Source organism: Acinetobacter sp. CWB-G5, from assembly GCF_019209785.1.
Taxonomy (GTDB): Bacteria; Pseudomonadota; Gammaproteobacteria; order Pseudomonadales; family Moraxellaceae; genus Acinetobacter; species Acinetobacter johnsonii.
Genome location: NZ_JAHUTF010000002.1, coordinates 519,043 through 568,735 on the forward strand (window position 1 = coordinate 519,043; position 49,693 = coordinate 568,735).

48 protein-coding genes and 1 pseudogene (1 of these 49 cut by a window edge) are annotated in these 49,693 nt (G+C 40.5%); 25 read left to right on the forward strand and 24 right to left on the reverse strand.

The window, feature by feature from the left end; translation table 11 throughout:
• A protein-coding gene (putA, locus tag KVY11_RS06540) for a trifunctional transcriptional regulator/proline dehydrogenase/L-glutamate gamma-semialdehyde dehydrogenase (protein ID WP_218288477.1) crosses the window boundary here: on the reverse strand, window positions 1-3,724 show its 5' portion. It extends 32 nt beyond the left edge of the window; 3,724 of the gene's 3,756 nt are visible here — the first part of the coding sequence; it begins with the start codon at window positions 3,722-3,724; its stop codon lies off the left edge, out of view.
• A gap of 117 nt (window positions 3,725-3,841) precedes the next feature.
• On the opposite strand from putA, the gene KVY11_RS06545 reads away from it, so the two are divergent.
• Entirely contained in the window at window positions 3,842-4,336 is a 495-nt protein-coding gene (locus KVY11_RS06545; protein ID WP_004696989.1) for an Lrp/AsnC ligand binding domain-containing protein, read from the forward strand.
• Between the two features lie 63 nt (window positions 4,337-4,399).
• Here the strand turns inward: KVY11_RS06545 and putP are convergent, their stop codons facing one another.
• Window positions 4,400-5,923, reverse strand: coding sequence for a sodium/proline symporter PutP (putP, locus tag KVY11_RS06550; RefSeq protein ID WP_218288478.1), 1,524 nt, complete (start codon window positions 5,921-5,923; stop codon window positions 4,400-4,402).
• A gap of 1,136 nt (window positions 5,924-7,059) precedes the next feature.
• Here putP and KVY11_RS06555 point away from each other — a divergent pair.
• The 4 genes from KVY11_RS06555 (at window position 7,060) to KVY11_RS06570 (ending at window position 13,212) form a co-directional block, all read left to right on the forward strand.
• Window positions 7,060-7,425 carry a hypothetical protein gene (locus KVY11_RS06555; RefSeq protein WP_218288479.1) on the forward strand — a complete coding sequence of 122 codons (366 nt, stop codon included), beginning with the start codon at window positions 7,060-7,062 and terminating at the stop codon, window positions 7,423-7,425.
• Window positions 7,426-7,565: 140 nt separating this feature from the next.
• Window positions 7,566-11,024 (forward strand): transcription-repair coupling factor, encoded by a 3,459-nt coding sequence (gene mfd, locus KVY11_RS06560; RefSeq protein ID WP_218288512.1) that lies wholly within the window; start codon window positions 7,566-7,568, stop codon window positions 11,022-11,024.
• A 231-nt stretch (window positions 11,025-11,255) separates the two neighbouring features.
• Window positions 11,256-11,690: an HIT domain-containing protein gene (locus KVY11_RS06565; RefSeq protein ID WP_004696995.1), complete on the forward strand. Its 435-nt coding sequence runs from the start codon at window positions 11,256-11,258 to the stop codon at window positions 11,688-11,690.
• Window positions 11,691-11,748: 58 nt separating this feature from the next.
• Window positions 11,749-13,212 (forward strand): adenylate/guanylate cyclase domain-containing protein, encoded by a 1,464-nt coding sequence (locus KVY11_RS06570; RefSeq protein WP_004984691.1) that lies wholly within the window; start codon window positions 11,749-11,751, stop codon window positions 13,210-13,212.
• A gap of 74 nt (window positions 13,213-13,286) precedes the next feature.
• Here KVY11_RS06570 and fdx read toward each other — a convergent pair whose 3' ends face one another.
• The 8 genes from fdx to KVY11_RS06610 form a co-directional block, all read right to left on the reverse strand.
• The gene (fdx, locus tag KVY11_RS06575) at window positions 13,287-13,625 is read right to left on the reverse strand and encodes an ISC system 2Fe-2S type ferredoxin (protein WP_004697000.1); all 339 of its coding nucleotides are present in this window, start codon (window positions 13,623-13,625) and stop codon (window positions 13,287-13,289) included.
• 16 nt (window positions 13,626-13,641) lie between these two features.
• Window positions 13,642-15,501, reverse strand: coding sequence for a Fe-S protein assembly chaperone HscA (hscA, locus tag KVY11_RS06580; RefSeq protein ID WP_218288480.1), 1,860 nt, complete (start codon window positions 15,499-15,501; stop codon window positions 13,642-13,644).
• 38 nt (window positions 15,502-15,539) lie between these two features.
• Window positions 15,540-16,055, reverse strand: a complete 516-nt coding sequence (gene hscB, locus KVY11_RS06585; protein ID WP_218288481.1) for a Fe-S protein assembly co-chaperone HscB — start codon at window positions 16,053-16,055, stop codon at window positions 15,540-15,542.
• Between the two features lie 119 nt (window positions 16,056-16,174).
• Window positions 16,175-16,495, reverse strand: coding sequence for an iron-sulfur cluster assembly protein IscA (gene iscA / locus KVY11_RS06590; protein WP_004697006.1), 321 nt, complete (start codon window positions 16,493-16,495; stop codon window positions 16,175-16,177).
• A 36-nt stretch (window positions 16,496-16,531) separates the two neighbouring features.
• A complete protein-coding gene (gene iscU / locus KVY11_RS06595) occupies window positions 16,532-16,918 on the reverse strand; it encodes a Fe-S cluster assembly scaffold IscU (RefSeq protein ID WP_004697007.1) in 387 nt (128 codons plus the stop codon).
• A 104-nt stretch (window positions 16,919-17,022) separates the two neighbouring features.
• Complete coding sequence (locus tag KVY11_RS06600) at window positions 17,023-18,240, reverse strand: IscS subfamily cysteine desulfurase (protein ID WP_004697009.1); 1,218 nt, start codon at window positions 18,238-18,240, stop codon at window positions 17,023-17,025.
• A 1-nt stretch (window position 18,241) separates the two neighbouring features.
• A complete protein-coding gene (locus tag KVY11_RS06605) occupies window positions 18,242-18,715 on the reverse strand; it encodes an Rrf2 family transcriptional regulator (RefSeq protein WP_004697011.1) in 474 nt (157 codons plus the stop codon).
• Window positions 18,716-18,828: 113 nt separating this feature from the next.
• Window positions 18,829-19,476, reverse strand: coding sequence for a hypothetical protein (locus tag KVY11_RS06610; protein ID WP_218288482.1), 648 nt, complete (start codon window positions 19,474-19,476; stop codon window positions 18,829-18,831).
• Window positions 19,477-19,669: 193 nt separating this feature from the next.
• Between KVY11_RS06610 and KVY11_RS06615 the strand changes: the two genes are divergently transcribed.
• The 3 genes from KVY11_RS06615 (at window position 19,670) to KVY11_RS06625 (ending at window position 22,575) form a co-directional block, all read left to right on the forward strand.
• Window positions 19,670-20,137, forward strand: coding sequence for a phasin family protein (locus KVY11_RS06615; protein WP_218288483.1), 468 nt, complete (start codon window positions 19,670-19,672; stop codon window positions 20,135-20,137).
• 168 nt (window positions 20,138-20,305) lie between these two features.
• Window positions 20,306-20,578: an HU family DNA-binding protein gene (locus KVY11_RS06620; RefSeq protein ID WP_004697018.1), complete on the forward strand. Its 273-nt coding sequence runs from the start codon at window positions 20,306-20,308 to the stop codon at window positions 20,576-20,578.
• 131 nt (window positions 20,579-20,709) lie between these two features.
• Complete coding sequence (locus KVY11_RS06625) at window positions 20,710-22,575, forward strand: SurA N-terminal domain-containing protein (protein WP_218288484.1); 1,866 nt, start codon at window positions 20,710-20,712, stop codon at window positions 22,573-22,575.
• Between the two features lie 82 nt (window positions 22,576-22,657).
• Here KVY11_RS06625 and KVY11_RS06630 read toward each other — a convergent pair whose 3' ends face one another.
• The gene (locus KVY11_RS06630; protein ID WP_010326785.1) at window positions 22,658-23,527 is read right to left on the reverse strand and encodes a DUF2797 domain-containing protein; all 870 of its coding nucleotides are present in this window, start codon (window positions 23,525-23,527) and stop codon (window positions 22,658-22,660) included.
• Between the two features lie 34 nt (window positions 23,528-23,561).
• Here KVY11_RS06630 and KVY11_RS06635 point away from each other — a divergent pair, with 34 nt between their 5' ends.
• A complete protein-coding gene (locus KVY11_RS06635; RefSeq protein WP_218288485.1) occupies window positions 23,562-24,029 on the forward strand; it encodes a DUF6231 family protein in 468 nt (155 codons plus the stop codon).
• A gap of 108 nt (window positions 24,030-24,137) precedes the next feature.
• Complete coding sequence (locus KVY11_RS06640) at window positions 24,138-24,758, forward strand: YidB family protein (RefSeq protein ID WP_218288486.1); 621 nt, start codon at window positions 24,138-24,140, stop codon at window positions 24,756-24,758.
• A gap of 104 nt (window positions 24,759-24,862) precedes the next feature.
• On the opposite strand, the gene KVY11_RS06645 is transcribed toward KVY11_RS06640, so the two are convergent.
• The 3 genes from KVY11_RS06645 to KVY11_RS06655 all read right to left on the reverse strand — a co-directional run bounded on the left by KVY11_RS06645 (window position 24,863) and on the right by KVY11_RS06655 (window position 26,902).
• Window positions 24,863-25,915 carry a porin gene (locus KVY11_RS06645; protein WP_010326783.1) on the reverse strand — a complete coding sequence of 351 codons (1,053 nt, stop codon included), beginning with the start codon at window positions 25,913-25,915 and terminating at the stop codon, window positions 24,863-24,865.
• Window positions 25,916-26,188: 273 nt separating this feature from the next.
• On the reverse strand, window positions 26,189-26,602 hold the full coding sequence (locus tag KVY11_RS06650; protein WP_004697031.1) for an HIT family protein: 414 nt from the start codon (window positions 26,600-26,602) through the stop codon (window positions 26,189-26,191).
• 30 nt (window positions 26,603-26,632) lie between these two features.
• Window positions 26,633-26,902, reverse strand: a complete 270-nt coding sequence (locus KVY11_RS06655; protein WP_004697032.1) for a YARHG domain-containing protein — start codon at window positions 26,900-26,902, stop codon at window positions 26,633-26,635.
• 380 nt (window positions 26,903-27,282) lie between these two features.
• On the opposite strand from KVY11_RS06655, the gene KVY11_RS06660 reads away from it, so the two are divergent.
• Entirely contained in the window at window positions 27,283-27,996 is a 714-nt protein-coding gene (locus tag KVY11_RS06660; RefSeq protein ID WP_218288513.1) for a transglutaminase family protein, read from the forward strand.
• Between the two features lie 71 nt (window positions 27,997-28,067).
• On the opposite strand, the gene KVY11_RS06665 is transcribed toward KVY11_RS06660, so the two are convergent.
• Window positions 28,068-28,940: an NAD(P)-dependent oxidoreductase gene (locus KVY11_RS06665; RefSeq protein WP_010326781.1), complete on the reverse strand. Its 873-nt coding sequence runs from the start codon at window positions 28,938-28,940 to the stop codon at window positions 28,068-28,070.
• Between the two features lie 15 nt (window positions 28,941-28,955).
• Window positions 28,956-30,047 carry an alpha/beta fold hydrolase gene (locus KVY11_RS06670; protein WP_218288487.1) on the reverse strand — a complete coding sequence of 364 codons (1,092 nt, stop codon included), beginning with the start codon at window positions 30,045-30,047 and terminating at the stop codon, window positions 28,956-28,958.
• A gap of 142 nt (window positions 30,048-30,189) precedes the next feature.
• Here KVY11_RS06670 and KVY11_RS06675 point away from each other — a divergent pair, with 142 nt between their 5' ends.
• From KVY11_RS06675 to trpB, 9 genes are all read left to right on the forward strand, one after another.
• Entirely contained in the window at window positions 30,190-31,377 is a 1,188-nt protein-coding gene (locus KVY11_RS06675) for an O-succinylhomoserine sulfhydrylase (protein WP_218288488.1), read from the forward strand.
• A 28-nt stretch (window positions 31,378-31,405) separates the two neighbouring features.
• Complete coding sequence (locus tag KVY11_RS06680) at window positions 31,406-31,735, forward strand: YbaB/EbfC family nucleoid-associated protein (RefSeq protein ID WP_004984648.1); 330 nt, start codon at window positions 31,406-31,408, stop codon at window positions 31,733-31,735.
• A 16-nt stretch (window positions 31,736-31,751) separates the two neighbouring features.
• Window positions 31,752-32,348: a recombination mediator RecR gene (recR, locus tag KVY11_RS06685; protein ID WP_004697052.1), complete on the forward strand. Its 597-nt coding sequence runs from the start codon at window positions 31,752-31,754 to the stop codon at window positions 32,346-32,348.
• Window positions 32,349-32,555: 207 nt separating this feature from the next.
• The gene (locus tag KVY11_RS06690) at window positions 32,556-33,698 is read left to right on the forward strand and encodes an HRDC domain-containing protein (protein ID WP_218288489.1); all 1,143 of its coding nucleotides are present in this window, start codon (window positions 32,556-32,558) and stop codon (window positions 33,696-33,698) included.
• 129 nt (window positions 33,699-33,827) lie between these two features.
• Complete coding sequence (locus tag KVY11_RS06695) at window positions 33,828-34,136, forward strand: YcgL domain-containing protein (protein ID WP_004984643.1); 309 nt, start codon at window positions 33,828-33,830, stop codon at window positions 34,134-34,136.
• Window positions 34,137-34,158: 22 nt separating this feature from the next.
• Window positions 34,159-34,542, forward strand: a complete 384-nt coding sequence (locus KVY11_RS06700; RefSeq protein WP_125274856.1) for a hypothetical protein — start codon at window positions 34,159-34,161, stop codon at window positions 34,540-34,542.
• Window positions 34,543-34,564: 22 nt separating this feature from the next.
• A complete protein-coding gene (locus KVY11_RS06705; protein ID WP_004697065.1) occupies window positions 34,565-35,416 on the forward strand; it encodes a MoxR family ATPase in 852 nt (283 codons plus the stop codon).
• 13 nt (window positions 35,417-35,429) lie between these two features.
• Window positions 35,430-36,617: a VWA domain-containing protein gene (locus tag KVY11_RS06710; protein WP_005401232.1), complete on the forward strand. Its 1,188-nt coding sequence runs from the start codon at window positions 35,430-35,432 to the stop codon at window positions 36,615-36,617.
• A gap of 42 nt (window positions 36,618-36,659) precedes the next feature.
• Window positions 36,660-37,868, forward strand: coding sequence for a tryptophan synthase subunit beta (trpB, locus tag KVY11_RS06715; RefSeq protein ID WP_218288490.1), 1,209 nt, complete (start codon window positions 36,660-36,662; stop codon window positions 37,866-37,868).
• 127 nt (window positions 37,869-37,995) lie between these two features.
• On the opposite strand, the gene KVY11_RS06720 is transcribed toward trpB, so the two are convergent.
• From KVY11_RS06720 to KVY11_RS06730, 3 genes are all read right to left on the reverse strand, one after another.
• Complete coding sequence (locus tag KVY11_RS06720; protein ID WP_183175094.1) at window positions 37,996-38,427, reverse strand: CBS domain-containing protein; 432 nt, start codon at window positions 38,425-38,427, stop codon at window positions 37,996-37,998.
• 131 nt (window positions 38,428-38,558) lie between these two features.
• The gene (locus KVY11_RS06725; RefSeq protein ID WP_004984635.1) at window positions 38,559-38,939 is read right to left on the reverse strand and encodes a DUF2750 domain-containing protein; all 381 of its coding nucleotides are present in this window, start codon (window positions 38,937-38,939) and stop codon (window positions 38,559-38,561) included.
• Between the two features lie 140 nt (window positions 38,940-39,079).
• Window positions 39,080-39,313, reverse strand: a complete 234-nt coding sequence (locus tag KVY11_RS06730) for a hypothetical protein (RefSeq protein WP_004697075.1) — start codon at window positions 39,311-39,313, stop codon at window positions 39,080-39,082.
• A gap of 217 nt (window positions 39,314-39,530) precedes the next feature.
• Between KVY11_RS06730 and KVY11_RS06735 the strand changes: the two genes are divergently transcribed.
• Entirely contained in the window at window positions 39,531-39,890 is a 360-nt protein-coding gene (locus tag KVY11_RS06735; RefSeq protein WP_004697078.1) for a hypothetical protein, read from the forward strand.
• A 376-nt stretch (window positions 39,891-40,266) separates the two neighbouring features.
• Here the strand turns inward: KVY11_RS06735 and KVY11_RS06740 are convergent, their stop codons facing one another.
• Together KVY11_RS06740 and KVY11_RS06745 are read right to left on the reverse strand one after the other, a co-directional pair.
• Window positions 40,267-41,859, reverse strand: coding sequence for a pitrilysin family protein (locus KVY11_RS06740; protein ID WP_218288491.1), 1,593 nt, complete (start codon window positions 41,857-41,859; stop codon window positions 40,267-40,269).
• Complete coding sequence (locus tag KVY11_RS06745) at window positions 41,859-43,238, reverse strand: pitrilysin family protein (protein WP_218288492.1); 1,380 nt, start codon at window positions 43,236-43,238, stop codon at window positions 41,859-41,861. Before KVY11_RS06745 ends, KVY11_RS06740 begins: the two co-directional genes overlap by 1 nt.
• 195 nt (window positions 43,239-43,433) lie before the next feature.
• Here KVY11_RS06745 and ftsY point away from each other — a divergent pair, with 195 nt between their 5' ends.
• From ftsY to KVY11_RS06760, 3 genes are all read left to right on the forward strand, one after another.
• The gene (gene ftsY, locus KVY11_RS06750; RefSeq protein ID WP_218288493.1) at window positions 43,434-44,540 is read left to right on the forward strand and encodes a signal recognition particle-docking protein FtsY; all 1,107 of its coding nucleotides are present in this window, start codon (window positions 43,434-43,436) and stop codon (window positions 44,538-44,540) included.
• 194 nt (window positions 44,541-44,734) lie between these two features.
• Window positions 44,735-45,421, forward strand: coding sequence for a nitroreductase family protein (locus KVY11_RS06755; RefSeq protein ID WP_218288494.1), 687 nt, complete (start codon window positions 44,735-44,737; stop codon window positions 45,419-45,421).
• A 173-nt stretch (window positions 45,422-45,594) separates the two neighbouring features.
• Complete coding sequence (locus KVY11_RS06760) at window positions 45,595-46,188, forward strand: nitroreductase family protein (protein ID WP_218288495.1); 594 nt, start codon at window positions 45,595-45,597, stop codon at window positions 46,186-46,188.
• Between the two features lie 17 nt (window positions 46,189-46,205).
• On the opposite strand, the gene KVY11_RS06765 is transcribed toward KVY11_RS06760, so the two are convergent.
• The 3 genes and pseudogenes from KVY11_RS06765 to KVY11_RS06775 form a co-directional block, all read right to left on the reverse strand.
• The gene (locus KVY11_RS06765; RefSeq protein ID WP_371315981.1) at window positions 46,206-46,676 is read right to left on the reverse strand and encodes an IS30 family transposase; all 471 of its coding nucleotides are present in this window, start codon (window positions 46,674-46,676) and stop codon (window positions 46,206-46,208) included.
• A gap of 21 nt (window positions 46,677-46,697) precedes the next feature.
• Window positions 46,698-47,788, reverse strand: a pseudogene (locus KVY11_RS06770) (IS3 family transposase).
• A 66-nt stretch (window positions 47,789-47,854) separates the two neighbouring features.
• Window positions 47,855-48,364: an IS30 family transposase gene (locus KVY11_RS06775; RefSeq protein WP_218288497.1), complete on the reverse strand. Its 510-nt coding sequence runs from the start codon at window positions 48,362-48,364 to the stop codon at window positions 47,855-47,857.
• A gap of 282 nt (window positions 48,365-48,646) precedes the next feature.
• Between KVY11_RS06775 and KVY11_RS06780 the strand changes: the two genes are divergently transcribed.
• Window positions 48,647-49,309 (forward strand): DUF2057 family protein, encoded by a 663-nt coding sequence (locus KVY11_RS06780; RefSeq protein ID WP_218288498.1) that lies wholly within the window; start codon window positions 48,647-48,649, stop codon window positions 49,307-49,309.
• Window positions 49,310-49,693: the final 384 nt, after the last annotated feature.

A 49,693-nucleotide genomic window follows, 5' to 3' on the forward strand; every position in this document is an offset into this window, starting at 1 on the left:
CAGCAGCTGCAGTGTTAACACTAATAGCACGCTCAATCACAAAACGTTCCAAAGGAATGGCAGTTTGTGATGGGCTAAGGTGAGTAATACCCACAATCGCACCTTGACGCTCAGCAATCTGCTGCTGCAACGCTAAAAGCTGCGCCGTTGTACCATGGTGTAATACCGCATCAAAAACATCAGTTTTGATGTCTTTAATGACATGGAACGCTTGAGCCAATGCTTTAGGCATGCTTGGCATGTGTTTTAACACAAAGCTGTTATCTGCAAGCACTGCTGGACGGCTACCAACTGCAAAAATTGCATTCAACTGTTGTAGCTGATCCGCTTCTTGTTCAGCTAATGACAAGACTGCATGACGCGGAATCACCATGTATTGGTTGCTTTCACCTGTCGGACCTTGCAGCTCGTAATGATGGCCTGAACAGAAGTTCTCAATTTTTGCCAATTTTACTGATGGGAAGGTTTTAGCTGCCCACTCAAGGAACAATGCAGAGTTGCTGAACTCGACTTGAGGGTTTAAGTCAGCGCCTGTTGCAAATGGTTTATTCAACTTTTTCGCAGAACAGTTTTGCATTAGGCGATATAGATAAATTGGACCACCCGCTTTAGGGCCTGTACCTGATAAACCTTCGCCACCAAAAGGTTGTACACCGACAACTGCACCCACGATGTTACGGTTGATGTAGAGGTTACCTACTTCAGCATGGGTCATTACAGTTTGAATGGTCTCATCAATACGGGTATGTAGACCCATCGTCAGGCCATAGCCTTTGCTATTGATGTGCTCAAGTAACTGTTTGAGTGAACCTTGGTTAAAGCGAATCACGTGCAGCACTGGACCAAACACTTCGCGCTCTAAATCATTGAGATTTGGTAACTCAATTAATGTTGGTGTAATGAACGTGCCTGCATTTATCTCAGTGTCTTGAGCATCATTACGCATCAACTGGTGTACGCGATGACCTTTTTGGCGCATTTTGTCGATGTGCTTTTGAATGTTTTCTTGCGCTTCAGCATCAATTACAGGACCAATATCTGTTTTAAGTAGATATGGGTTGCCCACTTGAAGCTGCTGCATTGCACCTTTAAGCATTTGAATCACAGCATCGGCATTATCTTCTTGTACACACAGTACGCGAAGGGCAGAACAACGTTGACCTGCGCTGTCATAAGCCGAACTTACAACGTCGAGTACAACTTGCTCAGTTAGTGCTGATGAGTCAACGATCATGGCATTTTGACCGCCTGTTTCAGCAATCAGGGGAATGCTTTCACCATTTTTGCTTAGACGCTTCGCCACAGTTTTTTGCAAAATCTTAGCAACTTCAGTAGAACCTGTGAACATGATGCCTTGAACTTGCTCGGCTGCACTGAGTTGTGCACCCACAGTTTCACCGCGACCCGGCATCAGCTGTACAGCCGCTTGAGGTACACCTGCTTGCCATAAGATTTGAATTGCTTGCGCTGCGATCAATGGCGTTTGTTCAGCTGGTTTAGCAATCACGGTATTACCCGCAACCAATGCAGCAGCGACTTGACCTGTGAAGATGGCCAATGGGAAGTTCCATGGGCTAATGCATAGCATAGTGCCTAAAGGCTCAACTTCTGCGTTTGCATCTAGATCAATCATTTGCGTTGCGTAGTAGCGTAAGAAATCTACAGCTTCACGAACTTCTGCAATGGCATTGGCATACGTTTTACCACTTTCACGGCAAAGTAAAACCATCAGTTCTTCTAAGCGAGCTTCCATTAAGTCAGCAGCGCGAAGTAGGTAACTTGCACGGGTGTCTTTAGCCGTACGTGCCCAAATGTCTTGAACAGCCTGTGCATTGTTTAATGCTTGCTCAACTTGTTCAGTTGTTGCTTCTTGTACATAACCCACAACATCTGTGTGACGTGCTGGGTTGATAATGCTTTGTGGAGCAACGGCATCATTGGTCTGAATGTGCTCACCCATTGGTGCAGCAGACCATTGGTGCTTAGCAAACTGTTGAGCTGTTTGGTTTAGCTGAACTAATGCAGAGTCATTTGCAAGGTCTAAACCTTTAGAGTTTGCACGCAGTTGGCCATAAAGCTCAGCAGGAAGTGGGATCGAAAGGTGCTTTTGACCCACGATATTTTCGCGTTTTGCACTGCTTAAAATGGTTTGAGTTGGGTTTTCAATCAAATCATCAATTGCGAGAGACTTGTCTGCAATACGGTTTACAAAAGAGGTGTTTGCACCATTTTCAAGTAAACGGCGTACAAGATAAGCCAATAGTGTTTCATGGTTGCCCACTGGCGCATAAATACGGCAAGGTACACCCAGTTTTTTATCTTGCTTTTCACCGACCACTTGTTCATACAGTGGCTCGCCCATGCCATGTAAGCATTGGAACTCATACTGACCCACATAGTACTTCTCTGGGTTAGCCATTTCATAAATGGTTGCCAAGGTTTGTGCATTGTGTGTTGCAAACTGTGGGTAGATTTGTTCTGGTGCAGCCAATAATTTCTTCGCACAAGCGATATACGACAAGTCTGTATGTACTTTACGAGTAAATACAGGGTAGTCAGTCATCCCTTCAATTTGTGCTTTCTTGATTTCGCTGTCCCAGTACGCGCCTTTTACTAAACGGATCATTAAGCGTTTTTCACTACGTTTAGCCAAGTCTACGATGTAGTCAACCACGTAGAAACAACGTTTTTGATATGCTTGGATAACGAAACCAATGCCTTTCCAGTCTTTGAGTTCTGGTTCAAAGCATAGGCGTTCAAGCATTTCTAAAGAAATTTCTAAACGCTCAGATTCTTCAGCATCGATATTTAAACCGATGTTATAGCCGCGTGCTAATTTAGCAAGAGTAAAGACTTTGCCGTACAACTCTTCATGCATACGTGCAACTTGTGCACGTTGGTAGCGAGGGTGTAGAGCAGATAATTTAATTGAAATACCCGGACCGTCGTAAACATCTTTGTCTTTTGACGCTTGACCAATGGCATGAATGGCATCGGTATAATCTTTCATATAACGATCAGCATCATGATCGGTCAGTGCCGCTTCACCCAGCATGTCGTATGAATAACGGAAGCCTTTTTCTTCAAGACGTTCAGCGTGTTGTAATGCTTCAGCAATGGTTTCGCCAGTCACAAACTGTTCGCCCATCATACGCATAGCTACATCAACTGCTTTACGGATGATGCCACGACCACTACGTGCCAGTAAGCCTGTTAAAGTACCTGATAAGCTATTTTGTTTTGGTGTTTCCATGAGCTTGCCAGTCAACATGAGACCCCATGCAGCCGCATTGACAAACATCAAGTTACTTTGACCAACGTGTTCTTTCCAGTTGCCTTGGTTGATTTTGTCTTTAATCAATAGGTCACGTGTCGCCATGTCTGGAATACGAAGCAATGCTTCAGCTAAACACATCAGCGCGATGCCTTCTTGAGAAGACAGTGCAAATTCTTGTAAGAGACCCTGTACAATACCTGCTTTACCGCTGCCGCTTTTACGTTCACGTAAAGTATGAGCCAAATCAAACGCAAGTTCATGAATGCGTTGATTCATCTCGTCAGAGATTTTGCTGTGGTCTAATAAGTTTTGAACACAGTCAGTTTCGGCACGTCGCCAAGCGGTATTGATTTCAACTTCAAGCTCACTTTTTTCTTTGAATTCGGTAATATATTCAAATTGAGTTTGAGCTTCGTTGAAATGCGTATTGCTTTCCATCATATTCATGCCTACATCCTGTGCATACAATAATGTGTTGAGAGATCTATAGTAATTAATTTATGATTACAGAAAGAATGCCGAATAACTCACTATAATTTGTATGCTATTTAGAGATTAATTCAGATGACGAGCCCAATTTTTAGCTTGGACCGAACAGATATCAAAATATTAGATATTCTTCAAAGAGATGGAAAAATATCGAATATTAAACTTGCCGAAGAAGTGAACTTATCAGCGACGGCTGCTTTGGCGCGGGTGCAAAAATTAACCAAGGAAGGCTTTATTCTGAGTTATGAAGCACGCTTAAATCCAAACATGCTGAATGCCAGTTTTGTGGTTTTTGTTGAGATACTTTTGGATAAAACCACGCCACATGTCTTGGAGGACTTTCGTCATGCCGTACTACAGCATGATGAAATTGTGGAGTGTCATATGACCAGTGGGGGCTTTGATTTTGTGGTGAAGATTCGTTGTGCCAGTATGGATGAGTTCCGAAAAATCTCAGGTCAAGTCTTGTGGCAACTGCCGGGCGTTAAAGAAACGCGCAGTTATCCCGTGATGGAAGTCATTAAAGAAAGCTCACGTATTCAACTTAAGTACAAACCTTTGTCGAAATAATTGAGTGCATGAGATACAAAAAAGGGGCTTTTAAGCCCCTTTTTTGTTGGTCTACACGTTCAATTAACGTTGTGTAGATTCTTCTTTCATTTCATCCATGGCTTGTTTGTACATGCTGTCTGCTTGTTCAAAGCGTTGTACCACTTCAGCTTCAGGGGCTTTACCCATTAAGCTCACAACTACAATGCTGATCCAAGAGAAGATGAAGCCTGGAATAATTTCATATAGACCTAAGTGTCCTAATGCATTTTTCCATACAATCACAGTTACCGCACCAACAATAATACCTGCAATAGCACCATTCAAAGTCATGCGCTTCCAGAACAAAGACAAGATAATCAGTGGACCAAATGCCGCACCAAAACCTGCCCATGCATAAGCTACAAGGCCTAGAACTTTACTGTCAGGGTTGCTTGCTAAGCAAATTGCAAGAACAGCAACTGCAAGAACCATGAAACGACCCACCCAGACCAATTCTTTTTGAGAAGCGGTTTTACGGATGAATGCTTTGTACATGTCTTCTGTCAATGTTGTAGAACAAACTAGTAGCTGACAGCTTAATGTACTCATCACCGCAGCTAAAATTGCAGCTAAAACAATGCCTGCAATCCATGGGTTAAATAATATTTTAGTCAGTTCCATGAACACAGTTTCAGGGTTTTGAGAAACCACGGCTGCCAGTTCAGGGTGTTGTTGGAAGTAAGCAATCGCAATGAAACCTGCACCTACCGCACCACCTAGACATAAAATCATCCATGTCATACCAATGCGACGCGCAGCAGGAATTGTTTTCACAGAGTCTGCAGCCATGAAGCGCACTAAAATGTGTGGCTGACCAAAATAGCCTAAGCCCCATGCCAATGATGACAGGATGGCAACAGTACTGAGCTCAGAGACAATGTGCATTGCTTGTGGGCGAGCCGTTTCAAGTAGGACTGTGAACTGTGCAGCATTACCATCAATCGCAAGATAAGTCATGATTGGGGTAAGCAGCAGAGCAAAAATCATTAAGCCTGCTTGGAAGGTATCTGTCCAGCTAATTGCAAGGAAGCCACCGATACATACATAACTGATAGTTGCAATTGCGCTAATCCAAAGAGCAGTGGTGTAGTCCCAGCCAAAGATGCTTTCAAATAAACGTGAGCCAGCGACCATGCCTGAAGCACAGTAAATCGCGAAGAATACTAAAATAACGATCGCTGAGATCATACGCAAGATACGTTTACGATCTGCGAAACGACCTGTGAAATAATCAGGCAGGGTGAGGGCATTGTTTTGGACTTCAGTATGCACACGTAAACGTCCTGCAACCAATAACCAGTTGAGCCATGCACCAATGATCAGACCTACAGCAATCCACGCTTCAGACAAACCAGACAAATAAATTGCGCCCGGTAAGCCCATCAGTAACCAGCCACTCATGTCTGATGCACCTGCAGAAAGCGCAGTAACCACACTTCCTAAACTACGACCACCTAAGATGTAATCATCAAAGTTGTTTGTGGACTTGTATGCATACAAACCGATGCCAACCATGGCAATGATATAAACTAAAAATGTGACGAGGGTGGGGTTAATTTGACTCATAGGCATTCCTTGGCAAAATCCGACTTGGGAGATTTTTTAATCGCTTTGTTTGAGACGGCGATTCAAGCATAAAAATAAAATTACACTCTGTAACAGTTGTGAGGTGTTTTTGTATATTTTGTGTAATTATTAATTGTTTTTTAAAATTAAACAATAAGTTGTTGAAAATATGTTGTTTATTGGTCAATTATTATTCTTTTTTATAGGGTAAATGAAATTCTAAGCATTTATTCCGTAAAATCAGCGGGCTAGTTATAATTTATGATTTTTTATTGCTTACGAAAAATTACATTACCTACAAAATAGGCGCATTTACATATAAGGTGTTTCATTTATGAAATGTATTTACAGTCATGAAATCAGTGAAAAAGACGAATATTTCACTATTTAACTAACTTTCTTAGGGCATTCATACTTCGAGTGCATTGGAAAACTTTCAAATTTCTAATTAGAAAATAGGAATTCAATGGCATTTTCTGCATGCTTTGGCGTAAGTAAAAATAGAGTCAACATAAATTAACTGCACATTTGGCAAAAATCTCTCCTGAAATTGTGCAGGCCATTGCGGTGGCATGTGAGCAATTGATCCAATCATCTGAAAGTTGGACATATGCTTTCCCTATAGATGTCTATAAAGGTGGAGCGGGCACCTCAATTAAATGGATAGCAACCAAGTGCTGGCCAATCTTGCATTAAAGCATGTATTCCTTTCTTAAGGTAAATACGAGGTTATTCAACCAAATGACCTTGTCAATCAATCTCAATCGACCAATACTTTCTACAGTGGCGCTATGTTTAGCAATTAATTAGTGTTGGTATTCTCACTTTGTTTAATCGAATCTTAGGTCATGTGAAATGGGCAAACAGTGTATTGCGGAAAACAAAACAGTTCAGTGAGTGGTATTGGAGAAAGGGTTGTTGACTTAATAACCCTTAGGTCACATTTTCTCATTTGAAGCTTGGCTGCTGAGGTGACGCCTAAGGTTGTATCTTTAGCATACGCTAGCTAGAACATTTATAACTATATATAGGTATAAAAGTAGTCAATCCGCTGCTTTTATACTTTTTAGCCGATACACGCTAACAAAAGGTAGCAGTTAGAACTACAATAAGCTTGAGTGAAGAACCATGATTAGATGTTTATGCTGAGTAAATTAAGCCAATTATTTAAATTAAAGAAAGATGCGCCAGAACAACTTTTTTTGCAGCAGCATCAGATTGAATATAATGATGAAAAAGGCTTTATCATTGAAGGTATTGTGCTAAATGCCATACATGCTGAACGTTTGGTCTATTTTTCAAATCGTAGAATTAGTCAGTTTGATGATCTTAATGCACTTTTTTATAGTGCTATGCTAATCAATGAGAAAATCGACTTAGAAATTGCCAATGAGCGATTTGTCGCACGTTTAGGTAATAATCTAGAAAACTTAACTGAGCTAAAGCGAATGATTAAGCTACTTAATGACTATTATTACCAGTTTATACGTGACAAAAAATAAGTCTTTTAAAAGCCATAAATTTGAGTTGTAAAAAGGACTTAGCGCTAGATTGATGTTGTTCTTGTCGTGAAAAATAACATGCAGCGAGAGGACATCATGCTAGTATATGACGCATGTTTTTAAACGCTAAAGCCATGTCCATGTTCCAAGAAGAAATCTCCCAACTGAATGTGCAACAACTAAAAGCAGGCGAAAAACGTTGGCTGGGAAATTTGCTCGGCTCTTCAGCTGCATTATTCATTCAAACGTTAAGCATACAAAATAAAAAGCTCTTTGTGGTTGTGGCAAAAAATAATCAACACTTAGCACAACTCGAAAGTGAATTTGAATTTTACGGTATTCGACCGACCATTTTTCCAGACTGGGAAATTCTGCCTTATGATCGTTTATCTCCTCATCAGGATATTGTGTCTGAGCGTCTCGCAATTTTATCCAATATGCCGCAAACAGGCGTCTTACTGATTTCGGCTTCGACCTTGGCGCAGCGTGTAGCGCCGACTTCGTGGGTGTTGGGAGAACACTTTGATATTCATGTTGGTCAAAAGTTTGAGTTGGAACAGCAAAAGAAGCGTTTAATTCAAGCAGGCTATCATTTGGTCGACACAGTATATGACCATGGTGAATTTGCGGTTCGGGGTAGCATTATGGATATCTATGCCTCAGGTCAAGCTGCACCAATTCGCATAGATTTATTTGATGATGAAATTGAAACCCTTAAATTTTTTGATCCTGAAACGCAGCGTACTACGCAAAACTTAAAACAATTTTCCGTATTACCGGCTAAAGAGTTTCCGCTGAAAGAGGCACGCAGCATATTTCGTGATCGCTATGCAGAAATGTTTCCGACGGCAAATCCAAAGAAAAATCCAATTTATCAGGATGTGTTAGAAGGAATTGCATCGCCAGGGATTGAGTTCTATTTCCCACTATTTTTCAGTGCAGCGCAGATGGAAACCCAAAGTACACTGCTTTCTTATTTACCAAGTCATTCCATTGTCATTACAGATAAGCAGGTTGATGATGGTTTAGATAGTTTTTGGAAAGAAATCGATCGACGTTATGAAGACCGTCGCCATAATGTTGATCAGCCAATTTTAGCCCCTAACCAGCTTTTTATTTCGACCAATCAAGTTTTAGAACAGCTCAATACCTTTCCCCGTATTATTGCATCAGTCGAGGCTTTTGATCTAAAAGCGGGTGTGACCAATTTAAACACTGAACTTCCACCACGTTTAGCAGTCGATCCTAAAAATGAAAAGCCCTTTCATGCGGTTAAACAGTATATTGATGCTGCTAACCATCCGGTATTACTGGTTGCTGAAAGCGCGGGGCGTCGTGAAACTTTAAAAGATGCATTGCGCGCCACATTGGGAGAGATTCCTAATGTTGAGAATTTTGCAGAATTTCAAAAATCCTTACATGCCATTGCAATTACCAGTGCACCATTAGAGCGTGGCTTGGTATTAAAAGACAGCATTAGCATCATTTCTGAAAATCAGTTGTATGAGCATCGTGTTGTACAGCGCCGTCGTAAACGCCAGCAAGAGGTTTCGGAAGAGTTTCTCATCCGTAGTTTGACTGAGTTGAGTATGGGGGCGCCGGTGGTGCATATCGACTATGGTGTGGGGCGTTATGCGGGCTTAGTTACTTTAAGCATTGATGGTCAAGACTATGAGTTCTTGCAGCTTGATTATGCCGATGCGGCTAAAGTTTATGTTCCTGTTACCAATTTACATTTGATCAGCCGTTATAGTGGCGGCGATCCAGACTTAGCACCCTTGCATAAGTTGGGTACTGATGCTTGGAGCAAAGCAAAGCGTAAAGCATTGGAGCAAATCCATGATGTAGCAGCGGAGTTATTGCATATCCAAGCCCGTCGTCAAGCCAAACCAGGTTTTGGTTTTGAGTTAGATCAAGGTCAATATATGCAGTTTACTAGTGGCTTTGCCTATGAAGAAACACTCGATCAAGCCAATGCGATTGAGGCAACTTTGTATGATATGCAACTGGCTAAACCGATGGATCGCTTGGTTTGTGGCGATGTGGGCTTTGGTAAAACCGAAGTTGCGATGCGTGCAGCATTTTTAGCGGTACAGAATAACAAACAAGTGGCTGTTTTGGTGCCGACGACGTTGCTGGCTCAACAGCATTATGAGTCTTTTAAAGACCGTTTTGCAGACTGGCCTATTCGCATCGAAGTTTTATCACGTTTTGGTAGCAGTAAATCACATACTAAAACGATTAAAGACTTAGCTGAGGGCAAAGTCGACATCGTGATTGGTACGCATAAAATTCTACAAGAAAGTGTCCAGTTTAAAGACTTAGGCCTGATGATTGTGGATGAAGAACACCGCTTCGGTGTACGTGATAAAGAGCGGATTAAAGCCATGCGGGCAGATGTGGACATGTTGACTCTGACCGCAACTCCAATCCCACGGACTTTAAACATGGCCTTTAGTGGCATGCGCGATCTATCCATTATTGCCACACCACCTGCACGACGTTTAGCGGTAAAAACTTTTGTGCAAGAACATACGGGTGATTCAGTTAAGGAAGCCATCTTGCGTGAGTTACTGCGTGGTGGACAAGTTTATTTCCTGCATAATGAAGTCGAAACCATTGAGCGTGCAGCGGAGAGTCTTCGAGAACTGGTCCCTGAGGCACGTGTGGCTGTTGCACATGGTCAAATGCGTGAACGCGAGTTAGAACAAGTCATGCAGCAGTTCTACCATAAAGAATATAACGTCCTGGTTTGTTCAACCATTATTGAAACAGGGATTGACGTTCCGAATGCCAATACCATTTTAATTGAACGGGCAGATAAGCTGGGTTTAGCGCAGTTACATCAACTACGTGGGCGTGTGGGGCGCTCGCATCACCAAGCCTATGCCTATCTGTTGGTGCCATCCATCAAAGGGTTGAAAGGTGATGCTGAAAAACGTTTAGATGCAATTCAGCGGGCATCGACATTAGGCGCGGGTTTTATGTTAGCGACGGAAGACTTAGAAATTCGCGGAGCGGGTGAGTTACTCGGCGAGCAACAAAGTGGATCCATGCAAGCCATTGGCTATAGCTTGTATATGGAGATGCTCGAAAAGGCGACCAAAGCCATTCAAAAGGGCAAAACCCCAAACTTCGATGCGCCACTCTCACTGACCGCAGAAATCAATTTACATATGCCGGCTTTGATTCCAGATGAATATCTGGGAGATGTCCATCAGCGTTTATTGTTCTATAAGCGTATTAGTAATACGGACAGTCAGGAAAAGCTCGATAACATTCGTATGGAGTTGATTGACCGTTTTGGGATACCGCCACAACCTGTGAAGCAGCTTTTTGCTGTGCATCAGATGCGTTTGAAAGCGGAAACACTGGGCATTACCAAAGTCGATATTGCTGCCAATGGTGGTGCGATTGAATTTTCACCAGATACTCCTGTTCAGGCTATTAGTATTATTCAGATGATGCAAAAACATCCGACCTTTTTTAGGATGGAGGGTGGTCAGCGCTTAAAGGTCATGGTGATGCTAGAGGAATATGAAAAACGGATTCAATTTATCAATGACTTATTGGAAAGTTTGTTGAAGGAATTGCATTAAAATTTAGCTTTAATTTGCTGTGATTTCATACAGATATCAGGTCTTTCTTGCGGACTTGCGCTATAAAAAGAAAGACTTGATTTTTTGATGAAATTTATTAAAGTAATAAATGTGATGTAGTTCAAAGTAAAACGTAGTTTATTTGTGTTGAAACACATTGCTTGCAATATTCACCTCTGATTGGATGTGATAGTATTAGCCATTATTCTAATTTGCATCATTTATAAAGATATGTTTAGTTTGCATCCACAACTTGCTCAAGATACGTTTTTTGTAGGCGACTTTCCACTTTCAACATGTCGCTTAATGAATGATATGCAATTCCCGTGGCTAATTTTAATTCCACGCGTGCCAGGCATCACTGAGTTATATGAACTCAGTCAAGCCGACCAAGAACAGTTTTTACGTGAGTCAAGCTGGTTATCAAGCCAATTGGCTCGTGTATTCCGTGCTGACAAAATGAATGTTGCTGCTTTAGGTAACATGGTTCCGCAGCTCCATTTTCACCATGTTGTACGTTATCAAAACGATGTTGCATGGCCAAAACCAGTTTGGGGTACTCCTGCTGTTCCTTATAGCAATGAAGTGCTTGCGCATATGCGTCAAACTTTAATGCTTGCACTACGTGGTCAAGGTGATATGCCATTCGATTGGCGTATGGACTAATACACGTGAGAAATCAAATCAGGGATGATTTGATCGTGCGCATAATGGGGAACGAGCAGTGCCATTAGACGATTGGTTATCTAAAGAGCCCAAACAATTTGAGTATTTCCATCGTGTGATGGGATATGGCATGCTGTCTTTAATAACCATCGTCTATCATTATACGATGGCAGATACGCAATATCAGATTTATGTGCCGCTGCTGTTGCTCATTGTGTTATTGATCACACCGCCATTTTCAAGGTGGTTAGGTTATCGCTTCAATAATACGATGCGACGCGGTGTGATGTTTGTGATTGATATTGTCATTACAGCGATCATTTTAGCCGCTGTACATCTCAGTATCGTACTCACATTTTTAACCATTTTTGCTATGCTTTACACGGCTATTAGCAATAAAATTTCTTTTTTGATGGTGTCTTTGGCCAGCCTGATTGGGGTGGTTGTCTTTTATATCTCAATTATCTTTGTCTTTGGTTTTGGTGAATATTTTGAGGCTACCAGTACCGAGCTGATCGTATTGGGCTTTTTATGCCTCACCACTTATTTTGGTGTGGGTAGTTACTATCAGCGTAACCAAATGCAAGACATATACCGCCGCAAAAATCACTATTTCGATCAGATGAACCGTTACATGGAGTTTGCCAATCAACTGAGTCGCTATGCACCTGTTCAGTTGTGGCAATCGATTATGAAGGGGGAGTCAGAAGCTAAAATTGAATACAAGCGTAAAAAACTAACAGTTTTCTTTTCGGATATTCAGGGTTTTACAGAGCTTTCTGAAAGCTTAATTCCAGATGATTTAGCATTCCTGCTCAATGATTATTTAAAACACATGACCGAGATTGCCAAGCAATATGAAGGTACTGTCGATAAATTCATGGGCGATGCAATTTTAGTGTTCTTTGGTGACCCTAATTCCGAAGGTGTGGAGCGTGATGCTCAAAACTGTTTGGAAATGGCTATGGCGATGCGTCAGCAAATGAAAATCCTGCGCGAGCGTTGGGTGAAAATGGGTTATCCGCCATTGCATATTCGTATGGGGATTTCTACAGGGTATTGTCACGTAGGGAACTATGGCGCATCGCACCGTATGGCGTATACCATTGTTGGTCGTGATGCAAACCTTGCTGCGCGTTTACAAAGTGCAGCGCAAGTGGATGAAATCTTAATTTCGGACGATACACATAATTTAGTAAAAAATGATTATCTTTGTGCGCCGAAAGCGCCAATTTTCCTTAAGGGGATTAAAGGTGCTGTGAAGACGTGGCAAGTCGTTGAAAAATATACCTCGCAAAAATCAGACTATCAGCGCTGGTTTGATTATGAATATAAAGGGTTTCATTTACTGCTTAACTTAGATGAAGTGCAGAATTTTGAATATCCGCAGTTGATTCAAGTCTTGGAAAAAATGATTCAACGCATTCAAACCCAACAAAAGATGACCAACTCACAAGGTATCGTCAAACTCAATCTTGAAGATGAAGTAATAGAGCCTGTTCAAAAAAATGAATATCATTAAGTTGATAGGATGAGATACAAAGCGAGAGTCGTAAAAAAGCCACTACAATGAGTGGCTTTTTTATGCTTTGAAAATTAGTGATTTTCAGACGCGTGGTTAATTGTGTATTTAGGAATTTCAACTTCTAAGTCTTCATCCACTAACTTCACTTGGCAAGACAAGCGAGAGTCAGGTTCTAAGCCCCAAGCACGATCTAGGAGGTCGGCTTCAACATCATTCATTTCTTCTAAGCTGTCAAAGCCTTTACGTACTACAACGTGACAGGTTGTACATGCAGCGGACATATCGCACGCATGTTCAATCTTGATTCCATTTTTCAGTAAGCTTTCACAAAGATTCGCATTCTGTTCAACTTCAAACTCAGCACCTTCTGGGCAGATTTGCGCATGTGGGAGAACTTTAATACGTGGCATAGTCTTTACCTATAAATTAGTTTGAGTTTGACCAGTCGTCGAGTTTTGTGCCTTTCAGCGCTGCATCGATATGCTGATTCATACGTGCTGCTGCAAAAGCATCACTGTGTATTTTAAGCTGTTCAACAGCAGATTCAATTGCTTTGATTTCTGTTGTTTCAAGTGTTGCTTCTAATGAAGTTTTGGCCGCATTTAATGCAACTTGTTGTTCATTCGTGAGCAGGTGAGCATCCACTTTTAGGGCTTGCTCTAAAGCTTCGAGTTCGCGTTTTGCTTCAACTTTGGTTTCTTGTAAGTGACGAAGATTTTTATCTTCTTCAGCAAACTTGTAACCATCAAGCAGTAAGCGTTCCATGTCACTATCAGCCAAACCATATGATGGTTTGATGTCAATTTGTGCATGTACGCCAGAGGTTGTTTCTTTAGCTGAAACCGTCAGTAGGCCATCGGCATCCACTTGGAAGGTCACTTCAATACGCGCTTGCCCCGCAGTCATTGGTGGAATACCGCGAAGGACAAAACGACCTAAGCTACGGCAATGCTCAACCAAATCACGCTCACCTTGAACCACATGAATCAGCATCGCGGTTTGGCCATCTTGGTAGGTGGTGAATTCTTGACGACGTGCAACTGGGATTGCGGTATTACGTGAAATAAGACGCTCAACCAAGCCGCCCATGGTTTCTAGACCGAGAGAAAGCGGAGTTACATCAAGCAGTAATGCGCCATCGGCTGTGTTTCCAATCAACTGATTGGCTGTAATTGATGCACCAATAGCAACAACTTCGTCTGGGTTGATGGTACACAATGGCTCTTGAGCAAATACATCGCGTACAGCGTTTTGTACAGCATAAGAGCGAGTTGAACCACCGACCAAAACCACGTTTTGAATGTCGCTGAGTTCAAGCTTCGCATCGCGGAGGACGCGTTTACACACACTAATCGTTTTATCTAAAGCAACTTTGATAATGCTTTCAAATGTCGCACGATCAAGCGTTAAGCTATGCTCTAGGACTTGTAAATGAACGCTTTCTGCATCGGTTAAAGCTTCTTTGGCTTTACGTGCAGCAACTAAAACGTGTGCATATTTAGTGTCATCGAACTGATCAATGTTGAGTTCTTTTTTCGCCCATTTTACGATTAAACGGTCAAGATCATCACCGCCTAATGCAGTGTGACCACCCGTCGCTAACACTTCAAACACGCCTTGTGAAAAGCGTAAAATTGAAACGTCAAAGGTACCGCCACCCAAGTCATAAATCACATAGTTGTGATCATGCGCAAGATTGGTTTCTTGGTCGAGACCATAGGCAACTGCAGCAGCAGTAGGCTCATTTAAGAGACGTAATACGTTTAAACCTGCAAGTTGTGCTGCATCACGTGTCGCTTGACGCTGAGCCTCATCGAAGTATGCAGGAACAGTAATCACTGCACCATTGACTTCATTTTTTAAGCTCGCTTCAGCACGATCTTTCAGTTGCTTTAAAATTTCAGCGGACACTTCGACAGGGGTTTTACGGCCCTGAGCGGTTTCAAAAGCAGGCATTTGATTATCTTCACCCACCAAAGTGTAGGGGTGTTGAAACTTAATGTCGGCTTTAGAGCGTCCCATAAAACGTTTGACTGAAACGATGGTGTTTTTAGGATCGGCAGTCAAAAATGGTTTCGCTTCGTCGCCATATTGGGTTTGGTTTACACCATAATGCGCGATCGATGGGAGTAAGACACGACCTTGTTCATCATGCAAAACCTTTGCTTTGCCTGAAAGTACAGTTGCAACTAGAGAGTGAGTTGTACCTAAGTCGATACCAATGGCAATACGGTGTTCATGTGGCGCACTTGATTGTCCAGGTTCTGCAATTTGCAAGAGAGCCATGTGTTACATCCTTTGAGCGTCAAAAATTAAAAAATAAGTTAAAATTCATCATCTAAATCAAAGCTATCGTCATCTTCAAAACGATCTTCAGCTTTATCTATGTCATGCATGACTTTTACAAAGAAGCGAAGTTTACGGACATCATCACGTGCCTCAGCCCAATCTTCCTCTTCAAAATCAATTTTGAATTCGCGGACTAAACCATCAATCCATTGTTGAACGTCTAATTTGAGTGATTGTAATTCATCTGCTGAACGTGCTTCATCAAGTTGTTCACGGATTTCTAAGGCAGACTGGAGAAATTCAAAATCATTGATGGATTGATCAAGATGATAATCTTGTTTTTTTAATCCTAATAAATATCCTGCACGGCTATCAACCTGAGATAAAACTTTAAATGCTTGATTGATCTCACTTGATTTTATGAGGGCTTGATCTTTATCGCGAGCTTTATCTGGGTGATATTGTTGCTGCAACTTTAAAAATTCTGATTTTAAGGTTGCTAAATCAATATCGAGTGCTACTGGAAGGTTAAACAACTCAAAATGATTCATAGGAGAGGGATTCCGCGCTAAATTGGGGGTCATTGCGAAAGCAAAAACACTCTATGTAAATGCAATTAAAACAGTGTGATACACACTGTTTTAATGTTGAAAAGCAAGTTAATGAACTGTTATACGGTGAAAGATTCACCACAGCCACATTCGCCTTTTTTGTTTGGGTTGTTAAACTCAAAGCCTTCGTTTAAACCATTTTTCACGTAGTCCATCTCCATACCATCGAGATAAACCAAGCTTTTTGGGTCTACAAATACTTTCACCCCAAACTGCTCAAAGGTGGTGTCATGTGCATCAATTGAATCGACAAATTCAAGCACATAAGCCAAACCAGAACAGCCTGAAGTTTTCACGCCAACGCGAATACCTTCACCCTTACCGCGATTTTTTAAATAATTGCTGATATGAGTTGCAGCATTTTCAGTTAAGTTGATCATGAAAACTCCCTAATCTTTCTTTAAAATGCGAAGCAATTAAGCTTTAGATTTTTTGCTGCGGTAGTCTTCAACAGCAGCTTTAATAGCATCTTCAGCCAGTACAGAACAATGTACTTTTACTGGAGGAAGAGCAAGTTCAGTTGCGATATCAATGTTTTTGATCGCTTGAGCTTGATCTAAAGTTTTGCCTTTTAGCCATTCAGTCACTAAAGAGCTTGATGCAATAGCAGAGCCACAACCATAAGTTTTGAAACGTGCTTCTTCAATCACACCGTTGTCATCTACTTGAATCTGTAAACGCATAACGTCGCCACATGCAGGTGCTCCGACCATACCTGTACCTACGTTTTCAGCATTTTTGTCTAATACACCTACATTACGAGGGTTTTCGTAATGGTCAATTACTTTTTCACTATAAGCCATGATGCGTCTCCAAACCTCGGGGTCAGCGTTAATATTAAATATGGGGTCAAAACTTGATTTTTCAATGAAGCCATCCAGTATGTGGATGACTTCAATGGGAAAAATTAGTGTTCAGCCCACTCAACTGTAGAAAGGTCGATACCGTCTTTGTACATGTCCCAAAGTGGAGAAAGTTCACGAAGTTTCTCCACTGCAGAACGTGTCACTGTAAGTACATGGTCAATGTCTGCTTCAGTGGTGTATTTACCAAAACTGAAACGAATTGAACTGTGCGCAAGTTCGTCAGACAAACCTAGTGCACGTAATACATAAGAAGGTTCTAATGTTGCTGAAGTACAAGCTGAACCCGAAGATACAGCAGCGTCTTTCAACGACATCATTAACGATTCACCTTCAACAAAGTTGAAACTTACGTTTAAGTAGTTCGCAACGTTTTGTGTTGGATGGCCGTTTAAGAAAATTTGTTCTAAGTCTTGTAAGCCATTCCAAAGCTTGTCACGAAGTACGCGAATGCGTGCTTGTTCAGAAGCTAAGTTTTTACCTGCAAGTTCAAATGCTTCACCCATACCAACGATTTGGTGTGTTGCAAGTGTACCAGAACGCATACCGCGTTCATGACCGCCACCATGCATTTGCGCTTTTAAACGAACACGTGGAGTACGACGTACATAGAGTGCGCCAATACCTTTAGGGCCATAAATTTTATGAGCAGAGAAGCTCATAAGGTCAACTTTCATGGTTGAAAGGTCAATTTCAACTTTACCTGCAGCTTGCGCCGCATCGACATGGAAGAAGATCTTGTGTGCACGAGTAATTTCACCAATTGCCGCAACATCAGTCACAGAACCAATTTCGTTGTTTACCATCATAAGCGAAACAAGAATAGTGTCTGGACGAATAGCTGCTTCAACCATTTCAGGAGTAATTAAACCCGTGTTTGGAAGTGGCTCAAGGTAAGTGATTTCAAAACCTTCAGACTCAAGCTCACGGCAAGTATCTAAAATAGCTTTGTGTTCAATTTTACTTGTAATAATGTGCTTGCCTTTAGACGCATAGAATTGTGCTACGCCTTTAAGAGCTAAGTTATCTGATTCAGTTGCACCAGAAGTCCAAACGATTTCGCGTGGATCTGCTTTGATCAAGTTCGCAACTTGTTCACGTGCATATTCTACTTTTTCTTCTGCCTGCCAACCGTAAGCATGAGAGCGAGATGCTGGGTTGCCAAATGTGCCGTCAAATGTCAGACATTCCATCATGCGTTCAGCGACTTGCGGGTCTACAGGAGTTGTTGCTGCATAATCAAGATAAATTGGACGTTTCATGTCAAATACCTGTTACCGATAAAAGGGCTGAATCTGAAGGTGCTGTATTTTGGCGAATGGCAACTTTTTGAACGTTGTCACGTGCTACAAGGTCAGCAAGAGTGATTTTAGCGAGATAGTCGGCAATGTGATGGGAGAGTTCTTGCCATAAATCGTGAGTTAAGCACATTGCGCCATTTTGGCAGTTGCCTTTATGGTCACAGCGAGTGGCATCAACTGTTTCGTTTACAGCTTCAATAACTGCTAATACAGTAATTTCATCAGCGCGACGAGCTAAGTGGTAACCACCGTTGGCACCACGAATACTAGAAACTAAGCCGTGGCGCTTTAATTTCGCAAATAACTGTTCAAGATAAGCAACAGAGATAGTTTGACGAGCTGCAATTTCTGCAAGCGTGATCGTTTGTTCAGTTGGCTGCAAAGCTAAATCAAGTAGAGCAGTCACTGCGTAGCGTCCGCGAGTTGTTAAGCGCATGATTCGATACACATGATTAGACTAGATGTGCCGATTTTAAGAATCCTGACTAAAATAGTCAAGTTTTTTTAATAGGGATTGTGCGTATTTAATTTGCTTGAAATATTATGTAGTTATGCAAGCCAAATATTATATACCAATAAGCTAATCAAAAGTATAGAAAACACAAAAAATGTGACATTTATACGTTTTTGACGTTGCTCGATACGGCGGATACGATTTTTGTATTGTTTCACTTCAACCTGTAGAGTGTTGATTTTAGAACGTTGTTCTTCAATTTTCTCTAAAAGTGGTGCAATGCGCTTTTTAGATGCAACTACATTTTGCGGATCAGTTGGTTCAGTTAACCAGTTTTTCCAGTCAGCAAGAACTTTAGGTGCACTAAAATGTAAAATTAAATCTCGGAACTCATCTTTTAAGGTGATGTCACCATCAATACGCATGGTTTTAATACTACGACGGTTTCCAAAGACGAAAATTTTAATTAAATCCATCAATGTGGTGCGTACATCTAGGTCGACCGGTTTTTCCGGTGCTTTGGCGTCAAATAAAACACCTTGAGCGGTAAAGGTGATATAGAAGTCAAAATAAGGCAGGTAGCTATTTATTTTAATCGCAATATTTTGCTCAACAAACTTTTTAGAATGAAGTGCAACCACGCGGTCGTGTTTTAAAATAAGAGAAAAGATCGTCTCAAGAACAATCATCACCATAGTGAGTAGCATATGTGTTTGATTGTGTTCTTTTTGAGAATCACTCATAAGTAGTAACCTAAATCCTGACCTGAAATGAGCATCCTGCTCGCAAAAACTTCAGACTTAAAAATAAAAATGTAATAAAGATGCTTTGTAGAACAGTTTTACAAATCGATCAAGTCTAATATTTGCTAGTATAGTGCAATCTATAAGATTTTTTGGATGTTTTTGCACATAAATCATGCAGGAGATGGTGCTAATGGAAAAAGCAGATATAGAGTTGGATGATATTTCGCCAGAAGATGAAACACTAAAAAAAACAAAAACTAAGCATCATTTTCACCGTAAAAATAGTTTGGATTTTAGAAAGTATACCAAGCAAATCTGGTTAGCGGGTTTGGGTGCTTTTTCACGTGCAGAGGAAGAAGGGAATAAATTATTTGACTCCTTGGTCCAAGTCGGCGAAGAGTTAGAATCTAAAACCACTGAAATTGCTGACCAAACGGTTGAAAAGGTATCTGAGAAAGCACGTGAATCGGTTACGGATACTAAAGATAAGGTTGAGAAGATTGTGGATCGTGGAGTAAATCACTCCTTAAACCGGATTGGATTGGTCACGGTGAAAGACGTTCAGTACTTAGAAAACCTGATTCTTCAACTGAATGATAAAATCGATGTTTTGATTGAAGAAAATAAGAAGTTAAACGAAAAAGTGAATAAAAAGTGATCTGGTTGTGCTTTTGTACCTTTTTCAACGTTTTTTTGTGATTTATTTTCCAAAAAAGCATATACAGAGTATTGCGTTTTCACCTAAAGCATTGCTATAAAGGCGTTACGGTAATTTATACTAAATTTTTGGACCTTAAATAAACGATATTAAGAGGACGCGATCCACATGAATAAATCAGAATTAATTGATGCAATTGCAGAGAAAGGGGGATTGTCTAAGACTGATGCTGGTAAGGCCTTAGACGCTACAATTGCTTCAATCACTGAAGCGCTTAAGTCTGGTGATACAGTTACACTTGTTGGTTTTGGTACTTTCAATGTGAAAGAACGTGCTGCACGTACTGGCCGTAACCCACAAACTGGTGCTACTTTAGAAATTAAAGCAAGCAAAGTACCAAGCTTCAAAGCTGGTAAAGGTTTAAAAGATTCTGTTGCTTAATCTTTTAAATAAATACTAAACGCGCCTTTTCGGCGCGTTTTTTATTAAACATTAGAAAATGTGTCGATAACACATTCATTCATTGCTGCTTTTCAGTTAAAATCTCGGGCAAATAAAATATTGGAATACTTATGGAATCTTTTCGTAAAGTTATTAAGGGTTGGTTGGGCAAGGCTTTGCTCATTTTGTTTTTGACCCCTTTAGCACTTGTAGGTATTGAAGGATATTTTAGTAGCGGATCAAAAGACGCTGTGAAATCAGTCAATGGCCAAGATATTTCTGAAAAGGAATTAGAGACCTTAACCGCTTCCTTTAAAGAACAATTCTTAGCTTATGCCAATGGGGATGAAACTTTACTCAACCAAAGCTTTATTAAAGATAAAGCGATGGATCAACTGATCGCAAATACTTTGTTATTGCAACAGGCTGAAAAGCTGGGCATTTCACTCAGTGATACTCAAATTGAACAGATGATTGCTCAACAGCCAAGTTTTCAAGAAAATGGAAAATTTTCAGAAACGCGTTATTCAAGCTATTTACAGTCCGTGGGTATGAGTAGTGATGCGCTCGTTGCAAACTTACGTCAAGACCATGCATTAAAAATGATGCGTTCGACTTTTGTTGATTATGCATTGGTGAGTAAACTAGATATTCAACAAATCGCTAACTTACAAACAGAACAGCGTACTGTGCAGTTTGCCAATGTAAATCTTGATGAATATAAAAAGAACGTCAAGGTTTCAGCACAAGAGATTGAAAACTATTACAAGCAACACCCAGCTATGTTTAAACAAGTGGCAAGTGTAGATGTTGACTATGTGGTGTTAACACCAGCCAATGTTCCTGCTGCTGCTTCACCTGTAACTGATGCTGAGTTGCAGCAAGCCTATACACAGTTTGTTGAAGCACAAAAAGATAATGTCGCGCCTTTGGTGAAACATATTCTGATTACGACGGATGCGCGGACAGATGCTGAAGCGAAAAAACGTGCAGAAGAAGTTGTTGCAAAAATTAAAGCAGACACAAGCTTTGCGGCAGCTGCGGCTCAATATTCTGAAGATACTGCATCTAAAGCGAATGGTGGTACTTTAGCAGTTTATAACAAAGGCACTTTTGGTGATGCTTTTGACCAAGCTGTAGCATCGCTTAAATCAGGTCAAGTGTCTGCGCCTGTAAAAACTGAATTTGGTTACCATGTGATTGAAACTGATGCACCAGCTGTGAAGTTGCCATCTTTTGAAAATGAAAAAGCACGTTTGACTGCGGAAGTTCAGAAGAATAAAACAGCCAATGCATTCTCTGATACTGTAAACAGCTTAAATGAACTGGTTGTAGACTCAGATGCTTTAGATGTGGTGTCTCAAGAAGTTAAAGGTGTACAAGTTCAAACTGTGAAAGGTATGACCTTATCTACACAGCATCCTGTATTAAGTAATGCTGCGGTGAAAGTGAAACTGTTTAATGATGACGTTAAAAACGGTGATCGTAACGCGACCAGCAGCATTCAACTTCCAAATGGGGATGTAGTTTGGGCAAAAGTACGTGATTATCATGCGGCAGGTGTACAAACACTTCAAGAAGCAACACCACGTGTGAAAGCAAAATTGGTTGAACAAAAAGCCTATGATGCTGCTAAAGCCAAAATTGCGCAAAGCTTAAAAGACTTTAAAGCTCAACCTGCAGCATCTGTGGTTGCCAAGAGTGGTTTAACTTTTACTGCACCGCAAGTGTTTATTCGTTCACAAGGCTTACCACGTGCAGTTGAGCGTGCGGCGTTTAGCCAAGCGGCACCAAAAGCAGGACAATGGTCTGTAACAACAGCATTATTGCCAACGGAAATGGTGGTGGTCGCGGTGTCAAACGTAAACAAGACGACGTCTAGTGCATTGACGGATGAGCAGTTGGCTGAGCTTTCGAAGTTATATCAACAACTTCGTGGTCAGCAAGAAGCTGAAGATTATGTGCAATACTTAAAAGCACATGCGAAAATTAAATAATCGCACGCTATAAAAAAACCTGCATTCGTGCAGGTTTTTTTATGTATAGAGATAGTCAAATTCTACTTAAGGGTAAGTAGCTTTAGGCACGGATTTTGAGCTCATAACCTGAATATTTACGAATATTAATCACACCCGTATCTAAAATCAGGTACTGACCTTTGATCCCTTGTAACTTACCGCGAATAACTGGGGTTTTATCCAGATTGTGGGATTTAATTTTCTCAGGATATTGCTCAACTGGATAAACAAACTCGCGTGGCAGTTCAGTTTCCAAAAGGTCAACTGTTTCATTGAATTCAAGATTTTGACTAAATTCCTCACGAATGGTTTGGATTTTAGGTGCAAATTCTTCGATGAGTTGTTCGCGAACTTCAATCAAGTCGAGTGGTTCAGCTTCACCCTTGAGCAGTTTACGCCAATCAGTTTTATCCGCCACTTGTGTCCCAAACATAATTTCGAGCTGGCCTGAAAGACGGCGCGAACCGACTTTCATAATTGGAAGGGCTTGGGTTGCACCTTGATCGAGCCAACGGGTTGGCATTTGGCTAATCCTTGTAATCCCAACTTTTAGGGCACTTGAGTTGGCTAAATAAACAATATGAGGCTGAAAGCAAACTTCATGCGCGAAGCTGTCTTCTCGGCAGGTGCCTAAGTGGTAGTGACAGGTTTCAGGTTTCATGATGCACATGTCACAAGAGGCTTTGGTTTTAAAGCACTTGAAGCAATGGCCTTGTGAAAACGATTTAGATGTTTTAGCACCACATGAAACACAGAAGATTTTACCAGTCCATTCAATCTCGATTTCTTGACCCAAGTTAAAAGGAAGGTCAACTTCTGAACGATCTAGGATAAATTTATATTCAACATTTGCCTTGTGTGTATGTTGATCAGTTACACTAAGGTCCTTAAGACCTGCATGCATTTTATGGCAAATGCCTTGAAGTTCCATACAGAATTACTCACTCAATATTAAGGATGCGGTTATGGCTGAACTGAACGTCATTACTTCTATGCTAGACGATTTATCTCAAGAACAGCCTATTTCAACTGCATTGTGCATTGGGCAGGATCTCAGCCCAAATCATCATCAATCTATTCAATGGCAATATTTTAGCGTATCTGACTTTTTAAATCTGCCTTTTACCCAGCGCTATGATTTAGGTTTTGTGCTTTTTGATACGGCAGAAATGCAAAATATAAGCTCACAACAAAAATCACAACTATTGGTGCGTTTAAGAGATTTGATGGCAAAGCGTATTGTGGTAGTGAGTCAATTGCAGGATGAACAACTACTTCGTGCTTTAGGTTTTACTCAACTAATCGATAAAACGACGCATGGTAAAGACTTTGCTTTATGGCAATTTAATATTTTGACCTATAAGCATGTGCCTGACTGGTTTAATTCAAAGTTTTGGGCGAATCCTGAAAACTGGAATAAATTCCGTTGGTGATTTGACTGCGACTGTATTTTTCCATTCATAGCAAAAATTAACAATTTATCTCTATAGGGTTTTTTTAAACATCGTATGCTGTTTAAAAAACCTAGAAAGGATAAAGTGATGACGAACCTGAATAATATTATAGAAATTTTAGCAAAGCAGGCCATGGGCGGTCAGCAACAGTCAAACCAACAAAGTGGTTTGGGTGGAATTTTGGGTTCGGTGCTTGGACAACTCGGGGCGGGTGGTACAGGCCAAACACAACAGGGGGGTCTGGGCGATATTTTAGGTTCGGTGTTGGGCGGTTTGACTGGTGGACAGTCACAACAGGTGCCAAACTCGCAGAACTCAGGATTTGCAGGCGGTGGGAAAAGTTTATTGATTGCGGTATTGCCTTTGATTTTGGCATGGATTCAACAGCAAGGTGGTTTGCAAGCAGCTTTAGATAAACTCAAAGGACAGGGTTTAAGCAGTCAGGTCGAGGACTGGGTTTCAACAGGGCCAGGAGAAAATGCCAGTGTAAATCCAGAGCAAGTGCAAAACTTGTTTGATGATGCCGCGGTGGAGCAAGTTGCAGAGCAAGCGAATGCACCTAAACAAGATGTATATAGTGCTATTTCACAAGTATTACCGCAAATTATTGATTCACTCACCCCGCAAGCAGGACAAACCAACCCTCAAGAAGCCAACGCGGATATCCAACAGGTATTGAACTTGGTTTCGGGTTTTTTAAAACGCTAAATTCACAATAAAAAAGCCATCCTAGAATGGCTTTTTTATTACTTGAAATTCTAGATAAAAAAACACGCCGAAGCGTGTTTTTTAATTTTTAGGGGAGCGCTAACTTAGAAGTCGTAACGCATTCCTAGAGAAAGACCAAGACTGTTTTCACCCGCTACACCGCTTACGCTGTTTGTACGGCCTTCTTTCCAAGGGGTTAGGTTTGATTTGTCATCATTAATAACCGTTGCCAAGTTACCGTATAAACGAACTGCTTTGTCTAGGCGGTGCTCAAGGCCAACAGCGAGTAATGTTGAGTTTGCATCATCTGCATCGACATCACGGTAGAATACTTCACCACGTACTAAAGTTTTTGGAGCAAACTTGTATTCACCCGCTACACCAAAGACTTGTGCATCAGGAGTAACTGTAGAGTTGTCATGTTGTAGGAATTGGTACATGCCACCTAAGTTAAAGTCAGGGGTGATTTTGTATGCGCCAGCGATACGGAAACCATCACGCTCACCGCTAGTTGCTTCTTCTTCATAGTGTTCGTATGCAGCAGCGAAGTCGACGTTACCTTCTTTATAGGTTAAAGCTAAGTCATAAGCTTTATCTTTGTCTTTAGCACCATCTTTTGTTGCATCTGGGCTATTTGCTTCATGTAAAGAAAGTGCACCTAATACATTGAAGCCATTACCAAATTTAGGTGATTTATATTCGATAGTATTTGCATTACGCTCATCAAACTTCAAGTTACCTACACGTGTTACGTTACGTACGTCACCAACCATGTCGCCAAAGAAGTTGATTGGACCGCGTGCAGCCTTGAATGGGCTGTCAAAACGACCCACACGTGCTTGACCGAAGTCACCTTTTAAGCCTACAAAAGTATCTCGTGTTGCAAACTCAAGGTCGCTATTTGATGAACCGCTTGCGAAATTGATTTCTTGTTCAATTTGGCCGAATACAGTCATGCCATTTTCAAGCTCTTGTTCAGCTTTGAAGCCTAAGCGTGAAGAGTTTGAAGAGATTCCAACTTCGTTATAGTCAGCGCCATCATCTAGATAGTCTAAAGAAACATGCGCACGGCCATAAATTTTTACGTCAGCAGCCATCGCTAAAGCTGGTGTAAGTAAAGTTGCCCCAACTGCTAATGCGCAAAGTGTTTTTTTCATGTGTAGCTCCAAGAAAGACTTTTTGTTGATTCGTCTATAAAAGGTTATTCAGTCGTCTTTTTATTCATCAGACTTCTGTCTCTTGGCGCTCATTATTGATTACAAATAAGTCATTAATATTAAGGGAATATTACAAAAATATTAAACAAGTCAATGTCAAATGCATTTCCGCGATAAATTGTTAAGCTTGATTTTGAGAACTTAGATTATTGATCTTATTTATTTTTAGACCTAAAAAAAAGGAGCCGAAGCTCCTTGATTGAATAGGTGGAATTACAAAGCAGCGCGAATTTTTTCTGCTTGTGCTTTGATTTTTTCTTGATCACCCATTTGTAAGGCATGCTTACCTAGTTCATGTACCGAACTCGGAATGAGGTGGAAATGTACATGGGGGACGGTTTGCCCAGCAGCAGCTCCAGACAGTTGCATGAGGACAATGCCTTGGGCATCCAAACCGACTTCAATGGCTTTTGCTACTTTTTGTACCACTTGAATGGTGTAGGCAGCAGCATCGGCAGGGAGGTCGAGTAAGGTCACCGCAGGTGTCTTGGGTATGACTAAAGTATGACCGTCTGCTTGAGGCATAATATCCATGAATGCAAGAACTTGGTCATCTTCATATACTTTTATGGCTGGAAGTTCACCACGTAAAATCCGTGCAAAAATGTTTTGCTCATCGTAAGCCATGTCTATTCCTTAAGTTTCGCTTAAACTGATTTACTTACAGTTCAATTCTTTTTGACGTTCTTTAATGGCGTCAAGACGTTGTTGCTCTTTTTCAGAGAATTTCGGTTTAGTGGTGTAGCAATTATCATTGCCAAATTTTGCTTTCGCTTCAGGGTCCTTAAAACAGAAACCTTTAGATGCATAAATGACATCATGATCATCTTTTAATTTTTGACACTCTTGCTCAGGTGATGCCGCAAAACTTTGCGCCCCGATTAATGTTGCAAGACTGGCAAAAACCGCTACAGTCAACTTTTTCATGAGAATTTCCTCAGTTTGTAACATTGTATGTAGTCACACTATTACTTTATAGGGGTTTGTTCTGTTTATTCAATGGTGAGTTCTTACTCAATTGTAATTTTACTTCATAATTGCTGCATATAATACATAAAATTTATATATATCAATAGCTTTTAAGATGGTGGATAGAAATGGATATTTAAGTTTTTTATGTAATTTAGTCTATTTTTTACAACTTTTCTTAGGCTCTAACATTTTTAGATTTCATTGAGAGGGCCACAGTGCTTCGGTGCGTCAGCTTTTTTAACCTTTAATATTCGCCTCATCTCAAATTCTATTTCAGGAATTTTTTACGATTAGCAATGAGTTTTTTTAAGTTATTCATTATTGGAGAGCTGAGTATGCTAAGGCTATTAGAACAGACGCCGATTTTAGATTATTACCATCCATCGATTCAAAATTTGATTGAACAGCGCAAATGGAGAGATCTTGATGAAGTTAATAAGGTGAGGAATATTTATAACTTTGTTCGTGATGAAGTTCAATTTGGCTATAACACGGGAGATACGATACAGGCATCTCAAGTCTTAAGCGACGGTTATGGTCAGTGTAATACCAAAGCAACGTTATTGATGGCGTTACTCCGAGCGGTGGTTGTAGCCACTCGGATACATGGGTTTACCATCGATAAAGCCTTACAAAAAGGTGCAATCAAAGGCATTTGGTATAAGTTATCGCCCAAGAATATTTTGCATAGTTGGGTCGAAGTTCATGTGAATGGACAATGGTATATTTTGGAGGGTGTAATTCTTGATCGACTTTATCTAGAAAAATTACAAAGTATAAATAAGCATCAAACAAAAATTTTTTGTGGTTTTGGGGTATTTACCGAGAACTTTGAAAATCCACCTATCGATTGGAATTTGAATGATACTTTTATCCAAGACAAGGGGATTAATCAAGATTTCGGTTTATTTGCTAGCCCAGATGATTTTTATAATATGCACCAACAAGAACTTAGTCCGATACAACGTATGGCTTTTAAATATGTAGTCAGACACTTAATGAATCAAAATGTCAATAAAATTAGAAATATACAAAAAGCCTCTTTATGAGGCTTTTTGTTCGGCCATCGGAATAGCTTAACTTATGATTAAAGTTAAAGTATGACTGACTATGATAAGCATTACTCTAAAGTAATTTTGCTCCATGACTCATATAGTTTAACTGCTGAAGAAAAATCGCTGTCTGCTTCAGATAAATCACTAGCAGTTTGAATTAAACTTTGAGCCAGTCCAATCACAGGTGCGGATAGTTTTGCTTCGCGGACTAAATCAACGGCAATGCCCGTATCTTTTGCTAATAGAGGGAGTGCAAAAGTAAGCGGGAAGCTGCGGTTGAGAATGCGCTGTGGTAAAACAGTTTCAGTTACGCCACTTTTACCACTAGACGCATTAATGCAATCTAATGCTTCGTTTAAGTTTACGCCATGGGCTTTTAGGGTGGTAAACCCTTCGGCAACAGCACAGAGGTTCACAGCCAAAAGCATATTGTTTACGGCTTTAACTGCAAAACCAGCACCTGATTCGCCCACGTGTTTAATCAGTTTACCAAACGCTTGAATAGCTGGTAGTGCGCGTTCAAAAGCTGCGGTATCACCACCGATCATAACCGTAAGGGTTGCATTATCAGCACCAATAGTTTGACCACTTACCGGTGCATCTAAAAAGTCCACACCGTGTTGTTTAAGCTGTTCAGCTACTTTTTTTGCAGAAGAGGGTACACCGCTGGTGCAATCGACCCAAATACTGCCTGCTTTGAGTTCAACTTGTGCAAGTAAGTCTTCAATATCTTGACTGGTTGGAAGACAAGAGAAGACTACATCGGCCTGAACTGCTTGCGCAAGTTCCACCGCCTGCGTGCCATAGGCTTCTGCATGTTGTTTTGCTTTATCAAAATTGCGATTCCATACCCACACGTGTTCAAAGTGTTTAGGTAAGTGTGATGCCATGCGATAACCCATGGCGCCTAGACCGATAAATGCAACTGACTGAATCATGTCAAACCTTAGTATTTAAATTTTACTTGAACGTTCACTTAACCACTGAGCCAGTTGAGGCCAAAATTCATCGGCACTACGCTTACTCGACATCAGTCCTAAATGTCCCCCTGGGATAAGAGTAAACGTGACATCGGTGCTACTTGTCAATTGGGTTAATGGCTGAGCTGCCTCTGCAGTAACAAGTTGGTCTGTTGTGCCCGCAGCCACAAGCAATGAGCACTGTATATTTTTTAAAGCTATGCTTTTCTCATTTAATGTGATTAGTCCAGTTTTGAGTGGATTACGCAGCCAAACATTAAAAAGCATGTCTTGATTGATGCCGCCAGGATAATCAATCATACGATTGAGAAAACCGCCAATGGTGGCATGTTCATACAAGGCTTCATGGTCATCTAAATTAAGCAGTAAGTTCTTATGACTTTGAAACCAGCCGATAGGATCAATGATTTTAAAACCAAAAGTATTTAACCCTCCAGAGGTATGAAGTAGACGCTTTGGTATCTTGCCCTGATAAATTTGCTGTTGTAATGCTTTGCTTTTTGAAATGATTCGATTGAGATATGCAAAGAACTGGCCATTTCGCCCAGATTTATAACTGTCAATTGGACTCCCTAAAACCATTAAATTTTTCACAAAATTGGGTTGATGTAAGGCGGTATACAAGGTCACGAAAATGCCAGCCATACTCCACCCATGCAGAGAAATTTGCTCGCTGTGGCTATGTTTTAAAATGCTTTGTATACAGAGTGGAATATAATAATCAATAAACGTCAGAAAGTTAAAATGACGGTTATGAATATTTAATTTCCCCCAATCAATCACATATACGGCAAAGCCTTGCTGTTGGAAGTACTTCACCAGTGAGCGATAAGGATACAGGTCGTAAATAGACATATTGATGGCTAGCGGGACCACAAAAACTAAGGGTTCTTTATACTTACGGACTTCAGGTGCGTAATAGCGAATTTGGGTCAGATCAAATGTTTCAATCACTTCATAAGGTGTGCTTTGTGACAAAATGAGTGACTTTCCATTAAAAATGCGCGTAGAAAGATTCTTTAGTTTATTTTGATGCGTTGAAATTTTAGTTTTTAAAGAGTGCATATAGGTCTTAGATCTCAAATAAGCAGAAAGTTTGATCGAAGTCTAATCAATATTCGCGTATTTTACCTTGACCTTAAATAGCCTAGACGCTCAAAATGTTGGCAATTCTTTACAAAGGCAGTCCGTCGACTGAACCAGAGCCATGAGCCTACAAGACGAATTTGAATACCAATTAGATACCTTAGCCATTCGTACTGGGCATACGCGTAGTTTCGAGGGAGAACATGGCGAACCTATCTTTCTAACCTCATCATTTGTCTATGAAAATGCAGCAGAGGCCGCAGCAAAATTTTCAGGTCAAGAGCAGGGGAACATCTACTCGCGTTTTACCAACCCAACTGTTGCGATGTTTGAAAAACGCCTTGCAGCTTTAGAAGGTGCTGAACGTGCAGTGGCAACCAGTTCGGGTATGGCCGCAATTATGGCCGTGGCAATGTCATTTTTAAAACTAGGCGATCATGTGATTTGTTCACGTGCGGTATTCGGTTCGACCGTATCTTTGTTTGAAAAATATGTGGCTAAGTTTGGTGTAACTGTCGACTTTGTCGATTTAACAGATTTAGATGCATGGAAAAATGCCGTTAAGCCTGAAACTAAATTACTTTTTGTTGAGTCTCCGTCAAATCCTTTGGCTGAAGTGGCAGACATTCAAGCACTTGCTGATATTGCACATGCCAATGGCGCACTTTTAGCGATTGATAATAGTTTCTGCACACCAGTATTACAGCGCCCAATTGAGTTTGGTGCGGACTTGGTGATTTATTCAGCGACGAAGTATTTGGATGGTCAAGGTCGTGCTCTTGGTGGTGCCGTAGTGGGTAGTCATAAATTACTCGAAGAAGTGTTTGGTTATGTACGTACCACAGGGCCTTCAATGAGTCCTTTCAATGCATGGGTATTCTTAAAAGGCTTAGAGACTTTACGTTTACGTATGCGCGAGCACTCAGCAAGTGCGCAAAAGCTGGCAGAATTCTTAAATACACACCCGAAAGTCGAAAAAGTGTATTACGCAGGCTTACCTGAGCATATTGGGCATGAGCTTGCAGCGAAGCAACAAACAGGCTTTGGTGGGATCGTTTCTTTTGAAGTGAAAGGCGAGCGTGAAGGGGCTTGGACTGTTATTGATAATACCCAATTTATTTCAATTACAGGCAACTTGGGCGATGCTAAATCGACCATTACCCATCCTGCAACGACTACCCATGGCAAACTTTCACCAGAAGCGAAACAAGCCGCAGGAATTCGTGAAGGTTTAGTTCGTGTTTCTGTTGGTTTAGAAGATATTGATGATATTATTCGCGATATCACACGTGGTTTAGACTTAATCTAATTTTTTAATTTTATGTTCGGAGATTTTAATGAACATTAATATGTTAATGCAGCAAGCTCAACGCATGCAAAAAGACATGGAAAGCAACATTAAAAAAGCTAAAGAAGAGCTTGCGCAAACTGAAGTGCATGCTGAAGCTGGTGGTGGTTTGGTTAAAGTGACGATGACTTGCCGCAATGTGGTAAAACGTATCGAAATCAATCCTGAATTATTGCAAGATGATGCAGATATGATTGAAGACTTAATTGCTGCGGCAATGAATGATGCTGCACGTCAAGCAGAAGCAATCACTGAAGAACGTATGAAAGCTGCGAACTCAGGTGCAGGCTTACCACCGGGTCTTGCTGGTTTATTCTAATTAAGGAATACGTATAGTGTTTAGCGATCGTTTTGATCAATTGGTACAAGCTTTACGTATTTTGCCAAGTGTTGGGCCGAAATCGGCTCAGCGCATGGCGCTTCATCTGATTATGAAAAATCGTGAAGGGGCTGTGGGTCTTGCACATGCTTTAAACGAAGCCACCAGCTATATTCACGAATGCAGTTTGTGTCACTCACTGACCGAAAACGAAGTTTGTGACATTTGCGTCTCGCATGAACGTGACGATCAACTCCTTTGTGTGGTTGAGTCTCCCGCAGATGTGATGGCGATTGAGCAAAGTGGCAGTTTCCGCGGTAAGTACCATGTATTGGGTGGGCATTTATCTCCACTTGATGGTATTGGGCCTGAAGAGATCGGCATTCCTTATCTAATCCAGCGTTTAGGCGATGGTAAAGTAACAGAAGTGATTTTGGCGACCAATGCAACGGTAGAAGGTCAGGCCACAGCGCATTATTTGGTTGAGGCGACGAAACATTTACCGATCCAAATGACGCGTATTGCACAAGGCGTACCACAGGGTGGCGAACTTGAATATGTCGATAGTCATACCTTAAGCCAAGCTGTACATAACAGAATGCGAATGAAATAAGTATTTCGATACTTGTTTCATTTTTTTAGTTGAGCTACAAGATTGAAATCTTGAGTAAGATAAAAAAAATATTAATTTGAATCTAGTTGTATAAAAAAATCACAAAAAACGGCAAATAATTAAAAAACCCTTAGAAATCTTGATAGCTAAATGATCTTATTCAGGTAAGATAGCCCAAAGAGCATCTAGCATTAGACGCAGTAGGATATGTTTCAGTTTATTCAGCAGCAACAAGACTTAACACCAGTCTTAGAAAAAATGGATCGTAACGAAGTCTATGGACTCGATACAGAATTCATCAAAGTCGATACCTTATGGCCAAAGTTAGGCGTATTTCAAATCAATGTCGAAAACAATGTCTATTTACTCGATGGTACGACACTCGATTTATCTGAATTTTGGAATAAACTTTTTCGTGCACAGCAAAATGTCTTTCATGCATGTAGTGAAGATATCGACCTGATTTATCACTATGCACAGCATAAAACCTTAAACAATGTATTTGATACCCAAGTGGGTATGTCTTTCTTAGGACATGGTCTACAAGTGAGCTATCAAAATGCACTGAAACAAATGTTGGATGTTGATATCGATAAAGGGGAAACGCGCTCAAACTGGTTGGCGCGACCATTAAGCCCTGCACAATTGAGTTATGCGGCAAACGATGTGCTGTACTTGATGAATCTCTCAGAAAAAGTTAAACAAGAACTTGATTCAAAGTCACTCTTACATTTTGCACTTGAGGACTGTCAGCATCTGACGCAAGAGATCGCGACAGAAACGCCTTTGCATTTACTCTATCAAGATATTGGTAACTATCGACATTCACGTCGTCAGTTAATGCAGTTACAGCAGTTGGCTGTATGGCGTGAACAGATGGTGAAAGCGCTAAATACACCACGTAGTTTCATTTTGAAAAACTCAAGCATGATTGATTTGGTTGAGAAAAATCCGAAAAATGCTTTTCAGTTATCGGGTGTAAAAGACATACGTCAAAACGTTGTCCGCGAGCATGGCAAAACCATTTTAGATTTAGTGAAGTTCTTGCCTGAGCAAGCAGATTGGCCGCTACGTATGGCACGTCCGATCCGTCATTCTTCAAAAGATGTGGGGGAGAAGATTGATCACTTAATTCAAAATGTGGTCAATGAAACCAGCATTCCTAAAGAAGTGTTGATGCGAAAAAAGTGGATGAACGCACTGCATCAACATGTGGTTTTTCATAATGATGAGCAAAACTTGCCTGATTATTTATTAGGTTGGCGCTATGATTTGTTAACCCAACCTTTAATTCAGCTCCTACGCCGTGATGAAAGCTATCTTTCAACGCAAATGAAAGTCATGGATTAATAATTAGTCAATTGGTCTGAAGTTTGAATATTTATACAAAATCACGACTGATGCGTTAATCATGACTAATGTCAGCTGCTTTTATTTGATGTATCCTGTGGCTTGAGTTATTTGAGTGCTGTTTTAGATATGCAATGTTCTATTTATAAATCAAGCAAAAAAGATGAAATGTATCTTTATATTGCTTGTCCAACTGAAGCTGATCAAGCCGCTGAAGATTTTAGCCCATTGAATGTTTTACCTGAAGCTGTTCGTGTTGCATTTGGTCGAGCGACTTTTGTGATGTCGTTAGAGCTGAGTGAAGCGCGTAAATTGGCCCGTGTAAATGTATTGCATGTCATGGATTCGATTCAAACTCAGGGCTTCTTCCTACAAATGCCGCCAGAAGGATTAATCAATCCGAACGCTGCGGCACCAGAAGGCCTTCGTGGCGCATAAAGCATAATTCAGGAGTTGCACCGTGGATAGTTTTCTTTCAATGCTCGATTCAATTCCTGAAGACAGTATTGCTGTCACAGTTTACCTTTTGGGCAGTTTGCTGATTTTGTGGTGTTGGTATTCCATTGCTACACGCCTGCCGAAGCTGTTGGGTGGCATCACATGGATGATGATCTTTGCCATTTTATTGACGCCAACGGTTTCCGAAGGTCCAAACTCATCGATTGCACCGGCTATTTTTGGCTTGCTTTTCGGTGTGTTAACGAAAGAATCAGCACTCATTTGGTCAAATTTGTCACTGATTCTCTTTGTCATGGGTGTGGGGCTTGTGATCGGTTTCTTTTGGTCAAAATATGTGGCTAATAAGACCAAAGTAGTTGTCAGTAACAATCATTCACCGCTGTAATTAATAAAAATAAGGTTTAATCATGTCTGTTGAAACACAACAATTTACGGGTACAGATCAGTACATCGCTACCGATAGTTTAAAACTTGCTGTAAAAGCTGCACGTAGCTTACAAAAGCCTTTGTTGGTCAAAGGTGAGCCGGGTACGGGCAAAACTTTACTGGCTGAACAAGTGGCTGAAAGCTTAGGCTTAAAATTATTGACTTGGCACATCAAGTCAACCACAAAAGCCCAGCAAGGTTTATATGAGTATGATGCAGTTTCACGTCTACGTGACAGCCAACTGGGTGACGACCGTGTTTATGACATTAAAAACTATATTAAACCGGGTAAATTGTGGGAAGCATTCACCAGTGAAGAACGTTGTGTTTTATTGATTGATGAAATTGATAAGGCGGACATTGAGTTTCCAAACGACTTGTTGCATGAATTGGATAAGATGTCTTTCTATGTATATGAGACGGGCGAAACCATTACTGCATCACAACGTCCTATTGTGATTATTACTTCAAATAATGAAAAAGAACTTCCAGATGCATTCTTGCGTCGTTGTTTCTTCCATTATATTGAATTTCCAGATGATGCAACTATGCGTGAAATTATTGATGTTCATTTTCCGCAAATTTCAACGGCATTGGTCAATGAAGCATTACAAGTTTTCTTCAAATTACGTCAAGTTCCGGGTCTAAAAAAACCACCATCAACTTCTGAATTGATTGACTGGTTAAGCTTGCTCATGGCTGATGATATGCCAGAAGATGTACTGCGTAATCATGATAAGTCTAAAGCCATTCCACCTTTATATGGCGCACTCATTAAAAACGAACAAGATGTACAGTTGCTTGAACGTTTAGCCTTCATGTCCCGTCGCTAAAGGAGAAACACGCATGTTTGTGCGCTTGTTTTATACCTTACGCAAATACGGTGTTCCCGTCTCGACGCGTGAACTAATCGATCTGAATGAAGCTGTTGCTTCAGGATTGGTCTTTGCCGATCAAGAAGAGTTCTATCAACTCGCCAAAACGATTATGGTGAAAGATGAACGCTTCTTTGACAAATTTGACCGAGGGATGAAAGACTACTTTGATGGCATTTCAACTTTTGATTTAGATGATTTACTCAATAAAGTTCAAAAGTTACCGAAAGACTGGTTTGATTTGGAACTCTTAGAAAAGCATCTAAGCCCTGAGCAGCGTGAAGAATTAAAGAAAGCGGGTTCATTAGAAGAACTCATGAAAATGCTGGAAGAGCGCTTACGTGAACAGCATAAGAAACATCAGGGTGGAAACAAGATGATCGGCACTGGAGGAACGTCTCCATTTGGTGCTTATGGTGATCATCCTGAAGGGGTGCGTATTGGTGGGCCAGGACGTAAACGTTCTGCTGTAAAAGTTTGGGAACAACGTAAATATCAGAATTTGGATGATGATCAAATTCTCGGGACGCGCCAAATGCAAATGGCATTGCGTCGTTTGCGTAAATTTGCCAGACAAGGTGCGGCTGAAGAGTTAGACATCGACGGTACAATTCGTGAAACAGCGAAGCAAGGCATACTCGATGTGCAGCTCGTGCCTGAACGTCGTAATCGCATTAAGGTGCTGATGTTGTTTGATGTGGGTGGATCAATGGATTCACACATTGCACAATGCGAAAAACTGTTTAGTGCGGCGAAAACTGAGTTTAAAACTTTAGAGTATTTCTATTTCCATAACTGTTTATATGACTATGTTTGGAAAGACAATGTACGCCGCTCAAGTACCCGTATGAATACGTGGGATTTATTCAATACCTATGGACGCGACTATCGTGTAATTGTGGTTGGAGATGCCTCTATGGCACCTTATGAACTCAATTCTGTGGGTGGTTCAGTTGAATATATGAATGATGAAGCAGGCAATGTCTGGCTACAGCGCTTACGCAATCATTTTGAAAAAACAGCATGGTTGAACCCAGAAGAAGACCGTTATTGGCATTACACTCATACGATTGGTTTGATTAAGCAAATTTTTGAAGACCATATGTACCCAATGACCCTCAAAGGCGTTGAGGATATGACTAAGTATTTAGCACGATAAAGCTGGAAAGAAAGCACATTTTAAGAATAAGGATCATAAAAAATGGATCATCAAATTAATGGTATTGCTTTGCCTAATGAAGCAGGCTTTTTTGGGAAATATGGTGGTCAGTTTATTCCACCTCACTTAAAAGCGGCAATGGATGACATTAAAGTCGCTTACGAGCAAATTCGTGTAACAGAAGAATTTCAAACTGAACTTGCTGAACTGTTTGCGCACTATGTTGGTCGTCCAAGTCCGTTGTTTTATGCAAAACGGTTGTCTGAACAGTTGGGCGGGGCACAGATCTATCTAAAGCGTGAAGACTTAAACCACACAGGCGCACATAAAATTAATCACTGTTTGGGTGAGGCGCTGCTTGCAAAATATATGGGTAAAACCAAAGTGATTGCAGAAACGGGTGCAGGTCAACACGGCGTTGCATTAGCAACAGCCTGTGCTTTGGTGGGGATTCCGTGTGAAATTCATATGGGGCAGGTGGATATTGAAAAAGAACATCCCAATGTCGTCAAAATGAAAATCCTTGGAGCAACACTCATTTCAGTGACACGTGGTACTGCAACGCTGAAAGATGCTGTGGACAGTGCTTTTGAAGAGTATTTAAAAGATCCAACCCATTATATCTATGCGATTGGTTCGGTTGTTGGTCCACATCCATTTCCAATGATGGTGCGCGACTTCCAGTCGATTATTGGTAAAGAAATTAAAGAACAAACCCATGAGCGCTTTGGTGCGAACCCAGATTATGTGGTTGCATGTGTCGGTGGCGGTTCAAATGCTATGGGGGCTTTCACCGCATTTTTGAACGATGCTGATGTGAAATTGATTGGTGTAGAGCCTGCTGGTCATGGTCTAGATACCGACATGCACTCAGCAACGTTAACCTTAGGCAAACCAAGTCAAATTCATGGTATGGCGTGTTATGTACTTGAAAATGATCAAGGTGAACCGTTACCAGTACACTCGATTGCTTCAGGTCTAGATTATCCTGGCGTCGGGCCTCAGCACAGTCTGCTGAAAGACTTGGGTCGTGTTGAATACACCACTGCGACTGATCAAGAGTGCTTGGATGCGTTTATGCGATTGTCACGTGTTGAAGGGATTGTCCCTGCACTTGAAAGTTCACATGCCGTAGCATGGGCGCTTCGTGAAGCTCCAAAGTTGGCCAAAGATATTAAAATAGTGGTGAATGTATCTGGTCGTGGCGACAAAGATGCAGACTATGTCGCTGCAAAATTAGGTCTGAACTAAGTTTTAAGCCTTTTATATTTACATATAAAAAGCCCTGCTTAGTGCAGGGATTTTTTATGATCTTGTTTTTATCATTAATAGCCAATGCTGAGTATATGTTTATGGTTGAACACCTAAACATTAAAATTTAACCTGAAATATACTGTTGTAGTTGCTCAATCAGTTTCTTTTGATCATCCATTGCCGCTTTCACCAAGTCACCAATAGAAATGAGTCCCAATAATTTATCTTGTTCAACCACAGGCAAGTGACGTAGGTGGCGGTCTGTCATCAGGTCTAAACATTCTTCAACCGTAACGGCTGTTGTGACTGTCAGTACTTTGGCTGTCATAATTTCATTGACTGTAGTTTGCTTCGAACTACGTTCCATCAACATGACTTTGCGCATATAGTCACGTTCGGACAATATACCTACAACGCGTTCTTCTTGTGTGACCACAAGTGCACCAATGCCTTTATCTGCCATAAGTGAAATTGCTTCAAGAACGGTGGCTTCAGGGCTGATGGTGTAGATTGCTTGATGTACTTTATCTTTTAATACTTGAGCAACATTGGTCATAGGGCATATCCTCGGTTGTGGTTATTGTTTTATATTTAAATTAGCGCGATTTAAAAAAAAAGCAAATACTTTACAGTCATAGCTCTCAATAAAATAACAAGTTAATTACGTCTTATTGTTCTTAATGAGCCTTAAGCTGGCGACAGAATACGGTCATTGAAGAAAAAGTGACGCATTTGAGACGTGCTGAGCTTCATGCGCTTTGTGCCATTACATAGCGCAGGGGTGACTTTTAAGCGTGACAGAGTAGGCAGTAATGCACTTTGGAAATCTTGTGGCGTGATTTTTTTAGGAATATAGTTTGGCCAGTGCAATTGAGCATATTGGTGTGCGTGTAAACCATTGAGCCAAAAAGGGAAAACATAGTCATCGTGATCTGAAGTCATCGCCCAGCCTTGCTGTTCAGCATTGTAAAGACCCCAAAGAATACCGCAGTACATCATGCCTCTTAGAATATTGATTTTTAAATATAAATGATTTGAAATCGGTTGTAGTTTCAAAATTTTGTACATAGCGTTATGTCATTAAGGAACATGACGCTATTTTAAATAATTAAGATGAAAGTTCAGTGTAAGCTTTGCATAACTATGTAAATAAATATGTCATATCAAAATGTTAGCCTCAAAAAAAACGCCACCTAGGTGACGTTTTATTATGCTTTCATGGTGGCAAGCTGTTGCCAGTATTGTGCTTTCAGCGAGTCGCGTTCTACGCGGAAACCTTGATAATAAAGTTCTGCTAAAAATAGTGCTGCTTTACCGTGGCCAGCGCGTGCAACGCTTTCTAACTGTTGTACTGCTTCTACGAAGTTCATTTGTGATTGAATGGTGTTTACTGCATCCGCATACGCATGTTCTAAGTCATGATGAGAGATTTGTTGAATCATATTAAGCTCCTTATTCTAATTATGATCACTTAAAGGTATTTTTACCTTTAGATATAAATATCACGCTAATGTTAAATATTTATTACAAATTGCTGGAATTGTCAAATATATTGTCGAGTATTCTTCATCTTATTTTGTTTACATGATTAAACAATGAACAATCAAAAGATTGAATATGATAATAAAACAGGAAACTGTATTTTATAAGGAGAATAACATGACAAATACATTAGACGGTTTTGATTTTGATATGCCTCCAACTGTTTCTCAAATTGTAGCGTTGGCGCAATATCACCGAACACTATTAGATGAAGCAGTTTTCCATCAAGAAATTCATCTTGGGGATTTTTGTTTGGCACAACGTAAACGAGTTTATGATTTCACACGTCAGCTTGATGAAAATCAACGGGCTGATTTTTATGAAACATACAATGGGGAGCTAAGACGTATTGCAGATGACGATCCTGCACACCCTGCAGATGCAGAAAATGGTGTTGGGGCTTTCGCCATTATGATTGCATTGGGGGTAATTGCCTTAGTGCTCTATTTTGCAGTTATTCGTAGCATTGTTGGTTAGACTTCTGCTTTACAAACAATCTGACTTGCTGAAATTATGTCCTCTTTAGCATTAATGGGGGCATTTTTCAGCATTTCAACTTGTGATTATGCAATTCGCTACTTACACTAGTTTCACTAGAGGTAGGTTATGCACATTGCGATCCAAAAAATTCTTAAATTAAAATCACAGATTACACTTGTACAAATTTATAATGGTCTGATGGCATCGATCATTATGCTTATTGTCGTTTTATCGAGTATTGCTTTATCTCGGCCCATTTCTCCAAACCAATTTGAAAATGTAAGTCGCTTATCTCATCAAGCGACTTTCCCAGAAACACAAGAGATGGCTCAAGATCTGGTTTTGGAAAACCAGATTTCCTATATTGATTACTTTAGATTAATGCAGGCTCATCAGTTTGAACAGAGTCGGGCGAAGCAGCTTCCGGCATTGGCTCCGGAGGTTCAATAATCGCAGGAATTTGATCAGGATGCGGCATGCTTTGCTTAATATTCGGGTCAAGATTCAATTCTAAAATATGTCGAAGTTGCTCTTTATCTAAAGCATTACTGACAATCACGAGCGTAAGACTTTCAGGGTGAATGTGTTTACGTATCGCATTTTGAACATCTAAAGGCGTGATCGCAGCTAAACGTTTTGGGTAGTCTGCTAAATAATTCGCATCTTGCTGATAAAACCCTATAGAGCCCAGTTGTGCATTGATGTTTGCATTGCTGCTATAGCTGTTAGGTAGACTGCGTAACATACCAGCTTTGGTTTCTTCTAACTGCTGTGCATCAATTGGTTGATGGACAAAGTCAACTAGGGCTTTATGCGCCACTTGTATGCTGTCTATGAGCTGATCTTGCTGGGTTGAATAACTTAGACTAAAACTTCCAGCCGCTTGACTAAATGTAAAAGCACTGTTTGCTCCATAGGTGTATCCACGTTTAACACGTAGTTCTTTCATTAAAATGGAGCTAAATCCCCCCCCACCCAACATACGGTTAGCCAGTTCGAGTGCTAAACGATCCGGATCATCCCGCGTGGTTGATAGATGTCCCATGGTGACATGGGCTTGAGTTGAATTAAACAGAATGTGTTGAATATCAAAGTTAGGTTTATCTTGTGGTATAGCAAGTGGCTTTGCTGCTTCACCTTGTGGGATGGCTGCACTTATTCGTTCAGCCAGTTTCTGTGCTTGTTTCACACTGAGTTGGCCTGTCAGTGCAATATTCATATTTTGACTAACCAAAAACTCATCTCTGAATTTTTTTAAGTGCTGAGTCGTAATTTTTTTAATACTGCCATTGGTGCCTGTAATCGGTTCCGCATAAGGGTGCGAACCGTAGAGCGCGCGATAAAAGCGAATACTCATCAATCGACTCGGACTTTCTTTCAATTGCTTCTGACCCACTTGGGTATTGCTCACCATCAAATTAATACTGTTATTTTTAAAAGTAGAGTCTTTTAATACTTCAAGCATCGTACTTACCGCAGCATCTAGTTTTTTAGGGTCAGACAACGAACGCAGTCGAACCACAAACATGTCACGGTGTGCAGCTACACTAAAACGAGCCCCGACTTGTTCAAAGGCATTCGCGATTTCAACTGCATTATGTTGCGTGGTGCCTTCATCGATGAGTTGTGCCGCCATATTGGCAACACCATATAGGCCTTTTTCTACTTCTATATCTCGTGCAGAGCCTGCATTAAAGGTAAGTTGAATATCCACCATAGGTAAGGCGGGTGACTCAACAAATAGACTTCGAACTTTGTATTTGTTTTTAAGTTCGTGTACATGTGGTGCTGTATAAAAGTCGCTGGCTTGAACTTGTTTTAAGCTTTGTAGAGAAGCAACAGACTGTAATGTACGTGGGTCATCATTGCTAATACTGCTTGTACTTACATCTGCAATTACATTGGTAGTGCAAAAGGTAGACATGGTAATAAATAATAGGTGAAAGATGGTCTTTTGATTTTTCATTATTTTGTGGCCTTCTTTTCTGGTTGAAGGTACAACGTACTTAAGTTATTACGAACAAAAGCAGTTTGAGCAACGTGCTGAATATCTTCAGGTGTAACCGCTTCAAAATGCTGTGGAAGCTGATCCATCAGTCGATAATTCAAGCCATTCACGGCTAAGTTTCCAATCATCTTTGCTTGCCCGATAATGTCATCTTGACCATAAATTAAGTTTGCAACGAAGCGTGTACTTATCCGTTCTAGCTCTTGTGGTTGAACAAGTTCTGTTTGGAGTCGCTCAATTTCATGTTCAATGGCTTTTTGTAGTTCGGGAAGTTCCACGCCAGTGACAGGAAGTGCGGAGATACTAAATAGACTGTCTCCACGGTTATAAGGGTCATAACTGACACTCAGTGCGGTCGCTAATTTTTTGTCGCGTACAAGGCGCTGTTGTAATCGAGAGCTGATCCCGCTATCTAACAAGCTTCGAATAAGTGTGAGTGCATAAACATCTTCTGGATTGCTTGCTGTTGCAAGCGATTTCACATTCCAAGCCATATATAAATTTGGCACTTCAACATTGGTATTTTGTTCCATGTGACGGTAACCAATGTTCTCAAACTCAGTCACATCATTGCGTACAGGTGTTGGATGACTTTTGATGTCGCCAAAGTATTTTTGAACTTGTCGGAGCGCGGATTCTGCATTGACATCACCGACAATCACCAAAATCGCATTGTTTGGGCTATACCATTTTTGATACCACTGTTTCACGTCATCTAGACTGATGTTTTGCAAGTGTTTCATGTGCCCAATGACGGGTTGACGATAGTGGCTTGTGGGATACGAAATCCATTTGAAACGTTCGAAAGCGAGTGAACGTGGGTTGTCATCGGTACGCAGGCGTCGCTCCTCCATCACCACTTTAATTTCAGGGTCAAAGTCTTGTTTCCGTAGTAAGAGATTGCGCATACGATCGGCTTCAAGCTCTAGAGCCATCGGGAAGTAAGTTTTAGGATAAAGCTGATAGTAATTGGTGTAATTGGTAAATGTTGCGGCATTTACTGTACCGCCATAGATTCGACTTAAGCGACTGAATTCGTCATTGGGAACTTTGGATGTGCCTTTAAACATCATATGTTCCAGTACATGCGAAATACCCGTTATATTTCCAGACTCATCAGTGCTACCGACTTTGTACCAAATTTGGGTCATGACCATTGGGGAGCGGTGATCTTCACGGATAATCACCTGCAAGCCATTGCTTAAAGTAGTTTCAAAACTACTGCGGGTAAGTTCACTGCGTATTTGTGCATGGGTAGTTATAGGTAAACAAAGTAGAGTTAAACCCAGTGCAACTAAACTTTTTTTATAAGAATGCGTGACTAATAAGTGATGCATATAAAATTTGGGCTCAGGTTGAAGTGAAGTTAAAGCATTTCAATAAATAACCATTCTTAAGAAAAATGCGAAGTAGATCAAGCGCCAGAAGTATTGATTTGTTAAGTGTTTACATAAAGTATTGTTGCTAAGCGGAAGCCTATCTTTTATGGTAGAATCCGTCTTTTTTAACGCAGTGCTTTTCAAGGATTCGGCATGCAACAGCAATCTAATGAGCAGAACAAATTTTTGATTGATGCTGATATCGGGGATGACGATGTCACACTACCAAGTTTACCTGTGGTCAATGTGCCAATCGTTGAAACAAAAGAGCAAACAGTTGTTAGTCCAGTTGTGGTTGCTGAAACAAACGTAGAAGAAGCAGATGCATCTGCAAAAGGTGGTTTTTTTAGCCGCATGAAAGAAGGGTTAACCAAAACCCGTAAAAACCTTGCCGATGGTATGGTCAATATTTTGATCGGCGGTAAGGAAATTGATGACGAACTGCTTGAAGAAGTTGAAGAGCAGCTTCTAGTAGCCGACATCGGTGTAGATGCAACGAAAACCATTATTGCTAACTTGACTGAACGTACTGCACGTGGCGATTTAATTTACTCGCACTCGCTCTATAAAGCGCTTCAAGAAGAGTTGGTGGCTTTACTTGCACCACGTGTGAAACCTTTACACATCGATCCGAACAAAACGCCTTATGTGATTTTGGTGGTGGGTGTAAACGGTGTGGGTAAAACTACAACCATTGGTAAATTGGCAAAACGTTTACAAGGTGAAGGCAAGAAAGTGATGCTTGCTGCGGGAGATACTTTCCGTGCGGCAGCGACTGAGCAGCTTCAAATTTGGGGTGAGCGTAATAATATTGCCGTAGTAGCCCAAGGCCATGGTGCTGACAGCGCTTCTGTCATTTTCGATGCGTTTGAAAGTGCGCGTGCGAAAGGTGTTGATGTCTTGATCGCAGATACCGCAGGTCGTTTACATAACAAAGGTCATCTCATGCAAGAGTTGACCAAAGTAAAACGTGTTATGCAAAAAATCGATGCGACCGCGCCACACGAAGTTATGTTGGTGGTCGATGCAGGAACGGGTCAAAATGCGATTAATCAAGTAGAAATGTTTGATGAGGCAGTTGGCTTGACAGGCCTGACGATTACTAAACTCGATGGTACTGCGAAAGGTGGTGTACTATTTAATATTGCCAGTCGTACGCATGTTCCAATTCGCTTCATTGGTGTTGGTGAGAAAATTGATGACTTACGTCCTTTCTCTGCAAAATCCTTTGTTGCTGCTTTGTTCGAAACAGAGAAATAAGACTCAACAATACTGTTTTTAAAGTGTTAGATCAGTCACATAAACTCCGCTAAATGCGGAGTTTATTTTTTTATTCAATTTGTTTGTTTTAAAAACAAGCATTTAGAAATCACATAATGAATATAAGTGATTCTCCTGAGATTACACTAGTACCTAACACAATAGGCATCACTGTACATTTTGGGGAACACGGTATGGCTTTATTACATAAAATTGGACAAGTTCTAACAACGGACTTAACCAAAGACTTAAAATTTAAAAAAAATCACGAAGAAGACCTAAAACAAACCACATTTATCGATCAACTAAAAAAGCGCCGTAGTATTTATGTTTTAGGGAAGCGTGTGCATTTAAGTCAGGTGTATTTAGCTGAATTGATCCAAGAGGCTGTGCGAAGTTGTCCTTCGGCACATAATTCACAAAGTACTTGTATTGTGATTTTAATGGGTGACGCGCATCATCATTTTTGGAATGTCGTAAAAGAAGTGCAGCGCAAGTTAGTCCCCGCGCATATTTTCGCTGGTGCAGAACTGAAGGTTGATCAATGCTCGGCAGGGTTTGGTACAGTTCTATTCTATGAAGATCAGCAGATCATTCAACAATTACAAAAGAAAATTCCTTTTGATGCGGCAGAATTTCCAGTTTGGTCAGAGCAAGTTTCAGGTATGGCCCAATATGCTGTATGGACTTGTTTAGCAGATGCAGGTTTGGGTGCATCATTACAACATTATAACCCGAGTATTGATGCTGACATTTCAAAGGTTTTTGAGATTCCAAAACATTGGCTGTTACGCGCGCAATTGGTCTTTGGTTCGATAGAGGAAAAAGTCGCTGAAAAAGAACATTATAAAGATGAAGAGCGCTTTATGATCTATGCATAATGACACGACATAGTCTTTAGTGGTTTCTAGATCAAGTTTTGTAATGTTATGGCATATTGTTCTATTTTTAAGACACTATGTCGCTGAATTAAGCATGTTCAAATTTGAAATTATAGCTATGATGAATATGAAACTGCATATAACAAGATCGTGAGATCGCTGAGGAAAATAACATGTCATTTTTAGACCACATCAAACAACGTCGTACCATTTATGCTGTTGGTAAAAATGTAGCATTAACACCAGAACAAATTGAATCTGTAATTAAAGAAGCGGTAAATCACAGTCCTTCTGCATTTAACTCACAGACTTCTCGTATTGTGACTTTGTTTGGTGAGTCGCATTTACAGTTTTGGAATGTGGTGCGTGAAACTTTACGTAAAATTGTTCCAGAAACTGCTTTTGAAGGCACAAATGCAAAAATTAATAGCTTTGCAGCAGGCTATGGTACGGTTTTATTTTATGAAGACCAAGATGTTGTAAAATCATTGCAGGAACAATTTGCGCTTTATGCAGATAATTTCCCAGTGTGGTCTGAACATTCTTCTGCAATTGCTCAATTTGCCGTATGGACTGCGTTATCTGAACAAAATATTGGTGCGTCATTACAGCATTACAATCCAATCGTAGATGCTGAGATTGCAGAGATCTTCGATATCCCTGCGAATTGGAAACTTCGTGCACAACTTGTTTTTGGTTCGATTGAAGCACCTGCGGGTGAGAAAACATTTATGGCGGAAGCGGACCGCTTTAAAACATTTAATTAATCGCTAGTTTTTAAAACTTAGATTAGCATTTGAAGTGCAACACCATGTTCTTGCAATAATACCTGACTCGGACTTTTAAATCCGAGTCTTTTTCTTGGCCGATAGTTTAGTTTTGTAGTGATCTCTTCAATATATTGATCAGAATAATCATTTAAATCACTTCCTTTCAAAATATATTGTCTAATCAAGCCATTTGTATTCTCATTTGTGCCTCTTTGCCATGAGCTATACGGATCTGCAAAGTAAAAATCTATTTCTATTTCTAATTCTTTTGCAATCTGTGCATGCAAACTAAACTCTTTACCATTATCTGCTGTGATCGTCTTTAAATCTCTCTTCATCGGGCTAAGCAATTCAATCGTAGTTTTTAATATTTCGTCACTCTTACGATTACAACATTTCTTCAACCAGAGATACCCCGTTTTACGATCAACAATTGAAACCAATGACTGCTGATGATGTTTACCAACGGTAATCCTCCCATAAATAACCGAAGTTAAAAGTAGAGGTTAAGCAGCCATTAGAGGTGGCCTTCCTTTGTTAGCTTGGTGTGGTCTTTCATGATTGTAATGCCACAGCCAATCAGTTGCGTAATCCTGAACTTCTTCTAACGTATCAAACAAATGCTTGCTCAGCCAACTATAACGTATAGTCCGATTATATCGTTCAATATACGCATTCTGCTGTGGCTTACCCGGTTGAATATATTCAATACGAATACCGTGCTCAATAGCCCAGCGCACAAATTCGTGACTGATAAACTCGGGGCCTGAGTAGCACTGCTACGCAAGGCATCGGATCACTAACGGTTTTTCTCTCCACTCCAGCAATTGATTCAACGTACGAATGACCCTAATTGTGGGCAATGAGAACCCTGGTTCAATGGCTAGGCCTTCGCGGCGGTAATCATCAATCACATTCAATAATCGAAACTTGCGACCATCGGAAAGTTGATCATGCATAAAATCCAGTGACCAAACCTGGTTTGCACGTATTGGCTCTTTCAGTGGTTCAGGCACATGTCGTTTTAGTCTTCTTCTCGGTTTAATACGCAGATTCAGTGCCAACTCACAGTAAATGCGATAAACCCGCTTGTGATTCCAGCAGTGACTCTCAACATGCCGTAAATACGAGAAGCATAGACCAAAGCCCAAATCGGTATTTTCCTCAGTGAGTTCAATGAGCTGTTCTGCAATGAGCACATTGTCATCACTGAGTCTAGCCTGATAACGGTAGCAGGTTTCACTTATGCCAAATGCAGTGCAAGCTAAACGGATACTAACAGCATGTTGGGCCACTGCCTGTTGAGCCATCTGACGTCGACAAGATGGTTTTACCACTTTTTTGACATCGCTTCCTGAATAATTTCTGCTTTTAATCGTTCTTCAGCATACATTTTTTTTAGTCTGGTATTTTCTGTTTCCAACTCTTTCAGCCGTGCCATCAAAGATGTATCCATGCCGCCATATTTAGCACGCCATTTATAGAAGGTTGCATTACTCATACCATGTTCACGACAAAGGGCCGCAACAGGTGTACCAGACTCCGCTTGCTTCAAGATAGACATGATCTGGCTGTCAGTAAATTTAGATGTTTTCATGCAGAATCTCCTGCTTGTATCTTAAGAGAAAATTCTACTTTTAAATCCTATTATTTTTAGGGGGGATTACCCAACAATCGTATCAATTTCAAGATCCCCAAATCTTGAACGCTCTTCAACAACTAAAGGTCTTTCTTTGATATTTCTACGATTCGTGAGTTGACCACGTGTTTCAGGATGACCATATTTTCTTTTACGTTGATTTCTAGAGCGTAAATTCTTATACAAACTTTCTCCAACACGTTTATCCCTATGAATATAGCGATAGATAGAATGCAAACTCACTGCAATATGCGAAGAAATCTGTTCTGGACTCCATTGCAAAGACAATAACTTTTTCACCTCTTGCCATTGCTCTTGTGAAATGGTTTTAGAATTTGGAGAGAAACGCTTGCGAGCCAATTTATGGGCATGCTTTGCAAAGTAACCATTTCGATTTTTATTACGTTGAATTTCGCGAATGATTGTAGAAGGTGCTCTTTGAAGCCTGAATGCGATATGTCGTTTAGAAAATCCTTCACGCAGTAAAGCGTAAATCTGATATCTTTCTTCTTGGGTAAGATGAGTATAGTTCATTGTGCAACTTTGACTTTGGTCGGTCTGGAAGCAAAATGCTATCTCATCTTACTTCTTACCTAAATTAATCTCTGTTGCACTTCTTATGAGAATCTAAGAAATGAAAAAGAGCAGAGTAGATCTGCTCTTTTTTTGTTTAGCGATTTATCTTTAAAATATCAAAGCTTAGCACTATATATTGTAGTGCTGAGTTGGTTCTAAGCTCAGAAATTGTCATAAAATTGTCATTTATACACTGCATAGTGCAACTAAACTTTAATAAACCATCGATAGAGTGTAAAAATGACCTTACGCATAACCCTTGCAACAGCAGCATTGATGTTGAGTACTTCAGTATTTTCAGCAGTGACTATTACTGCTCCAGAGGAAATAAAAATTGAAGGCTTAAATGGGCAAGAGGTTAAGAGTCGTTTATTCAGTTCTGACAATAAATATAATATTGATGCTGGTGAAAATATTATCAGTGTTCGCTACACTCAGTTTTTTGAAGAGCATCCGGGTATTGGCTCACACGATATTGTTCGCTCAGGGGTTGTGAATATTAAGACTCCAATTTTACAAGACCAACAGTCTTACCGTTTGGCGCTGATCAATCCTCCGCAAAACCATGATGATGCCAAGGCTTATGCTAAGCAGCCGATCTTTGGTCTATACAATGCCAAAAATCAGTTACTGGTTGAGCAAAAGGGCAGTAAAACTCAAAATGCAGGTATTCTTCAAAATCTATTTACTGATGCACCAACCGATCTAACTCAAAAAGCAACGACAGTGGTACAACCTGCACCGGTCTATACGTCACAAGCTGTTGTTGCGAAAGCTGGGACAGATAAACAAAAAGATTTAACAAGTTCTGGCAATGCTCAACAATTAATTAATAGTTGGAAAAGTGCATCTAAATCTGAACGCCAAGCGTTTATGGCTTGGCTTGCTGAACAAGCACAGTAGCTGGTACATTCTAAAAAAAACAGCGTTAGCTGTTTTTTTTATTTAGATAGCGCATTTATATGGTAGATAACTTGATTATATTGACTGTAATTTAATCTAAAACGCATGTTTTGCTTTAAAAATAACCAGTTGAATGGGTTTTTTGAATTATTTATTTAAATGCACTTGCGCTGCAAATAAAATTCTATAGAATACGCAGCACACCAACGCAATGTAGTGAATAACTTGAAGCGAAGGTCTTGCTGATGACGAATCAGCAAGAAGATCATTAAGAGATTATGAAGAACAACTTGTGTGGATTTTTACTGATTGATCGATCGAAAATATTTCATTGATTGATGGTAAGAATTACTCGAAGTTTATTTGAGAAATATTTGTCAGAAA

Excerpts from the sequence above, each read along its gene's own strand:
- KVY11_RS06640 (WP_218288486.1), top strand. The coding sequence starts at position 24,138 with ATGACGAACCTGAATAATATTATAGAAATTTTAGCAAAGCAGGCCATG.
- KVY11_RS06675 (WP_218288488.1), top strand. The coding sequence starts at position 30,190 with ATGAGCCTACAAGACGAATTTGAATACCAATTAGATACCTTAGCCATT.
- KVY11_RS06650 (WP_004697031.1), bottom strand. The coding sequence starts at position 26,602 with ATGGCTTACGATGAGCAAAACATTTTTGCACGGATTTTACGTGGTGAA.
- KVY11_RS06730 (WP_004697075.1), bottom strand. The coding sequence starts at position 39,313 with ATGATTCAACAAATCTCTCATCATGACTTAGAACATGCGTATGCGGAT.
- KVY11_RS06745 (WP_218288492.1), bottom strand. The coding sequence starts at position 43,238 with ATGCATCACTTATTAGTCACGCATTCTTATAAAAAAAGTTTAGTTGCA.
- KVY11_RS06670 (WP_218288487.1), bottom strand. The coding sequence starts at position 30,047 with ATGCACTCTTTAAAAACTAAAATTTCAACGCATCAAAATAAACTAAAG.
- fdx (WP_004697000.1), bottom strand. The coding sequence starts at position 13,625 with ATGCCACGTATTAAAGTTCTCCCACATGCGCAAATCTGCCCAGAAGGT.
- ftsY (WP_218288493.1), top strand. The coding sequence starts at position 43,434 with ATGCAACAGCAATCTAATGAGCAGAACAAATTTTTGATTGATGCTGAT.
- putP (WP_218288478.1), bottom strand. The coding sequence starts at position 5,923 with ATGAGTCAAATTAACCCCACCCTCGTCACATTTTTAGTTTATATCATT.
- KVY11_RS06625 (WP_218288484.1), top strand. The coding sequence starts at position 20,710 with ATGGAATCTTTTCGTAAAGTTATTAAGGGTTGGTTGGGCAAGGCTTTG.
- hscA (WP_218288480.1), bottom strand. The coding sequence starts at position 15,501 with ATGGCTCTCTTGCAAATTGCAGAACCTGGACAATCAAGTGCGCCACAT.
- iscU (WP_004697007.1), bottom strand. The coding sequence starts at position 16,918 with ATGGCTTATAGTGAAAAAGTAATTGACCATTACGAAAACCCTCGTAAT.
- KVY11_RS06600 (WP_004697009.1), bottom strand. The coding sequence starts at position 18,240 with ATGAAACGTCCAATTTATCTTGATTATGCAGCAACAACTCCTGTAGAC.
- KVY11_RS06705 (WP_004697065.1), top strand. The coding sequence starts at position 34,565 with ATGTCTGTTGAAACACAACAATTTACGGGTACAGATCAGTACATCGCT.
- KVY11_RS06620 (WP_004697018.1), top strand. The coding sequence starts at position 20,306 with ATGAATAAATCAGAATTAATTGATGCAATTGCAGAGAAAGGGGGATTG.
- KVY11_RS06755 (WP_218288494.1), top strand. The coding sequence starts at position 44,735 with ATGGCTTTATTACATAAAATTGGACAAGTTCTAACAACGGACTTAACC.
- KVY11_RS06760 (WP_218288495.1), top strand. The coding sequence starts at position 45,595 with ATGTCATTTTTAGACCACATCAAACAACGTCGTACCATTTATGCTGTT.
- KVY11_RS06710 (WP_005401232.1), top strand. The coding sequence starts at position 35,430 with ATGTTTGTGCGCTTGTTTTATACCTTACGCAAATACGGTGTTCCCGTC.
- iscA (WP_004697006.1), bottom strand. The coding sequence starts at position 16,495 with ATGATCAACTTAACTGAAAATGCTGCAACTCATATCAGCAATTATTTA.
- KVY11_RS06605 (WP_004697011.1), bottom strand. The coding sequence starts at position 18,715 with ATGCGCTTAACAACTCGCGGACGCTACGCAGTGACTGCTCTACTTGAT.
- KVY11_RS06635 (WP_218288485.1), top strand. The coding sequence starts at position 23,562 with ATGGCTGAACTGAACGTCATTACTTCTATGCTAGACGATTTATCTCAA.
- KVY11_RS06780 (WP_218288498.1), top strand. The coding sequence starts at position 48,647 with ATGACCTTACGCATAACCCTTGCAACAGCAGCATTGATGTTGAGTACT.
- KVY11_RS06725 (WP_004984635.1), bottom strand. The coding sequence starts at position 38,939 with ATGTACAAAATTTTGAAACTACAACCGATTTCAAATCATTTATATTTA.
- KVY11_RS06665 (WP_010326781.1), bottom strand. The coding sequence starts at position 28,940 with ATGATTCAGTCAGTTGCATTTATCGGTCTAGGCGCCATGGGTTATCGC.
- KVY11_RS06545 (WP_004696989.1), top strand. The coding sequence starts at position 3,842 with ATGACGAGCCCAATTTTTAGCTTGGACCGAACAGATATCAAAATATTA.
- hscB (WP_218288481.1), bottom strand. The coding sequence starts at position 16,055 with ATGAATCATTTTGAGTTGTTTAACCTTCCAGTAGCACTCGATATTGAT.
- KVY11_RS06695 (WP_004984643.1), top strand. The coding sequence starts at position 33,828 with ATGCAATGTTCTATTTATAAATCAAGCAAAAAAGATGAAATGTATCTT.
- KVY11_RS06680 (WP_004984648.1), top strand. The coding sequence starts at position 31,406 with ATGAACATTAATATGTTAATGCAGCAAGCTCAACGCATGCAAAAAGAC.
- KVY11_RS06565 (WP_004696995.1), top strand. The coding sequence starts at position 11,256 with ATGTTTAGTTTGCATCCACAACTTGCTCAAGATACGTTTTTTGTAGGC.
- KVY11_RS06775 (WP_218288497.1), bottom strand. The coding sequence starts at position 48,364 with ATGAACTATACTCATCTTACCCAAGAAGAAAGATATCAGATTTACGCT.
- KVY11_RS06555 (WP_218288479.1), top strand. The coding sequence starts at position 7,060 with ATGTTTATGCTGAGTAAATTAAGCCAATTATTTAAATTAAAGAAAGAT.
- KVY11_RS06630 (WP_010326785.1), bottom strand. The coding sequence starts at position 23,527 with ATGGAACTTCAAGGCATTTGCCATAAAATGCATGCAGGTCTTAAGGAC.
- KVY11_RS06610 (WP_218288482.1), bottom strand. The coding sequence starts at position 19,476 with ATGAGTGATTCTCAAAAAGAACACAATCAAACACATATGCTACTCACT.
- KVY11_RS06720 (WP_183175094.1), bottom strand. The coding sequence starts at position 38,427 with ATGACCAATGTTGCTCAAGTATTAAAAGATAAAGTACATCAAGCAATC.
- mfd (WP_218288512.1), top strand. The coding sequence starts at position 7,566 with ATGTTCCAAGAAGAAATCTCCCAACTGAATGTGCAACAACTAAAAGCA.
- KVY11_RS06735 (WP_004697078.1), top strand. The coding sequence starts at position 39,531 with ATGACAAATACATTAGACGGTTTTGATTTTGATATGCCTCCAACTGTT.
- KVY11_RS06655 (WP_004697032.1), bottom strand. The coding sequence starts at position 26,902 with ATGAAAAAGTTGACTGTAGCGGTTTTTGCCAGTCTTGCAACATTAATC.
- KVY11_RS06615 (WP_218288483.1), top strand. The coding sequence starts at position 19,670 with ATGGAAAAAGCAGATATAGAGTTGGATGATATTTCGCCAGAAGATGAA.
- trpB (WP_218288490.1), top strand. The coding sequence starts at position 36,660 with ATGGATCATCAAATTAATGGTATTGCTTTGCCTAATGAAGCAGGCTTT.
- KVY11_RS06740 (WP_218288491.1), bottom strand. The coding sequence starts at position 41,859 with ATGAAAAATCAAAAGACCATCTTTCACCTATTATTTATTACCATGTCT.
- KVY11_RS06690 (WP_218288489.1), top strand. The coding sequence starts at position 32,556 with ATGTTTCAGTTTATTCAGCAGCAACAAGACTTAACACCAGTCTTAGAA.
- KVY11_RS06660 (WP_218288513.1), top strand. The coding sequence starts at position 27,283 with ATGCTAAGGCTATTAGAACAGACGCCGATTTTAGATTATTACCATCCA.
- KVY11_RS06645 (WP_010326783.1), bottom strand. The coding sequence starts at position 25,915 with ATGAAAAAAACACTTTGCGCATTAGCAGTTGGGGCAACTTTACTTACA.